52 protein-coding genes (1 of these 52 running past the window's edge) are annotated in these 57,671 nt (G+C 65.9%); 20 read left to right on the top strand and 32 right to left on the bottom strand.

Features of this window, described 5'->3' with window-relative positions; all coding sequences use genetic code 11:
• The 5 genes in view from M9952_12035 to M9952_12015 are tightly spaced (at most 57 nt apart) and all read left to right on the top strand, a layout consistent with a single transcriptional unit that may run on beyond the window.
• Window positions 1–1,112, top strand: partial view of a branched-chain amino acid ABC transporter permease/ATP-binding protein gene (locus M9952_12035; GenBank protein MCO5313651.1) — the final stretch only. Its footprint begins 1,681 nt before the window's first position; the window shows 1,112 of its 2,793 coding nt (coding positions 1,682–2,793); the start codon falls outside the window, past its left edge; it ends in the stop codon at window positions 1,110–1,112.
• A complete protein-coding gene (locus M9952_12030; protein ID MCO5313650.1) occupies window positions 1,109–1,816 on the top strand; it encodes an ABC transporter ATP-binding protein in 708 nt (235 codons plus the stop codon). Before M9952_12035 ends, M9952_12030 begins: the two co-directional genes overlap by 4 nt.
• A gap of 36 nt (window positions 1,817–1,852) precedes the next feature.
• Window positions 1,853–3,154, top strand: a complete 1,302-nt coding sequence (locus M9952_12025) for a cytochrome P450 (GenBank protein ID MCO5313649.1) — start codon at window positions 1,853–1,855, stop codon at window positions 3,152–3,154.
• Between the two features lie 57 nt (window positions 3,155–3,211).
• On the top strand, window positions 3,212–4,474 hold the full coding sequence (locus tag M9952_12020; protein ID MCO5313648.1) for an ABC transporter substrate-binding protein: 1,263 nt from the start codon (window positions 3,212–3,214) through the stop codon (window positions 4,472–4,474).
• A gap of 19 nt (window positions 4,475–4,493) precedes the next feature.
• Window positions 4,494–6,110, top strand: coding sequence for an AMP-binding protein (locus M9952_12015; protein ID MCO5313647.1), 1,617 nt, complete (start codon window positions 4,494–4,496; stop codon window positions 6,108–6,110).
• A gap of 86 nt (window positions 6,111–6,196) precedes the next feature.
• Here the strand turns inward: M9952_12015 and M9952_12010 are convergent, their stop codons facing one another.
• On the bottom strand, window positions 6,197–7,375 hold the full coding sequence (locus M9952_12010) for an amidohydrolase (protein ID MCO5313646.1): 1,179 nt from the start codon (window positions 7,373–7,375) through the stop codon (window positions 6,197–6,199).
• 197 nt (window positions 7,376–7,572) lie between these two features.
• On the opposite strand from M9952_12010, the gene M9952_12005 reads away from it, so the two are divergent.
• From M9952_12005 to M9952_11990, 4 genes are all read left to right on the top strand, one after another.
• The gene (locus tag M9952_12005; protein ID MCO5313645.1) at window positions 7,573–8,220 is read left to right on the top strand and encodes a nucleotidyltransferase domain-containing protein; all 648 of its coding nucleotides are present in this window, start codon (window positions 7,573–7,575) and stop codon (window positions 8,218–8,220) included.
• On the top strand, window positions 8,217–8,612 hold the full coding sequence (locus tag M9952_12000; GenBank protein ID MCO5313644.1) for a HEPN domain-containing protein: 396 nt from the start codon (window positions 8,217–8,219) through the stop codon (window positions 8,610–8,612). Before M9952_12005 ends, M9952_12000 begins: the two co-directional genes overlap by 4 nt.
• 100 nt (window positions 8,613–8,712) lie before the next feature.
• Window positions 8,713–11,562: a DEAD/DEAH box helicase family protein gene (locus M9952_11995; GenBank protein ID MCO5313643.1), complete on the top strand. Its 2,850-nt coding sequence runs from the start codon at window positions 8,713–8,715 to the stop codon at window positions 11,560–11,562.
• A gap of 191 nt (window positions 11,563–11,753) precedes the next feature.
• The gene (locus tag M9952_11990) at window positions 11,754–12,221 is read left to right on the top strand and encodes a HEPN domain-containing protein (GenBank protein ID MCO5313642.1); all 468 of its coding nucleotides are present in this window, start codon (window positions 11,754–11,756) and stop codon (window positions 12,219–12,221) included.
• Here the strand turns inward: M9952_11990 and M9952_11985 are convergent.
• The 10 genes from M9952_11985 to M9952_11940 form a co-directional block, all read right to left on the bottom strand.
• Complete coding sequence (locus tag M9952_11985; protein MCO5313641.1) at window positions 12,210–12,812, bottom strand: MarR family transcriptional regulator; 603 nt, start codon at window positions 12,810–12,812, stop codon at window positions 12,210–12,212. The genes M9952_11990 and M9952_11985 overlap by 12 nt on opposite strands.
• 83 nt (window positions 12,813–12,895) lie before the next feature.
• Complete coding sequence (locus M9952_11980; GenBank protein ID MCO5313640.1) at window positions 12,896–14,515, bottom strand: long-chain fatty acid--CoA ligase; 1,620 nt, start codon at window positions 14,513–14,515, stop codon at window positions 12,896–12,898.
• A 1-nt stretch (window position 14,516) separates the two neighbouring features.
• Window positions 14,517–16,109, bottom strand: coding sequence for an acyl--CoA ligase (locus M9952_11975; protein ID MCO5313639.1), 1,593 nt, complete (start codon window positions 16,107–16,109; stop codon window positions 14,517–14,519).
• Window positions 16,106–17,326: a CoA transferase gene (locus M9952_11970; protein ID MCO5313638.1), complete on the bottom strand. Its 1,221-nt coding sequence runs from the start codon at window positions 17,324–17,326 to the stop codon at window positions 16,106–16,108. The genes M9952_11975 and M9952_11970 overlap by 4 nt, the downstream gene beginning before the upstream one ends.
• A 3-nt stretch (window positions 17,327–17,329) precedes the next feature.
• Window positions 17,330–18,499 carry an acyl-CoA dehydrogenase family protein gene (locus M9952_11965; protein MCO5313637.1) on the bottom strand — a complete coding sequence of 390 codons (1,170 nt, stop codon included), beginning with the start codon at window positions 18,497–18,499 and terminating at the stop codon, window positions 17,330–17,332.
• A gap of 1 nt (window position 18,500) precedes the next feature.
• Window positions 18,501–20,117: a fatty acid--CoA ligase family protein gene (locus M9952_11960; protein ID MCO5313636.1), complete on the bottom strand. Its 1,617-nt coding sequence runs from the start codon at window positions 20,115–20,117 to the stop codon at window positions 18,501–18,503.
• Window positions 20,114–20,908, bottom strand: coding sequence for an enoyl-CoA hydratase/isomerase family protein (locus M9952_11955; protein MCO5313635.1), 795 nt, complete (start codon window positions 20,906–20,908; stop codon window positions 20,114–20,116). The genes M9952_11960 and M9952_11955 overlap by 4 nt, the downstream gene beginning before the upstream one ends.
• Window positions 20,905–21,708: an enoyl-CoA hydratase/isomerase family protein gene (locus M9952_11950; protein ID MCO5313634.1), complete on the bottom strand. Its 804-nt coding sequence runs from the start codon at window positions 21,706–21,708 to the stop codon at window positions 20,905–20,907. The genes M9952_11955 and M9952_11950 overlap by 4 nt, the downstream gene beginning before the upstream one ends.
• Window positions 21,709–21,737: 29 nt before the next feature.
• Window positions 21,738–22,580, bottom strand: coding sequence for an enoyl-CoA hydratase-related protein (locus M9952_11945; protein MCO5313633.1), 843 nt, complete (start codon window positions 22,578–22,580; stop codon window positions 21,738–21,740).
• A complete protein-coding gene (locus tag M9952_11940; protein MCO5313632.1) occupies window positions 22,577–23,611 on the bottom strand; it encodes an acyl-CoA/acyl-ACP dehydrogenase in 1,035 nt (344 codons plus the stop codon). Before M9952_11940 ends, M9952_11945 begins: the two co-directional genes overlap by 4 nt.
• A 127-nt stretch (window positions 23,612–23,738) precedes the next feature.
• Between M9952_11940 and M9952_11935 the strand changes: the two genes are divergently transcribed.
• On the top strand, window positions 23,739–24,632 hold the full coding sequence (locus M9952_11935; protein ID MCO5313631.1) for an enoyl-CoA hydratase/isomerase family protein: 894 nt from the start codon (window positions 23,739–23,741) through the stop codon (window positions 24,630–24,632).
• A 202-nt stretch (window positions 24,633–24,834) separates the two neighbouring features.
• Here M9952_11935 and M9952_11930 read toward each other — a convergent pair whose 3' ends face one another.
• The 3 genes from M9952_11930 to M9952_11920 form a co-directional block, all read right to left on the bottom strand.
• A complete protein-coding gene (locus M9952_11930; GenBank protein ID MCO5313630.1) occupies window positions 24,835–25,971 on the bottom strand; it encodes a CoA transferase in 1,137 nt (378 codons plus the stop codon).
• A gap of 168 nt (window positions 25,972–26,139) precedes the next feature.
• A complete protein-coding gene (locus M9952_11925; GenBank protein ID MCO5313629.1) occupies window positions 26,140–27,000 on the bottom strand; it encodes an SDR family oxidoreductase in 861 nt (286 codons plus the stop codon).
• 32 nt (window positions 27,001–27,032) lie between these two features.
• Window positions 27,033–29,279, bottom strand: coding sequence for an acyl-CoA dehydrogenase (locus M9952_11920; protein ID MCO5313628.1), 2,247 nt, complete (start codon window positions 29,277–29,279; stop codon window positions 27,033–27,035).
• 146 nt (window positions 29,280–29,425) lie between these two features.
• Here M9952_11920 and M9952_11915 point away from each other — a divergent pair, with 146 nt between their 5' ends.
• The gene (locus M9952_11915) at window positions 29,426–30,598 is read left to right on the top strand and encodes an amidohydrolase (protein ID MCO5313627.1); all 1,173 of its coding nucleotides are present in this window, start codon (window positions 29,426–29,428) and stop codon (window positions 30,596–30,598) included.
• A 97-nt stretch (window positions 30,599–30,695) separates the two neighbouring features.
• On the opposite strand, the gene M9952_11910 is transcribed toward M9952_11915, so the two are convergent.
• Both M9952_11910 and M9952_11905 read right to left on the bottom strand, forming a co-directional pair.
• Entirely contained in the window at window positions 30,696–31,613 is a 918-nt protein-coding gene (locus M9952_11910) for a DUF559 domain-containing protein (GenBank protein MCO5313626.1), read from the bottom strand.
• Between the two features lie 167 nt (window positions 31,614–31,780).
• A complete protein-coding gene (locus M9952_11905) occupies window positions 31,781–33,331 on the bottom strand; it encodes an AMP-binding protein (GenBank protein MCO5313625.1) in 1,551 nt (516 codons plus the stop codon).
• 138 nt (window positions 33,332–33,469) lie between these two features.
• Here M9952_11905 and M9952_11900 point away from each other — a divergent pair, with 138 nt between their 5' ends.
• Complete coding sequence (locus M9952_11900) at window positions 33,470–34,678, top strand: cytochrome P450 (GenBank protein MCO5313624.1); 1,209 nt, start codon at window positions 33,470–33,472, stop codon at window positions 34,676–34,678.
• A gap of 98 nt (window positions 34,679–34,776) precedes the next feature.
• Here the strand turns inward: M9952_11900 and M9952_11895 are convergent, their stop codons facing one another.
• From M9952_11895 to M9952_11870, 6 genes are all read right to left on the bottom strand, one after another.
• Window positions 34,777–35,166 carry a type II toxin-antitoxin system VapC family toxin gene (locus M9952_11895; GenBank protein ID MCO5313623.1) on the bottom strand — a complete coding sequence of 130 codons (390 nt, stop codon included), beginning with the start codon at window positions 35,164–35,166 and terminating at the stop codon, window positions 34,777–34,779.
• Window positions 35,163–35,393 carry an AbrB/MazE/SpoVT family DNA-binding domain-containing protein gene (locus M9952_11890; GenBank protein MCO5313622.1) on the bottom strand — a complete coding sequence of 77 codons (231 nt, stop codon included), beginning with the start codon at window positions 35,391–35,393 and terminating at the stop codon, window positions 35,163–35,165. The genes M9952_11895 and M9952_11890 overlap by 4 nt, the downstream gene beginning before the upstream one ends.
• Window positions 35,394–35,539: 146 nt before the next feature.
• Window positions 35,540–36,319, bottom strand: coding sequence for a TetR/AcrR family transcriptional regulator (locus M9952_11885; GenBank protein ID MCO5313621.1), 780 nt, complete (start codon window positions 36,317–36,319; stop codon window positions 35,540–35,542).
• Window positions 36,316–37,095 carry a GntR family transcriptional regulator gene (locus tag M9952_11880; protein MCO5313620.1) on the bottom strand — a complete coding sequence of 260 codons (780 nt, stop codon included), beginning with the start codon at window positions 37,093–37,095 and terminating at the stop codon, window positions 36,316–36,318. The genes M9952_11885 and M9952_11880 overlap by 4 nt, the downstream gene beginning before the upstream one ends.
• 84 nt (window positions 37,096–37,179) lie before the next feature.
• A complete protein-coding gene (locus M9952_11875) occupies window positions 37,180–38,469 on the bottom strand; it encodes an amidohydrolase (protein MCO5313619.1) in 1,290 nt (429 codons plus the stop codon).
• A gap of 9 nt (window positions 38,470–38,478) precedes the next feature.
• Complete coding sequence (locus M9952_11870; protein MCO5313618.1) at window positions 38,479–39,348, bottom strand: enoyl-CoA hydratase; 870 nt, start codon at window positions 39,346–39,348, stop codon at window positions 38,479–38,481.
• A gap of 171 nt (window positions 39,349–39,519) precedes the next feature.
• Between M9952_11870 and M9952_11865 the strand changes: the two genes are divergently transcribed.
• From M9952_11865 to M9952_11855, 3 genes are all read left to right on the top strand, one after another.
• A complete protein-coding gene (locus M9952_11865) occupies window positions 39,520–40,452 on the top strand; it encodes a TIGR03619 family F420-dependent LLM class oxidoreductase (protein ID MCO5313617.1) in 933 nt (310 codons plus the stop codon).
• Between the two features lie 90 nt (window positions 40,453–40,542).
• Window positions 40,543–41,163: a cysteine hydrolase gene (locus M9952_11860; GenBank protein ID MCO5313616.1), complete on the top strand. Its 621-nt coding sequence runs from the start codon at window positions 40,543–40,545 to the stop codon at window positions 41,161–41,163.
• A gap of 222 nt (window positions 41,164–41,385) precedes the next feature.
• On the top strand, window positions 41,386–41,769 hold the full coding sequence (locus M9952_11855) for an aspartate 1-decarboxylase (GenBank protein ID MCO5313615.1): 384 nt from the start codon (window positions 41,386–41,388) through the stop codon (window positions 41,767–41,769).
• A 74-nt stretch (window positions 41,770–41,843) separates the two neighbouring features.
• Here the strand turns inward: M9952_11855 and M9952_11850 are convergent, their stop codons facing one another.
• The 6 genes from M9952_11850 to M9952_11825 all read right to left on the bottom strand — a co-directional run bounded on the left by M9952_11850 (window position 41,844) and on the right by M9952_11825 (window position 48,588).
• Window positions 41,844–43,001, bottom strand: a complete 1,158-nt coding sequence (locus M9952_11850; GenBank protein MCO5313614.1) for an epoxide hydrolase — start codon at window positions 42,999–43,001, stop codon at window positions 41,844–41,846.
• 77 nt (window positions 43,002–43,078) lie between these two features.
• Window positions 43,079–43,216 carry a hypothetical protein gene (locus tag M9952_11845; protein ID MCO5313613.1) on the bottom strand — a complete coding sequence of 46 codons (138 nt, stop codon included), beginning with the start codon at window positions 43,214–43,216 and terminating at the stop codon, window positions 43,079–43,081.
• 469 nt (window positions 43,217–43,685) lie between these two features.
• Window positions 43,686–44,555, bottom strand: coding sequence for a hypothetical protein (locus M9952_11840; GenBank protein MCO5313612.1), 870 nt, complete (start codon window positions 44,553–44,555; stop codon window positions 43,686–43,688).
• 41 nt (window positions 44,556–44,596) lie between these two features.
• Window positions 44,597–45,652: a hypothetical protein gene (locus M9952_11835; GenBank protein MCO5313611.1), complete on the bottom strand. Its 1,056-nt coding sequence runs from the start codon at window positions 45,650–45,652 to the stop codon at window positions 44,597–44,599.
• Window positions 45,653–46,069: 417 nt separating this feature from the next.
• Window positions 46,070–47,746 carry an AMP-binding protein gene (locus M9952_11830; protein ID MCO5313610.1) on the bottom strand — a complete coding sequence of 559 codons (1,677 nt, stop codon included), beginning with the start codon at window positions 47,744–47,746 and terminating at the stop codon, window positions 46,070–46,072.
• Between the two features lie 2 nt (window positions 47,747–47,748).
• Entirely contained in the window at window positions 47,749–48,588 is an 840-nt protein-coding gene (locus M9952_11825; protein ID MCO5313609.1) for an amidohydrolase family protein, read from the bottom strand.
• Window positions 48,589–48,760: 172 nt separating this feature from the next.
• On the opposite strand from M9952_11825, the gene M9952_11820 reads away from it, so the two are divergent.
• The 5 genes from M9952_11820 (at window position 48,761) to M9952_11800 (ending at window position 53,718) form a co-directional block, all read left to right on the top strand.
• Window positions 48,761–50,035 carry an acyl-CoA dehydrogenase family protein gene (locus tag M9952_11820; GenBank protein MCO5313608.1) on the top strand — a complete coding sequence of 425 codons (1,275 nt, stop codon included), beginning with the start codon at window positions 48,761–48,763 and terminating at the stop codon, window positions 50,033–50,035.
• A gap of 146 nt (window positions 50,036–50,181) precedes the next feature.
• On the top strand, window positions 50,182–50,940 hold the full coding sequence (locus M9952_11815; protein ID MCO5313607.1) for an SDR family oxidoreductase: 759 nt from the start codon (window positions 50,182–50,184) through the stop codon (window positions 50,938–50,940).
• 45 nt (window positions 50,941–50,985) lie between these two features.
• Window positions 50,986–51,867, top strand: a complete 882-nt coding sequence (locus M9952_11810) for an enoyl-CoA hydratase-related protein (GenBank protein ID MCO5313606.1) — start codon at window positions 50,986–50,988, stop codon at window positions 51,865–51,867.
• A gap of 98 nt (window positions 51,868–51,965) precedes the next feature.
• The gene (locus M9952_11805; GenBank protein ID MCO5313605.1) at window positions 51,966–52,547 is read left to right on the top strand and encodes a TetR family transcriptional regulator; all 582 of its coding nucleotides are present in this window, start codon (window positions 51,966–51,968) and stop codon (window positions 52,545–52,547) included.
• A 121-nt stretch (window positions 52,548–52,668) separates the two neighbouring features.
• Window positions 52,669–53,718 (top strand): carbohydrate-binding domain-containing protein, encoded by a 1,050-nt coding sequence (locus M9952_11800; GenBank protein MCO5313604.1) that lies wholly within the window; start codon window positions 52,669–52,671, stop codon window positions 53,716–53,718.
• A gap of 111 nt (window positions 53,719–53,829) precedes the next feature.
• Here the strand turns inward: M9952_11800 and M9952_11795 are convergent, their stop codons facing one another.
• The 4 genes from M9952_11795 to M9952_11780 form a co-directional block, all read right to left on the bottom strand.
• A complete protein-coding gene (locus tag M9952_11795) occupies window positions 53,830–54,375 on the bottom strand; it encodes a PIN domain-containing protein (protein MCO5313603.1) in 546 nt (181 codons plus the stop codon).
• Window positions 54,375–54,782, bottom strand: a complete 408-nt coding sequence (locus M9952_11790; GenBank protein MCO5313602.1) for a helix-turn-helix domain-containing protein — start codon at window positions 54,780–54,782, stop codon at window positions 54,375–54,377. The genes M9952_11795 and M9952_11790 overlap by 1 nt, the downstream gene beginning before the upstream one ends.
• Before the next feature lie 141 nt (window positions 54,783–54,923).
• Window positions 54,924–56,552 carry a FadD3 family acyl-CoA ligase gene (locus M9952_11785; protein ID MCO5313601.1) on the bottom strand — a complete coding sequence of 543 codons (1,629 nt, stop codon included), beginning with the start codon at window positions 56,550–56,552 and terminating at the stop codon, window positions 54,924–54,926.
• The coding region (locus M9952_11780) for an amidohydrolase (protein MCO5313600.1) at window positions 56,549–57,671 on the bottom strand (1,123 nt) is incomplete at its 5' end. The genes M9952_11785 and M9952_11780, both read right to left, overlap by 4 nt.

The following is a 57,671-nucleotide window of genomic DNA, read 5'->3' as shown; positions in this document are numbered from 1 at the left end:
ACGTGTTGTTGGGCCTCGGGCTGTTCGCGACGGTCTATCTGGCCGGCATCACGTCGGTATCGGGGGGCCTGCTCGCCGGACTACTCGCGGCGGGTGGCATCGTGTCCTATGCGTCGACGCAGTGGTTCTCGATGTCGACGCCGTGGTACCAGCTGGCAACCGGCGTGGCGCTGGTCGCCACCGTCATCGCCAACCCCGACGGACTTGCCGGACGGTTCCACGCACGGGCCGACGCCCGACGTTCAGCCGAACCTCGACGCTCAGCCGACGCCCGAACCACGACGACAGCCCGAACGTCTGCCGAAACCCGAAACAGCACCGAGGGGACCGTCAATTTCGACGGCGCCGGCCGTCTCGAGGTGGCCCACCTCGTGGTTCGCTACGGGGGAATCGCTGCGGTCGACGACGTGAGCTTCACCGTCGAGCCGGGCCAGATCGTCGGGCTCATCGGACCGAACGGCGCCGGCAAGACCACCGCCATCGACGCCATTTCCGGTTTCGTCGAGGCTTCGGGAACGGTTCGCCTCGACGGGGTGCCGATTCACCAGCTCGCGCCGTTTCGCCGGATCCGCTCCGGGTTGGGACGCACCTTTCAAGGCATCGAGTTGTGGAACGAACTCACCGTCGCCGAAAACGTGCTCGTCGGCCCCGGGGCGACGCGGCGCAGCGACGAACAGGTCGAGGCGTTGTTCGACCTGCTCGGCCTCGGCGACCTGAAGGACCGTCCTGCCAGCGAGCTTTCACAGGGGCAGCGTCAGCTCGTGTCGATCGCCCGCTCGCTCACCGCCGGCCCCCGGGTGCTGCTCCTCGACGAACCGGCGGCCGGGCTCGACTCGACCGAGAGCGAATGGCTTGCGCAGCGCCTTCGCGACATCCGCACCGCCGGGGTCAGCATCTTGTTGGTCGACCACGACATGGCCCTGGTGTTGGGGCTGTGTGACCGCATCGAAGTGCTCGATCAGGGCCGCATCATCGCCAGCGGTCCACCCGAGGAGATCCGAAGAAGTCGACACGTCGCCGAGGCGTACCTGGGAGCGCCAGCGACCAGCGCGCCAGCGACCAGCGCGACCATGACCGGCAAGCCCGCAAGCCGTCCGGTGGAGGCGCCATGACCCCGCGACTGCAATGCCGAGGTCTCACCGTCGGTTACGGAAGCCTCACCGTTGTCCGCAACGTCGACCTGTCGCTGTCCGATGGCACCGTGTTGGCACTGCTCGGCCCCAACGGCGCCGGCAAGACCACGATGCTGTCCGCGATGGCCGGATTGTTGGCCCATCAAGGCGGCGAGGTGATCCTCGATGGAACCGTGCTGCCCTCCGGCAAGGCGCAGGCCGCGAACCGCGCCGGCCTCGTGCTGGTCCCCGACAACCGCTGCCTGTTCACCACGCTCAGCGTCGGAGACAACCTGCGCGCGGCTGCGCCCAAGGACCGCAACGCCATCGAGGAGGTCGCCGAGATGTTCCCCGCCCTCAGGCGCCGTTGGAAGGTGACCGCCGGATCGCTGTCCGGCGGCGAACAGCAGATGCTCGCCATCGGTCGGGCCCTCGTGCAACGGCCCCGGGCGTTGTTGATCGATGAGTTGTCGATGGGTCTCGCTCCGCTCATCGTGACCCAACTGCTCGACACGGTGCGGCACGCCGCCGATGAGATGAACACCGTCGTGGTGCTGGTCGAACAACACGTTCGTCTCGCGCTCGACGTCGCCGATGAGGCCATCGTGCTCGTTCACGGCGAGGCCGTTCTGAGCGCCCCGGCCCACGAGCTTGCCGCCGACATCGGACGGGTCGAGGCCGCCTACCTCGGCGAGAACCGCTGAACCACCAGTCCGGTACCGACGGGAAAGGAACCCCGAATGACGCAGCCCAATCCATCGCCCCGACAGCCACAGGACGCGCCCGCCGGCGCCCGTTTCGCCCGCGACATCACCGACGTCGACCTCAGCCTCGCCGCCTCGTTCGCACAGGCGGTGCCCCATGGGGCCTTCGACGCGTTGCGTGAGGCCGGAGGTGTCGCCTGGCATGACGAGTTGCCCGTCGATGACGCGATGCAGACCGACTTCGTCCGCTTCGTCGACAGCCCAGGGTTCTGGACCGTCACGAGCCACGAACTCGTCAACGAGGTGCTTCGTAATTCGGACCGGTTCTCCTCCGAACTCGGCACGACGATGATGCTGTCCCTCGACGAGGAGAGCCTGCCGACTTTGCGGGCGATGCTCATAAACATGGACGCGCCGCATCACACGCGTATTCGCCGGATTCTCCAACCGAGCTTCACACCGCGTTCGGTTGAGAAGCTGCACGAATCGGTACGGGTCAACGCCCGCGAGATCATGGTGGAACTCGATGGCCAACGCGAGTGCGAACTCGTCACCGCCGTCTCGGCGGAGCTGCCGTTGCGGGTGCTCGCCGATCTGTTGGGCATGCCGCGTTCGGATCGCCATCTGATCTTCGAGTGGTCGAACGCTCTCATCGAGGCCGAGGGCATACAACAGTCGGGCGAGTCGGCCAGCGGGGTCGAAGCGATGGCGGCGATGGTCGAGTACGGGCAGGCGATGGCGGCGCAGCGGCGCGAACATCCCACCGACGACATGGTCTCGACGATCGCCAACGCGCAGGTCGACGGCGATCAGCTCGACGACTGGGAGTTCGCAATGTTCTGGGTGCTGTTGGTCGTCGCCGGAAACGAAACGACCCGCAACGCCATCTCCGGTTCGGTGGCGGCACTCCAGGAACACCGACGCTGGTCCCAGATGGCAGCCCAAGGTGAGGTTCCGATGGTCGCGCTTGAGGAGTTGCTGCGCTACGTGTCGCCGGTGGCGCACTTTCGGCGCACCGCGACCGCCGACACCACTCTTGGCGACCAACACATCCGCGCCGGAGACAAGGTGGTCGTGTGGTTCGGTGCGGCGAACCGCGACCCCAACGTGTTTTCGAATCGGCACGGCCTCGAACTCGATCGCGCCGAGAACCCGCACATGGCGTTCGGCATCGGTCCGCATTACTGCCTGGGGGCCCACCTGGCGCGTCTCGAGGTCAAGACGATGCTCGATGAGTTGGTCCAACACTTCCCGAACCTGTCGCTGGCGTCGGAGCCGGTGCGGGTGGGGTCGAACTTCATCAGCGGAATCTCATCGATGCCGGTCAACCTCGCCTGAATGTGCTAAACATGTAGAGGTATCGACGCGGAAGCGTCGGGGGAACAGGGGGAACACATGCTGTCCAAATACCGTCGCGTCGTTGCGGCCGGTGCCGTTGCGAGTTCGCTGGCACTCCTCGCCGCAGGCTGCACCGAAGACACCGCGGACGACAACACGCAGTCCACGACGACCGCGGCCGAGGTCGACCTCAGCATTCTCGGGGAGAAGAACCCGGCCTCGGGCGATCCGATCCAGGTCGGATTCATCTACTCCGGCGAGACCGCAGCGATCGACACCACTCCCGAATACGAGGGAGCCAAGGCCACCGTCGAATACGTGAACGAATACATGGGCGGCATCGGCGGACGCCCGCTCGAACTGTTGGTCTGCACCGACCTGCTGACTCCGGCGGGTGCCACCGACTGCGGCAACGAGATGGTCGCGGCCGGCGTGCCGATCGTGTTGCAGTCCCAGCCGATCAATCCGGTGCAGATCACCGAACTGCTCGAGCCCGCCGCCATCCCCTACTTCACCGCCCAGGGTTTCGATCCGTCGATCCTCATGTCGGATATGGCATTCGCCCTCGGCAACCCCTTCACGATCGTCGGGGCGCCGGTCACCGCGGCGAAGGCCGCTGGCGCCACCAAGACGGCGATGGTCTACATCGACCTTCCCGCGACGGCGACCTTCACGGCGTTCGCCAAGCCGGTGTTCGAAGCGAACGACATCGAACTCATCTCCACCGCCATCGCGCCGGGTACCCCCGACGTGAACCCGCAGATCCAGGCAGCACTGTCCGACGGGGCCGAACAGTTCATGGTGGTCGGCGATTCGACGCTGTGCATCAACACACTCAAGGCGCTCAAGACCCTGGGCTTCGACGGGAGCATCCTCGTCAACTTCCAGTGCATCGGTGGGCTCGCCGAGGCTGTCCCCGGCGGCATCGAGGGCGTGCAGGTGGGCACGACGCAGTCCGGTAGCAGCGATGACGCCGACGTTCAGCTCTACGACGCGATCATGGCGCACTACGCACCCGACACCCAGGCGCACGGACTCACCGCCGAGAGCGGCTATGCCATCGTGATGGGCTTCGCACGGGCGACCCACAAGCTCGATGGAGCGGCAGCAACCTCGGCCGACTTCGTCGCAGCCATCAAGGCCATGGATCCTCAGCCGCTGCCGCTGTTCGCCGAGGGTACGTTCCAGTGCAACGGAACCGCGGCGCCGCTCACCAAGGCGGTCTGCGCGAGTTCGGCACTCATCGAGACGTTGAACGCCGATGGCACCGTGAAGTCGTCCGAACAGTTCGACGTCAAGCCGTTCAGCAGTATCGGCTGATCCTGCGACGAGGCCTGCCATGAGCGAATGGTCCTTCACCCAGGTGTACGACGTCGTCGCCGCGACCGTTCCCGATCGGGAGATGGTCGTGTGCGGCGATGTCCGGCGATGCTACGCCGAGGTCGCGCAACGCAGCCGGGGGCTGGCCTCGTTCTTCGTCGGGGGCGGCATCGGTCTGCACCGCGAGCGCAGCGAATTGCAGCGCTGGGAGCGCGGCCAGGACGCCGTGGCGCTGGTGTTACACAACTGCGCCGAGTACCTCGAGGCGATGTTTGGCGCGTTTCGCGCCCGGGCCGTGCCGTTCAACGTCAACCAGCACTATCGACGCAGCGAGATCGCAGCGCTGTTCGACGACATCGGCGTCGCAGCGGTCATCTATCACCGTCAGTACGCGCCGCTGATCGCCGAGGCGCTCGACCCTGATGCGGTCGTGCTGATCGATGTCGACGACGGTTCCGGGGTGGAGCCGCTTGCTGGCAGCATCGCGTTCGAGGACGCCGTGGCGACACCGATCGGAGAGCTTCCCGAGACGTCGCCCGATGACCTGTACATGATCTGCACGGGAGGCACGACGGGGCGGCCCAAGGCGGTGCTGTGGCGTCAGGCCGACCAGTACGTCGCCGGAATGGGCGGCGACGCCGACGACACGGCCGAGTCGATTGGCGCACGGGCCTCCGGCGGGGCGCTCAAGTGGTACGCGGTACCGCCGCTCATGCACGCCGCCGCGCAGATGACCGCATTCGCTGGCTTGCACAGCGGGGCGACGATCGTGTTACACGACGACTCCCAGCCCTTCTCCCCCGCCGCGATCTGGCAACTCGCGGAGCGTGAGGCGGTGTTCTTGATGACGATGGTCGGCGACGCGTACGCCGGCCCGCTCGTCGAGGAACTGCGCCGTAAGGACTACGACCTGTCGAGCCTCATCGTCATCGGCACGGGCGGAGCCGCCACCAACGAGGAGTACCAGGATGCGTTTATCGAACTCATCCCGCAGGTGATCATCCGCGACGGTTACGGCGCCTCGGAGACCGGCGGCATGGCCTACACGTCGCGGGCCGCCTCGGGTCGCACCGAGGGGATGCAACTGGGGCCGGGGGCCGCGGTGATTTCGACCGATCGCAGCCACTTCCTCGAGCCGGGATCCGATGAGATCGGCTGGACCGTGCGGCGAGGCATCGTGCCCCTCGGATATCTCGGCGATCAGGACCGCACCGTCGAGACCTTTCCGATCATCGACGGCGAGCGGGTGTCGATCCCCGGCGACCGAGCGCAGCTGTTACCCAACGGCGAGATCAAGATGCTCGGTCGAGATTCGATGGTGGTCAACACCGGCGGCGAGAAGGTGTTCGTCGAGGAGGTCGAGGAGATCCTGCGGCGTCATCCGGCCGTCCGCGATGCCCTCGTCGTGGGGCGCCCCTCCGCGCGGTTCGGCCAGGAGGTCACCGCGGTGGTGTCGGTGCGCGACGGACAGGTGCTCGAGCCCGCGGAACTGCGCGACTTCGTCGCCGAGCAGATCGCCCGGTTCAAAGCTCCGCGTGCGGTGGCGGTGTGCGAGCAGGTGCAACGCCACGCCAACGGCAAGGCCGACTACCAGTGGGCCAAGCAGACGGCGCTCGACGCGGTCGACATCACCTGACGGCGAGTCGGTGCGTCGCCAACCAAGCGTCGACGATTGCCGCACTGCGCTCGCTGGACTGCGCTCGACGCACAGCGCTCGCCGGATTACCCCTCGCCGAGGAGGGCGCGCGCGTTGTCGTGCATGATGAGCCGACGCTCGGCCTCGTCGAAGGGGCCGAGTTCGATCTCGAAGTCGAGCGGCAGCGCCACGCCTTCACCATGGGGCCAGTCGGAGCCGAACAGGATGCGCTCAACCCCGATGAAGTCGGCGAGCTTGCGCAGGTCCTCCTCCAGGTAGGGCGTGACCCAGATGTGGTTGCGCATGGTCTCGACCGGGTCCTCGGCGAAGACCCACGGGGTCTGGTTGGCCTGCTTGCGCAGGTGCTTGGCAAGCACGTGCATCCAGTCGCTGCCGTTTTCGATGGAGGCGATGCGCAGGCTCGGGTGACGGGTGAACACGCCGTGCAGGATCATCGATGCCACCGTGTCCTGGATCGCCCGGTCCGAGGTCATGACCCGGGCGAGCGGGTCGGCCTTGCCAAACCCGAACTCGCTGCTCGCACCCCAGGCCGAGGAGAAGCGGGCGTCATATCCGCTGTCGCCGAGGTGGAACGCGACCGGCACGTTCGCCTCCGCGAGCGCAGCCCACACCGGATCGTGGGCCTTGTCACCGAGCGAGCGGCTGGTGCCGTTTGGCGCGGGAACCGGGGCCGGCCGCATGTGCACGACGCGGGCGCCGTGTTCGAGCACGTAGGCGACCTCGGCGAGTGCCGCGTCCGGATCGGCGAGTGAGATCATCGGGGCGGCGAAGATGCGGTCCTGATACGCGAAGCCCCAGTCCTCGTCGAGCCAGCGGTTGAACGCGGTGAGGCTCGCCATCGTCGCGTCGACGTCGCCCTTGAGCGCCTCCTCCACGCCACATCCGAGCGTCGGGAACATGAGCGCCGCGCCGAGGCCCTGCGCATCCATCACCGCAAGGCGCTTATCGCGGTTGCGGTACTCCTCGCGGAGCGGCTCGACCTGCATCAGCGTTCGGGGATCGACGCCCTCGGGGATCTGCCCACGAAACAGCGGGTCGAGGCAGCCGGGAACGATGATCGGGTCGAAGGTCGGATTCGGGATGAACGAGTTGACCTTGCCGCCCATCAGCAGCTTCACCCGCTTGCCGTCATTGACTGGCTTGACGCCGCGGTCCTTGAACTTCGGGTCGAGGTGACGGGTGAACGCGTCGAGCGCCTCGTAGTAGTGGTTGTCCGCGTCGATCGGTTGCGTGGTGTCGACCATCGTGAATCGCTCCCCCTCAGGATTGGTGTGGAGTGCCAAGCGACGCTCCGGTAACGCCGCTATACCTGAAAGTAAAGTAGCACTTTCCACTCGGTTGGGCGAGGTTGTGGACCAGTACGGCCACCACCCGCACGGCGGGGTTGCCTACGAAGCCCCGCTTGGGCATATTATTGTCCATATGGATATTATTGTGTCGATTGGCAGGTGAGCTTGCTGTGGACGTCTCCCACCCCATCAGATCCGTCATCCCGTCGGTCCACGGCGACGTACTCGCCGTGCTCGCGCGCACCGACGTCCCACTTACTGGGCGCGGAATCGCTCGACTGACCGATGGGGTCAGCGACTCCGGTGTGAAGAACGCGCTTCGCGCGCTCACCGCCGCGGGGATTGTTCTCGTCGAGTCCCATCCGCCCGCCAACCTGTATCGACTCAACCGTCGCCATCTCGCGGCCTCGGCCATCTCCGAGCTAGCAACGATGCGTTCACGACTCATCGACGCCATGCGCGAGCACATGGCCACTTGGGATCCGGCCCCTTGGGGAGCCTGGCTCTTCGGGTCGACGGCTCGTGGAGACGGCTCAGTCGAGAGCGACGTTGACGTTCTCATCGTTCGCCCCGACACCATCGACGAGACCGACGAACGATGGACTGATCAGCTCAACCGATTCATCGACGATGTCGGCGCCTGGACCGGCAACGCGTGTGCCGTCGTCGAATACACACGCAGCGAGTTCGAGCGCCTTCCTGCAACCTCCCGGCGACTCTTCAACGGACTCACATCCGACGGAATCGCCCTCACCGGGCAGCGGCTTCCGAGCGCTGCCCCGGCACGGTCGGCTGTATGAGCGCCCTCAGCGACGCGCGGGCACACCTCGCGAAGGCCAGAGAATTTCTGACTGCTGCTGAGCTGAATTTGGACCTCGAATTCTTCAACGTCGCTGCGTCTAACGCCGTCATCAGTGGAATCAACTCCAAGGATGCCGTCTGTATGCGCCTCACAGGGACAACGGCGAAAACGGAGAACCACGCTGCCGGCATCGCCGAGCTTCGTGCCGCAGGCGGTAGCGGACCTCATGCGGCCCGCACCAAGCAACTTGCGATCACACTCGGTCGGCTACTGAAACTGAAGAACAGGTCCCAATATCAAACCGTCGACATCGCGCGCACCGACGCTGTGAAGGCTGTCGAGTGGGCACGGAAGCTGTTGGACGGGGCGGCGGTCATCGTCGCCGAATAGGCCACCGATACTCAGCCGCCGTACAGCGCCACCAGCCTTGGCGGCAGGCGCTGCCGCCAAGCGCAGCGGCTGCCGAGCGCCGCCCACCTACACTCGCCACGTGTCGGTGTTCACGACGATCGGGCGGGAGAACTGGGTCGGCGAGAACGACCTGGCGTTCGCGATCCGCGATCGCTTCGCCGTCTCGCCCGGCCACACGCTCATCATCACCAAGCGGGTGACGCCGACCTGGTTCGACGCAACGCCCGAGGAGCAACGGGCGATCTTCCAGCTCGTCGATCGGGTCAAGGCCGACCTCGATGCCGAAGTCCATCCCGATGGCTACAACGTGGGGTTCAACGCCGGCGCGGCGGCGGGTCAGACGGTCGATCATCTCCATGTCCACGTCATCCCGCGTTTCGACGGCGACATGGACGACCCGCGCGGCGGGGTTCGCCACGTCATCCCGTCCAAGGGCAACTATCTGGCGGACGCCACCCTCGAGCCCGACACCGTCGAGCCGCCCAGCCACGACCTCGTCACCACGCAAGGTCGTCGAATGCTGCTGGAACTGCTCCGCTGTTTCGCGAACGACGAGTTCAACCGCATCGATCTGCTGGTGAGCTTCGTCAAACGCTCAGGGATCAAGCACCTGCTGCACGATCTCGATCGGGCCGTCGCCAACGGCGCACAGGTCCGGCTCCTCACCACCAACTACCTCGCCATCACCGACGCTCGCGCGCTACGCATCCTCCTCAACCGGTCACAAACCGGCGAAGGCGTGACAACACCTACGGAGCCCGCTCGGGGTTCGCTCGAGATCCGCGTCTTCAACGATCCCTCGACGAGCTTTCACCCCAAGGCGTACCTGTTCACCTCCGACGAGGCTGCGGTCCGCGTCGGCTTCGTCGGCAGCAGCAACCTCAGCGACTCCGCGCTCACCAGCGGCGTCGAATGGAACCTCCGCACCCGCGACACCGCGGTGCTCACGTCGGAATTCGAACGCCTGTGGTCTGATGGCCGTTCGGTGGTGCTCACCCACGAATGGCTTGTCGGCTACGAGGCGTTCCAGGCTGAGCGCGCCGGACTCCCCGCCCCCGCTTCGAGTTCCGGTCCCACTGCTTCGACCCTGGATGTCGACATCGTCGAGGACGAAACCCTCGAGGACGTCCCCGCGCCCAGGGGTGTGCAACCCGACGTGCTCGCCGCACTCAGCGCCACCCGCCTCGACGGCCACCAGGCCGGCCTCGTCGTCATGGCCACGGGGCTCGGCAAGACGTGGCTGGCGGCCTTCGACGTCGCAGAGGTCAACCCGACGCGAACCCTGTTCGTCGCCCATCGCAAGGAGATCCTCACCCAGGCCCGCGACATCTTCGCCCAGGTGCTGCCCGACAAACGATCCTCGCTGTGGGTCGACGGCGAACGGGACCTCAGCGGCGACATCGTGTTTGCCTCGATCGCGGGGCTCGCCGGCGTGTTGCCCCAACTCGACCCGGCCGCCTTCGACTACGTGATCGTCGACGAGTTTCACCACGCCGATGCACCGTCGTATCGACGGCTGCTCGTCCGCCTTCGGCCCCAGTTCCTCCTCGGCCTCACCGCGACCCCCGAGCGGGCCGACGGCGCGGACCTGTTGGCCCTGTGTTCGGACAATCTGGTTTACGATGTCGGGCTGCGAACCGGTATCGAGCTCGGCCTGTTGGTCCCGTTTCGCTACCGCGGCATCGTCGATGTCGCCGACTACACCCACATCCCGTGGCGTTCGCGGCGCTTCGACATCGACACCCTCTCCGCCAGCCTCGCCACCGAGGCGCGAGCCCAACAGGTGCTGGATGAATGGCACGCCATCGGCGGACCCGATCGGCGCGCCATCGGGTTTTGCTGCAGCGTCGCGCACGCCGAATTCATGGCCGAGTTCTTCACGGCCCGCGGAATCGAGGCCGTCGCTGTGCACGGGACCACCGCCTCCTCCGCGCCGCGCACCGAGAGCCTCGAGCGGCTTCGTTCCGGCGACCTGTCGATCATCTTTACCGTCGACCTGTTCAACGAGGGCGTCGACATCCCCGAAGTCGACCTCGTGATGTTCCTGCGACCGACACACTCGCCGGTGGTGTTCTTCCAACAGCTCGGCCGTGGCCTGCGAACCGCCGATGACAAGACCCACCTCGAGGTGCTGGACTTCGTCGCCAACCACGAGGCCACCGCGGTCAAGATCCAACTCCTTGGCGAGCTTGCCGGCATCGACACCCTCAGCACCGCCGCAACGCTGCAACTTCTCGCCGCACGCGACAGCCTCGACCTGCCCCGAGGTTGTGAGATCGCCCTCGACCTGGAGCTGATCGAGGACCTCTCCGCGCTCTTTGATCCACCGTCTCGCACCGAACGGGCGATCCTGGCGCTCGAGGCGCGCGCCGCTTCCACACCGAACCATCGACCCACCGCACTTGAGGTGTCGCTGATGACCGGGGAGGCGCATCGTTTCAAGGAGCTCGGCGGATGGTTCGGGTTCCTGAACGAACAGGGGATGCTCACGCCCGAGGAGTACCGCGTGTGGACGCAACATCGCGACTTCCTCGTGCACCTCGAACATGGGGCCTACACGCGCAGCTACAAGTTGGTGACGTTGCAGGTGCTGATTGGCGCCGACGCGTTGGGGGCCGGGCTGCCGCTCAGCGAACTCGCGGAGGGGGCCATGTGGTTGATGAACCGCCACCCCCGCCTCGCCGCCGACTACGGCAACGCCAAGACCGATACCGCCGGCTGGCTCGCGCACTGGAAGAGGAACCCGGTCGCCGCATGGACGAACCCGGGCGCTCGTGGCGAGGCCTTCTTCGCCGCTGACGAGACCTGGTTCCGCCCCACCTTCCAGATCGACGACGTGGAGGTCGACACCTTCACCGACATGACGAACGAACTCGTCGAGTACCTCCTGCACCGCTACCTGGCGCGCTCCGACGGCGGCCGTTCGTGAGCGGTCGTGATCATCGCGGGTGAGCGCCAGAACGATGCGGGCGCCGTCACCCAACTCTGGAGTACTCCGGCGACATTCGGTGTCGTCTGAATACTCCAGAGTTGAAGCATCGAAACAACAGACGATTGCGCCCCCCCGGCGTCAGGTGTCCGGGACCGGTCACGGTCAGTGGTCGTGGGTACCGTGAAGCTATGGACCGTGCAGCAGTTTTCAGAGCAACCGCGCTCTTCGAGCGTCGTGGTCAGCTGGACCGGGTCGAGGCTGGTGAAGAGGCAGCAAGCCTCTGTCTCGCTCGCGCACAGGATCGACTTCGCGCCGCACAGGTCCTGATGGCGGCAGAGTTGTGGGAATCTGCGTTTACGACGGCGTACGACGCCTACCGCACCGCGGCCGATGCAGTGGCCCTCTCTCTCGGCTTCCGGGTGCCCGCGACCAATGGCGCCCACCGCATCGCAACCGACATCGCCCACGCCGCGCTGCATGCAACAACTCAAGCGTTTGCGACCACCGCTGCTGAACGGTTCCGCCGCGAACGCCACGAGTCGGAGTATTTCGATCCAGCACGACCAATCGACAAGACCATGGAAGATGCTGCGTGGGCGCTTGACCTTGCCGCGGGCGCCGTCAACGCAGTTGCTCGCTCACTCTCACGAGGCTGACGTCGCAAACTTGAGCGGGACCGAAACCATCGGCCGCGCCGTGACCGTGTCGTGAAAGGATCCGTCTCCGCTCTCAAGCCAGTCCGCCGCCCTGACCGTGATCTGAACCGGACGGCCCAAACGCGGTTCCACTCGGCCGATCGCTTCGTAGAGTTCGTCGCGGTTCGGATCACCGAGCACCAACACGTCGATGTCTGCGACCGGACGTCGTCCGCGACCCCCATCGTGACGGTCAGCCCACGAGCCGAACACAAAGGCCTCAGACACCCCGGCGACAGAGCCCAGGGCCTCCCCGAGCACGGCCGGGACGCCGAACGCTCGCACCAGCACCTGAGAGAGCCCTTCGAAGTAGGGACTCTCACTGTTCGCACGTACCAACCTCGTCTTACCAACCCGCCGCGACACGACCAGCCCGGCTTCCTCAGCGCGTTCAATCTCACGGTGGACCGACGGATACGCCACATCTAGTCGAGCGGCCAACTCGGTGAGGCTCAGCTCGAGTTCTGGGTCGCCGAGTAGGAGGGCGAGGATGTTGGCTTGTTGCGACGAACGAAAGATTGGAAGCAACGAGGGCGTTCCCGACATATCCATATTTTGAATGATATCTCTCATTACGTGGATATGTTTTGTCGACACGACAGGCCCACCGCCAACGCGGCATAAACGTTGAAGCGCTACTCAGGCGCGGCGGTCGTCTCGATGTGTATCCGCAACGCGGGCGTGTCGACCTTGCCGCTTGCCAGCAGCGGCACCGCTGCGGAGTCGTCGGTGAGGACCCAACGGGTCGGCACCTTGAACGCACTCAGCCGACCGCGGACCGCAGTGCGCACCTCGTCGAGGGACAGCGAGGTCACCACGAGCGCGCCGACCTCCGGCCCGCGCCCGGGCGTACGAACCTCACCCACCGCGGTGACCGCCGCGGCTCGCACACCGGGGATGCCGCGCAACGCGGCTTCGACCTCGCTCGGATACACCGTCGCCCCGCTCACCTTGAACATGTCGTCGAGACGACCGTCGTAGAACAGGTAACCATCGGCGTCGAGACGGCCGAGGTCACCGGTTCGATAGAACCCATCCGCGGTGAACACCTCGCCGCGGGTCTTCCCGCAGATCCCACGCATGAGGTGCGGGCCGCGAAGCCAGATCTCCCCCGACTCGCCAACCGGCAACGTCACACCGGTCTCGGGATCGGCGATCACCACCTCGGTGCCGACGAACGGTCGGCCACAACTCCCCCAGGCGTTTCTCGCCATGTCGGTGTCGAGCCGATCGCCGCAATATGGCCCGCCGGATTCAGTCATCCCGAACAGGTTCGCCCTCGCCCCTGGCGACGGCCGGCGCTCGGTGGGCAGCACCGCAGCGAGGCTCCCGTCACCGAGCAGCGACAGGTCCGTCGACGCGAAGTCGGGATGCTCGGCCAGGCGCGCCGCCTGATCGGGCCACCCGCGAAACAGCGTCGCACCCTCACGCTCCAGCAACGCCAGCGTCGCAGATGGCTCCGGCTGGGCCTCGGTCAACAGGGTGGCCGGCGCGACCAGCGCACTCAACAACCCGCCGCAGAATCCCCCGGTCCAGAACAGCGGCATCGGGATGTACAACACCTCACCCTCACCAACGCACCGCGCCTCCAAGCCGGCGGCGGTTGCTCCCAGGATCGACCCGTGGGTGTGAATGGTTCCCTTGGGCAACCCCCGACTTCCCGAGGTGAACAACACCACCGCGTCGCTCGCAGGCCGAACCGCCGCCTCGAGCGCGTCGACGATCTCACCGTCGACGGGTGCGGGCAGCGCGGTGTCCAGCGCATCGATCTGCCACTCCGCCCGCAGTGCGGGCATCTCGACGTGACGCTGGCGCACATCGAGGCTGGCGAACAGTCCCGGCGCCTCCGACTCCAACTCCTCGAGCATGCGGCGACCGCGGAACTCGCTCACCGCGACCAGATGCGTGACCGACGCGATTTCGAGTTGTTGGCGCAGCTCGCTAGCCCGCAACAACGTGCTGAGCGGAACCAACACCGCACCCACCCGCATGACCGCCGCGGCGACCACCGCCCACTCCACGCTGTTCGGGGCGAGCAACCCGACCCGCGACGATCGAGCCACCCCGCCGGCCACCAGCCGTGCCGCAAGCTCGCGACTTCGCTCGTCGAGTTCGGCGTGAGTGACGGCCTCGGCGTGGGTGACGGCCTCCACCCCGTGTGCGCTCTGGCCCACCACCGCACGCATCGTGCCGAAACGTTCGGCGTTGTGTCGCAGCAGTGCGCCGAACGTCCTCGGAGCGAACTCGGCGGCCACCTCAGCTCGACGCCGCGAGCAGCGCCTTGAGCGCGCGGGCATCGAGTTTGCCGCTCGACATCATCGGCACGTCCGCGTCCGCGAGGAACACGAAGCGCTTTGGCACCTTGTACGCGGACAGACGCTCGCGCAACGACCGAACGAGTTCGTCGTGATCCGGTTCGGATTCGCCGACCGGCAACCGCACCGCGGCGACGACGAGTTGCCCACGATCCGCATCGTCGATCCCCACGACGTGGGAGACGAGCCCGGTCGCATCGAGGATTGCCGCTTCGACCTCGCGGGGCGCCACGTTCGCTCCGGCGGTCTTGATCATGTCGCCGTGACGTCCGTGGAAGAAGTGGAAACCCTCGTCGTCGATGTGGAACAGGTCGCCCGTGCGGAACCAGCCGTCGGGGGTGAAGGTCTCGGAGCGGGTCCGGCCGTAGTACCCCTCCATGAGTCCGGCGCCGCGCAGCCACAGCTCCCCCGTCGCTCCGGTCGGGCATTCGGCGCCGGTGTCGGGGTCGACGATGCGGCTTTCGAACCCGGGCACGGTCTTGCCGAACGACCCCCGCCGATGCTCGGGCTGATCCGATTCATCGGGCCACATGAGACACACGCTCGCGGTCTCGGTCATCCCCAACATGTTGTGTCGCAATTCCGGATCCGCGGGCTTGATGTCGGCGGGAAGGATCGGCCACAGGTTGCCCCGACGAATCGAGGTGAGGTCACGCCCCGGGAAGCTCGGGTCCTTGGCGAGATGGGCGACCGCGGCGGCAAATCCGTTGACGAGGGTGGGCCGGGTCCGCTCCAGCAGGTCGAGCACATCGCTGGCGGCAGCCGCGTTGGAGGTCACGATCGTGGCGCCGGCGATGAGCGCACCCACGAGCGAGAAGGCGAACCCGCCGATCCAAAAGAACGGCGAGTTGGCGAAGTGGACGTCATCCTCGGTGAACCCACGGAACTCGTTGAGCACAGCGACGTGGCCGAGCAACGATCCCTGTTGGTGGATGACGCCCTTGGGTGCGCTCGTCGACCCCGAGGTGTGCACGATCACCATGCGATCGGCAGGCGTCACCCGCACCTCGAGCGCGGCGAGCAGTTCGTCAGACAGTGCTGCTTCAGACACTGCCGCTTCACCGGCTGCGAGCGCCGCTGCCACCTCGACATCGGCGCCGATCTCGACCCGCCGAAGTGACGGCACCGTCGGTGCCAATATCGGCCGGTGCCCAATCGGGGTGACCTCGCTCAACACCTCGGCGAAGTCGCGACCGCGGTGGCCGGTGGCCGCCAGGAGGATTTCGATGTCGGCATTCGCGATGAGACCCGTCAGTTCGTTCGGCGTCGAGAACGTGCTGAGCGGCAGGGTCACGGCACCGATGCGCGCCGCCGCCAACCATCCGACGACGAACGACGCACCGTTCGGGTAGAGCAGCCCCACGTGGGTGCCCTTGCCAGCGCCGATGCCGACGAGCGCCTTGGCCAACGCCGCGGAGCGTGCCTCGGCCTCGGCGAAGGTCAGCACCTCGTCGTCACAGATCAGAAACGGGTGATCGCCTCGTGTCGCAGCGCGCCGAGCCAACAGCACGGGAATGGTCGCCAGTCTGCTCATACGATCTCCCTTGCTCGCAACCCGGCAATCGCCGCGGCGTCGTAACCCAACTCGGCGAGGATCTCGTCGGTGTGTTCCCCCAACAGGGGCGCCCGATGGCGGATCTCCCCCGGGGTCTGCGACATTCGAAACGGCGTCTCGATGATCGGCACTCCCCCGTCGACGCCGGGAAACTCCGAGGTCCGCAGGTAGCCCATCGTGCGAATGTGTTCGTCGTCGAGCACATCCTGGGTCGTGTACATCGGTGCGGCGGGCAACTTGGCGGCCTCGAGCGCGGCCATCACCTCGGCCTTCGTCTTGCCATCGCACCAGGCCTGGGTGAGGTCGTTGAGTTCGTCGCCGTGCTCCCAGCGCAGGTCGTCGTCCGCGAAGCGGGGGTCATCGAAGAGGTCGAGACGGTCGACGAGTCGACACCAGCGCTTGAACATCGGTTGACCGGCGATCTGCAACAGCACCCAGCCGTCGGACACGCGGAACAGGTCACACGGCGCAACCGAGGTCCCCCGGTTCGCCACCCGCCCCTTGTCGACGCCGAGCACCGCACGCTCCGCGACCATGGCGTTGCTCATCATCAGACAGGTCGACAGCAGCGACCCCTCGACGTGTTGGCCCTGCCCCGTGCTGAGCCGGTGATACAGCGCCATCATCACGCCGATCGTCATCGTCATCGCCGTGCCGAAATCGGCATAGGGCACAGCGGTGCGAATCGGCAGATCGGGCAGTCCCTGGCGACTCACCGCGCCCGACAGCATCTGGCCGGTGCCGTCGAAGCCGATCCGGTCGCTGTAGGGGCCACCCTCGCCGTACGCGGTGGCGCTCGCCAAGATGATGTCGGGCTTGATGGACCGCAGCGTCTCGTAGTCGAGCCCGTTCGCCACCATCGCCGCCGCGGGCATGTTGGCCAGCACCACATCGGCGCCTTCGACCAGTCGGCGGGTGATGTCGGCGCCCTCCTCGGTGGTGGTGTCGAGCGTGAGCGAGCGTTTGTTGCGATTGCACTGCAGGAAGGTGGCGCCCTCTCCGCTCGGGGTCACCGACTGAACCCAGCGGTCCTCTCCCCCGTCGCGCTTTTCAACCCGGATCACCTCGGCGCCCATGTCGGCGAGCATGCCGCCACACCACGGCGCCGCGATGAAGCGCCCGAAGTCGATCACCCGGATGCCTTCGAGGACCCGCTGGTTGGATGCGGCCGGGGCCGCTGAGTAATCACGCTGCATCGCTCATCGCCCCTTCGGCATGCCGAGGATGCGCTCGGCGATGAGGTTGCGTTGAATCTGCGAGGTGCCTGCGGCGATCGTGTTCTGGAAGGCCCACAGATACGAGTGCACGAGGCGGGCCTCCTCGGTTACGGGATCGGCAGAACCCAACGCCCGACGACCCAGCAGCCGCATGCCGAGCTTGGCGATCTCCTGGCCGGCCTCGCTGTAGCCGAGCTTCACCGCCGAACCGAGCGGCGAGGGCAACCCGGTGGCCTCGGCCTCGGTCACGCAACGTTGGGTGACCCGCCACAGCCCGTCGATGCGAGCGTCGAGGCGGCCGACCTGACGCTGCAGGCCCGCATCGTCCCACCGACCCTCTCGTCGAGCCAACGCGACGAGGCTTCGCAGCTGCGTGCGCAACGTGATGATGTGTTGCGCGAAGGCCGTGCCGCGCTCGAAGCGCAGGGTCACGTTGGTGACTCGCCAGCCATCGTTTTCGGCCCCCACCAGGTTCTCGACGGGGATGCGCACGTCGTCGAGGAACATCTCACAAAAGTGGCTCTCCCCGTCGATGGTGCGCATGGGTCGTACCTCGACGCCGGGCGTGCGCATGTCGAGAATCAACCACGAGATGCCCTTGTGTTTCGGGGCGTCGACATCGGTTCGAACGAGCAGTTCGCAGTAGTCGGCGACGTGGGCACGGGTCGACCAGATTTTTTGACCGTTGACGACGTAATGGTTGCCGTCGCGCACCGCCCGGGTCCGCAGCGAGGCGAGATCGGACCCCGCCGAGGGCTCGGAGAACCCCTGGCACCACACGGTCTCGCCGCTCAGGATCTTGGGCAGGTGAAACGCCCGCTGTTCCTCAGTCCCTTCCGCTATCAGCGTGGGGCCGGCGTGTGCCGAACCGACGAAGTTGATGCCCACATACGGCGCGCCCGACGCCGCATATTCCTCGAGATACACGAGTTGTTGAGAAGCGGGCAGGCCCCGACCTCCGTACTCCACGGGCCAGTTCAGCCCGGCGTACCCACCCTCGTACAGCAGGCGCTGCCATCCGGTGTCGTAGGCGCGGCGCACCTCCCAATCGCCTGGTGGAGGCGGCGGACCGTAGGCGGCGATCGCCTCGTCGAGAAAGGCTCGTGCCTCGCGACGGAAGGCCTCGTCGGCATCGGAGTAGCGAAGATCCATGTCAATCGTCTCGTCGTGAAGAAGGTGGAGAAGGTCTGGGTGAAGAAGGTCCGGTTGAGGCAGGCTCGGGGGCGGACTCGGCGGCGGACTCGGGGGCCGGGTCGGCGAAACGCTCGATGAGTTCGGCGAGGTTGGCCTTGCCGGATTCGGTGCGTGGCAGGGCGTCGACGAGGTGAATCTCGGCGGGCAACTCATAGCGGGCGAGGCGAGGTTCGAGGAACGCGATCAGATCTTCGGCGTCGACCCCCGATGCGGCCTCGCGCAACTCGACCACGGCGACCGGCACGGCCCCGAGTCGCTGGTCGTTGCGGCCGAACACCGCCGCGGCTCGCACCGCCTCGTGCCGTTCCAGCGCTGCGCGAACGTCGTCGGGCAGCACCTTGAACCCGCCGCGGATGATCGCGTGATCGCTGCGCCCGAGGACGTAGACGAAGCCGTCGGCGTCGATGCGGGCCAGGTCGGTCGTGCGCACGTATCCCTGATCGCGGATCTGCGGCGCACTGACCTCGAGCACCCCTTCGGCGTCGATGCCGAGCACCTCGCCGGTGTCGGGGTCGACGACGCGCAGGTCATATCCGGGCTGGACCCGGCCGACGCTGCCCTTCTTGGTGTCCCAGAACCGCTCGTGATCCGCCATGTTCCACCCGGCCACCGGTCCGCCGAACTCGGTGGCCGCGTAGGAGATGAGAACCCGGGCTCCGTAGCGGGCGAAGAACTCGTCGCCATCGGCGGGGTCGAGCGGCGCGGTGCCACACACGACCGAACGCAGACTCGACAGATCGGCGGGGTCGGGGTTCGCCTCGAGCACCATGCGCAGCGCAGTGGGAACGAGGGTGGAGGTCGCCGGGCGATGACGACGGACCAAATCGACCCACCCGTCGACGTCGAATCGTTCGAGCATCGCGAACGAGCGCCCGTCGTTCACCGACAACAGCACGCGAAACAGCCCGCCGAGATGGGTGAGCGGCGAGTTCATCAAGGCAACCCCCCGCCGAAGTTGTGGCTCCTCGATCGCAGCGCGGGACTCGTAGTGCTTCGCCCCGATCAGCACGTGTTCGAGGGTGGCGTAACTCAAGTCGATGCGCTTGGGCGGTCCCGTCGTGCCGCTCGTCAGCATGCGTACGGCGATTCCGGGGCGCTGTGCCGGCACCGTCGCCTCGCCGGCGGACCTGGCCACGGTGATGCGTGCGCCGAGATCGTCCACCGCGATGGTGACTGCCTGCGTCGCACCGTTCATATCCGCGAGGTCGAGTGCCGCCAGATCGTCGGAGGATCCGATGAGGATGCCGAGGTCGAGTCCGGCCACATCCTCGCGGGTGCGCTGCGCTCCACGCCCCGGATTGATCGACACCACGCACCCGCCGGCACACAACACGCCGAGCATCGCGCCGACGATGCCCGGGCGGGTGCGCAACAACACGCCCACCTCCACCCCGGCTCCGGGCTCGCCCCCGGCTCCGGGCTCACCCCCGGCCTCGCGCACCGCATCACGCACGGCGTCGACGGTCGCCGCGAGGTCACCCCACGAGTACCAACGCCCGTCGAACTCGATGGCGTTGGCGTCGGGACCGACGCGCAGGACGGCGTCGATGCGTTCGGCGATCGGCGACTCGGTCATCGAATCCGTGGCGTGGTTATGGGCAGCGGGTTCGCCTTCACCTCGGCCATGCCGACCGGGTTGCCGACGCGGGTGTAGATGAGGCCCTGTTGCATCGCGGCGCGATAGGGGCGATCGAGCGATTCCCAGATCGCCCGGACGGTTCCCTGGGTGGCCGAGGACGGCTTCGCGGCGATGCCGGCCGCGATGTCATGGGCGCGGGCCCACAGCTGCTCGCGCTCGACGATCTCGGTGACCAAGCCGATCTCCAACGCCGTGGTCGCGCTCACCCGTTCGTCGTTGCCCATCAGCGCCATGCGCAACGTGTGGGCGAGGCCGACCTTGCGCATGAGCCCCACCGGTTCGAGGGCCGAGACCATGCCGAAGGTGACGTGGGAATCGAAGAACGTCGCCTCGGGGGCACAGATCACGATGTCGGATTCGTTGATGAAATACAGCGCACCGGCGGTGCAGATGCCCTGCACCGCGCACACCACCGGCTTCCACACCTGTTGCCATTTCGGGCTGAGCAACTCGCCAGGATCCTCGTGGTTCCAGATGTCGTCGGGCTGCCCATAGGACCTCTTGGTGTCGAGACCCGCGCAGAACGCCCGATCGCCGGCGGCACGCAACACGACGGCGTTGACCTCGGGATCGTCCTTCACCAGCTTCCATGCCGCCCGCATCTCCTCACACATCGTGCGATCGAAGGAGTTGAGGACCTCGGGGCGATTCAAGGTGATGGTCGCCACCTTGTCGGCGGAGGTCTCATAGAGGATCGTCTCGAAACTCGGGGCAGCATGACCACTCATGATGCGCTCCACTTCGGCTCACGCTTGTCCATGAATGCGGCCGGTCCTTCCTTGGCGTCGTCGGTGCGCACCACCCGTTCCCGGAAGGCCTCGGCCATGATCTCGGCCTCGTTGAGCGACACGTCGAGGCCCTTGCGGATCGCCAGGCGGGTGCCGCGAACGGCGAGCGGCGCGTTGCGATTCACCAGGTCGGCGAGTTCGCGGCCCCGGGCCCACAGCCGATCGGCGGGCACCAACTCCGACACCAGGCCGAGTTCGTAGGCCCGCTGCGCGCTCATGCGTTCGTGGCGGCCGGTCAACGCGAACCGCATGGCGATGCCGGTGGGCAGGACTCGGGCGAGTCGCACCATCTCGCGGCCCGACACGAGCCCGATGCTCACGTGCGGGTCGAAAAACTCGGCGTCGTCGGCTGCGATAACGATGTCGCCCGTGGTCACCCAGTCGAGCCCGGCACCACAGCACAGGCCGTTCACCGCGACGACCGTCGGCTTGGTCATCGAACGAAACGGCGGGGTGCCCTCCTGGGGGGCCTCCCACTGCGGATAGGTCGACAGGTAAGGCTCCTCGTAGATGACCCGGCCATCCTCGGGAATCTCGCCGACGTCGGCACCGGTGCAGAACGCCCGCCCGACCGCGGTGATGAGCAACGTCCACACCTCGGGGTCGCGTTCGGCCTCCCCATACGCGCGGCGCAGCTCGTGGGCCATCTGCGGGCTGATGGCGTTGAGCCGGTCGGGCCGGTTGAGCGTGATGGTGGCCACGCGATCGTCGACCTCGTAGCGGATGGTCTCGAAGTGCACTGTTTGTCCCTCTCGTCCTTCGTCGTCCCTTATCGTCCCTCGAAGCGCGGATCGCGGCGTTGCGAGAACGCGGCGATCCCCTCGCGAAAGTCTGCAGTGCGCGAGGACAACTCCAGGGCCATCGACTCCGCCGCCATCGCTGCACCCAACGTCGACGTGAGCGCCTCGTGGATGCAGTGTTTGGTCAGCCCGAGCGCAACCGTCGGAGCGGCGGCGAGTTCGGCCACGAGCGCGGCGGCCGTGGTGTCGATCTCCTCGGCTGGCGCGCTGCGGTAGATCATCCCCCACGTTGCAGCATCGGCGCCGGTGACGGGCCGGCCGAGCATCAGCATTTCCTTCGCACGGGCAATGCCGATGAGCCGAGGCAGCAACCACGTCGAGCCGCTGTCGGGGGTGAACCCGCGTTTGGTGAACGGCAGCCAGAACCGGGCGTCATCGGCGGCGACGGCAAAGTCGCTCGCGAGCGCGATCTCGCACCCCAGCCCGGCCGCCCAACCGCGCACGACCGACACGACGGGAAGCTGAATCTGGTGGAGCAACTCGATGATGCGATGGGCCTGCAACGGGGTCCGGCGTTGCAGACTGCCCGGGCGCGGCTTGGAGTCGCCCTTGGCGCTCGCGTTCGCTGCAACGACGTCCGCACCGGCACAGAAATGGTCACCGACACTGTCGATAACGATGACCCGTACCGTGTCGCTCGTGCTGGCCTCCTCAAGGGCCGCGACGAATGCGTACTGCTGAGCGAGGCCGAGCGCGCCATTGCGGTCGGGGCGATCGATCGTGATGCGCAACACCGCATCCTCCGCGCCGCCCAGGCCCTCCGTGACAACCCGCACCCCCACCTCGTGCGCCCCAGATCCCAGTTCGCTCACCCGACCTCCCCCGCGAGCGTGCTGACGAGCGCGCCGACCGCCCGACCGACCAGCGCCTCATGGTGCTCGACTGTGCCGAACTCGTTGTCGAGCGCCCACGCCCGCTTGAGCAGGTAGTTCGGCAACATGTCCCACGTGAACCCCATCCCGCCGAGGATCTGCACCGCGGTCGACGCGTTGGTGATCGCCGCGTCCGCCGCCAGCAGCTTCGCGCTCGCGGCGTCGCGTGCCGGTGTGTCGCCCTCGATCGGGTCGTCGAGCACGGCGGCCGCGGCGTAGGTGAGGCTCTGCGCCGAAACGGTGCGCCCGTACATGTCGGCGAGCAGATGCTTCACCGCCTGGAACGAACCGATCGCAGCGCCGAACTGTTCGCGTTCGAGCGCGTAGTCCCGGGCGACATGCAACGAACGATCCGCCACGCCGCTCAACAATGCGGCGCCGAGCACCTTGGCCAGGGTCACGAACCCCTCCACCTCGGCGGCACCCTCGACGATCACCTGCCCGCCTCCCGCGTCTCCCGCGGCGAGACCGTCGAGCCCGTCGAGCCGCGAGATCGTCGCCAGCGGATCGAGGGGTTCGAGCGGTGTCGCCGGCGGCAGCGACGCGACGTCGTGCGCGACGACTCGGTCCCCGTGCACCACCAACATCACGGTCGCGGCGTCGAGGTGCTCCACCAGCGCCGAGCCGTCGACGATGGAGCTTGCCTCGATCCCCGTCACGACGGTCGACCCCTCGGTCACCCCGGCGAGATACGGCGCAGCGAGCACGCTCCACACCAGCGGGCCGCCGAACAGATGCGAGCCGAGTTGTTCGAACACGATCGCCGCCTCGATGACTCCCAGGCCCACCCCGCCCTCGGCTTCGGGAACCATCAGCCCGAGCACCCCGAGTTCGGCCAAGGCCGCCCAGACCTGTGGGTCGACCGCACGCCCTTCGCGCTCCGCAATGAGGTCGAGCGGAACCCGATCGCGGCACAGGCGCGCCACGGTCTGTTGCAGCTCGACCTGCGCTTCATCCAGTCGAAACTCCACTCGGGTCCCTCCCCTTCCCCTCGGATCCACCGCGACGCTTTCACGATCGGTGGTTGTAAACCTCTATAGGTTAAGCCTACGGTCTACACGGCGCTGAAGACAACGCATCGCCGGAGGGGACGACAACATGAGTGACGGAACGGTTCGACTGGAACGCGACGAATCGGCGGGAATTGCCACGATCACCCTCGACAACCCGGCGCGCAAGAACGCATATGACCCACCGATGCGTCGGCAATTCTACGCGTATCTCGAAGAGTTGGCCTACGACGACGCCACCAAGGTCGTCCACCTGCGCGGCGCGGACGGCGTGTTCAGCACCGGTGCCGACATGAACAACGCGTATGCCTGGTACGGCGAAGGCGCCAAGTCCCCGAACGACGCTTCGCCGGAGGCACGCTCCAAGCCCCGGCGCCCCAGCCAACGCCGCCGACTGCTCGTCGATCGCCAGACCTTCGACTTCTACCATTTCTTCCTCGGATTCCCGAAGGTCACCGTCGCCGAGGTCAGTGGCTTCGCGCTCGGCGGTGGGTTCGAACTGGCGCTCATGGCCGACATCGCGGTGGTGGCGTCCGACGCCGAACTCGGAATGCCCGCAACCCGCATGCTCGGCCCGGCGCTCGGGTCGCTCCACATGTTCTTCCACCGCCTCGGCCCGGTCCTCGCCCGGCGAATGCTGTTGACCGGCGACACCCTGGCGGGTGCCGAGTTGGCGCACCTCGGCGTGTTCACCGAGGTCTGCGAACCCGACGAGGTCGCCGAACGGGCAAAGTGGTGGGCGACCAAGGCCTCCAAGATGCCGGCGGATGGCATCGTCATCGCCAAGGAAGCGTTCCGCCTCATCGAGAACCTCACCGCGTATCAGGGCGAGGAGGTGCTCTCGTACATGTTCCACGCCTACGGAACGAACCTTCAGTTCGAACCCGACGAATTCAACTTCGTCAAGGCGCGCTCCGAGCACGGCACCAAGGCCGCCTTCACCATGCGCGACGCCCACTTCGACGTTCCCGAGCCCTCCTGAGCCCAGCCCCGCACCCGCCCGCACCCGCCCGTTCTGTAGGCCCAGCCCCGCACCCGCCCGCACCCGCCCGCCCTCGCCCGTTCTGTAGGTAATCGCGGCGCCTATAGCCACCGCGATTACCTACAGAACCTCGCCAGCGGCCGGCAGAACGTCGGCAGCGGTCCGGCAGCGGCCGGGCAGCGGCCAGGCAGCGGGCCGCGCCTCACGAACGGGCCGAGCCCCACGGGTCGTCCGCGTCGAGGATCTCCTGATCCTCGGCGAGTCGGCGCCCGGCGTGTCGGATTTGTCCGGGGGTGGCCGACAGGCGTGCGACAAGCCCCTGCATGGTCACCCCATCGATTTCGGTCAATGCCTTGCGCTCGCCGAGGTGGGGATCGGCGGCGACATCGGCCATGTCGTAGACGGGTGCCGCGGCGGCCTCGGCAGCGTCGAACGCGGCGAGCACCTCCTCGGCGTTGCGGGCACCGATCCACTCGGCCATCCGCTCGTCGATCAGTTCGCGGTTGGCCACCCGGCCGGCGAAACTCATCAACTCGGAGCGATCGCCGAGTCCGACGAGGTCGAGCACCCGCCTCGCCACCGTCTCGTGACTGCTGCTCACCGCAATCCAGCGGCCATCGGCGCTCTGCCACGTCCCGCGGGGCACCGTGTACGGAATGCCCGAACCGAGTCGCGGCTGGAGATACCCGCTGGCGGCGTACGCAGCGGGCAGCGGCCCCATCGTCTGCAGCAACGTCTCCAGCAGGTTCACGTCGACGACCTGGCCGACGCCGCTGTGAACCGCAACCAACGTGGCGAACGCGGCCGCCATCGCCGTGAGTTCGTCGGTGAGCGCGATCGGCGGCAGCATCGGCCCCCCGTCGGGTTCGCCATTGAGCCCGGCGAACCCGGACATGGCCTCGGCGATCGTGGCGAATCCGGGTCGTGACGCGTACGGCCCGTCCTGGCCGAATCCGGTGATCCGGGTGATGACGAGTCGGGGGTTTCGCGCCAACAAGACGTCGGGTCCGAGGCCGAGGCGTTCGATACCGCCGGGGCGGAGGTTCTCCACGAGAACGTGAGCCTCGTCGACGAGGCGCAGGAGTCGATCGACGTCATCGGGATCTTTGAGGTCGAGCACGACGGCCCGTTTGTTGCGACCGATCAGCTTCCAGAACAGCGAGGTGCCGTCGGGGTCGGCGGGGTCGGCAAAACCCATCGAACGGGTCGTGTCACCTGCGGGCGGACGCTCGACGTTGATGACCGTGGCGCCGAAATCGGCGAGATACCGGGTGCAGCCCGGCCCCGCGACGACGGTGGAGAGGTCGATGACGTTCAGGTCGCTCAGCGGTGTGGACATCGCACAATTCTGGACCGGTGCGGCGCAACCCCGCACGCCTCCAGGCTCCGTGCCGCACCCCTCCAGCCGGTTCTGTAGGTAATCGCGGTTGCTATAGGCACCGCGTTTACCTACAGAACGCCAGAGGGGCTGGCCAGCCGGCCAGAGGCCGGCCAGCCCATACGACGCTCAGAAGTCGGTGCCGCCGTCGACGTTAAAGAGCGCGCCGGTGACATAGGAGGACCGCTCCGACAACAGGTACGCGATCACGTCGCCCAACTCCTCGGGCTGTCCCGGCCGACCGAGCGCGACGTTCATCCCCCACTCCTCGGCCATGACGCGTTCGAGCGCTGTTTCCACCGGCCATCCCCGGTGTTCGGCCACACCCAGGCGCATCGCCGCGAGCACCTCGCTTTCGGTGGCGCCCGGGCACACGCAGTTCACCCGCACACCGTGTGGCCCGTACTCCTTGGCGAGCGCCTTCGACATCGTGGCCACGCTCGACTTCAGTGCGGCGTAGGGCAACTGGCGAGCCTTCGGGGCACGAATCGAATAAGCCGCGGTCGTGACGAGCGATCCTCCCCCACCCTCGATCAGCACCGGGACGACAGCCCGACAGGCCCGCACGACGCTCAACAACACGTCGTCGAAGGTTGCAGCCCACTGCTGATCCTGTGCGCTCAGCAGGTCGCGTTGACCCTCCATGCCGAGCCCGGTCGTCACCGCCACGCCGCGCAGGACGCCGCGCAGCGTACCCGCACCGCCGCCCGCACCGCCGCCGCCAGACCCGCCACCGCCGGCGAAGGCATCGAGCGCCTCGGCGACGACCCGCTCCGCCGCCCCGACTTCGGTGAGGTCGCCCACCAGGCCGATGGCGATCGGCGCTCCAGCCGCACGCAGTTCCTCAGCGGCGCGTTCGGCACGGTCTTGACGCCGTCCAACGACGGCCACGTTGGCTCCGTCGCCCGCCAGCACCCTCGCCGCGGCCAGGCCCATCCCGGCGGTCCCGCCGATGATGAGATAGCTGCGACCGGCAACGCCAAGATCCACGACCCGGCCCCCGTCCCCGTCCCCGGCTCGGCCTAGCGGCCGCGGGGCAGCCCGCAGCGGGTCTGGGCAATGATGTTGCGCTGCACCTCGCTCGAGCCGGCGTAGATCGTCATGCCGAGCGCGTGGCGCATGCCGTGTTCGATCTTGCCGTGCTGCAACGCGGTCGGGTCGAGACGACGACGCAGGCCATCGGGGCCCGCAAGCCCGGCGAGATCCTCGCTGTGACGCACCGCCGCCTCGGTTGAGAACAGCTTGCTCATCGGCCCCTCGGCGACCGGCACGACGTCGATGGACTCCATCCACGAGGCACGGGCTTCGAGGAGTTGCGCCACCTCGAGTTCCGTGGCTGCTTTGATGATGCGTTGGCGGGCGTCGGTGTCGGCGAAGGGGGTCCAGCCGTCGGGTCCCTCCTGGGCCGCCCAGGCCTCGGTGGCCTCGACCAGGCGCCACAGGTGCGGGCTGAACGGGGCCGAATGCTCGTCCTGCAGCGCCAACATGAGCGACGCCCAACCGGCGCCGACCTCGCTGATGCGCCAGCGGTCCTCGACGAACACCTCGTTGTAGTAGGTGATATTCGTGCGTTCACCCGACACGGTGTACACCGCCTGGGCTTCGACCCCTTCGAGGTCCATCGGCAACAGGAACGTCGTCAGGCCGCGGTGGCGCGAGCTTTCCGGATCGGTGCGCACCAACATGAACACGTACTCGGTGAGGTGCCCGTTGGTGGTGAACATCTTCGATCCGTCGATCACCCAGCCGCCGTCGACCGCACGGGCCTTGGCTTGAACCGTGGCGACATCGGAACCGGCCTCGGGTTCGCTCATGCCGAGCGAGATGGTGATGTCGCCGACCATGACCTTGGGCAGGATCTCGTCGATCATCTCCTGAGGGCCGACCTTTTCGATGACCGACGCGACCATCGTCGAGGTGGAGGTGGCGATGATCGGCGCGTCGACCTTGGTGAGTTCCTCGGTGAGCACGTGTGACTGCTCGTGGGTCAACGGCTCAAAGCCCGGCCGCTCCCAGTTGGGCGCGATCCAATGACGTTCGCCGAGCGCCCGGGCGAAGTCGTCGTTGTGCGACACACCGTCGACGTAGATCTGATCCTCGAGCTCCTGGGGAAGGTGCTCGGCCAGGAACTTGCGCACCTCGAGGCGCAACTCGTCGGCCTCGGTGCTCCACGCGAAGTCGAGGCCGTCGGCGACCCTTCCGGCGAACTCGCCCGGAGCGAGCGACGGCCGAGCCGCAACGGGCGACCCGATCGCCCCGTACTTCGCAGCGGCGGCGCGGCGATATGCAACCTCGGCGTCTCCCCACACGCGACTCCACCCGCGCACGCGCCGGTAGTGCAGTTGCACGTCGTATTCCAACATGAACCCGTAACCGCCATGGGTGTGCAGCGCGGTGTAGGTGGCGTGTTCGGCCGAACGAGCAGCGAACGCGAATGCCATCGCCGCCCACATTCGGGCATCGGGGTGCCCGACCGCCAGCGCCCACGCCGCCTTGCGGGCGATGAGCTGGGCGCCGTCGAGGTTCGTCGCGGCGTCGGCGAGCGGATGGGAGATGCCCTGGAAGGTTCCGATCGGTGCACCGAACGCCTGGCGCTCACGGGCGTACTCACACGCGATCGCCTGCGACGCCAGGCCGAGGCCGACCATCGCGTTGGCGGTGAGGGTGAGCCACTCGTCGATCGCCGTTTCGAATCGTTCGACCGCGTCGGCACCCGAGGCCAACTCGATCGCGCCGTCTGCGAGCCGAACGTCGGCAAGCGGGGCGTCGCCGAGGTTCGCAACCGGGGTGCGGTCAGCGTCGGTGACCGTCGCGAGCAACAGTCGATCGCCGTCGAGCACCAACATGGCGTCGCAGATCGCACCCGCGGGCGCCATCGTGGCCACCCCGCCGACGACCGGACGCACGGCGATCGTGAGGATCCGGCTGCCCTCGAGCGCAGCGTTCAGCACCTCGGCAGCGGCACCCTGAGGGTTGAGCCCGGCGAGCAGGCGAGCCGCAACCTGGCTTTCGATGACCGGAGCCGGAGCGCTCGCACGGCCGACCTGCTCGGCGACCAGCGCCAATTCGATCATGCCGGCACCCCAGCCGCCGGCCTCCTCGGCAACACCCATGGGCGTCACACCAACCTCGCCGAGCGACGCCCACAGCGACGGGTCGAATCCGCCCGGTTCGGTCTCGCGGACCGACTCGGAGTTCGACTCCTTCGCGAAGAGCTGCGCGAACGAGTCGATGAGGGCCTGTTGTTCTTCACTGACGCCGAGATTCACGGGCCGAAGTATAGCGGTGGGGTCTGCGGCGTTCCCCGGCGAGGAAAGTGAGACTTTCCTCACTAGGACTACGTGACTACCGTAGAGATCAACGACTCGACAGCACGTCGAAGTGCGCTGTCGACACACCGACACAGGGGGACCACATGCCGCTCGACTTTCCCGTCTGGGATGCCGACAACCACCTCTACGAAACCGAGGACGCGTTTACCCGCCACCTCCCCTCGACCCACCCGAACCTGTTTCGATTCGTCGAGATCAAGGGCCGCAAAAAGCTGATCGTTCGCGACCGCCTCACCGAGTACATCCCCAATCCAACCTTCGAGGTGGTCGCCCCGCCCGGAGCACACATGGCCTTCTACGCAGGGACGAACACCGAGGGCAAGACGCTGCGCGAACTCAGCGGCACCCCGATTCGTTCGGTTCCGGCCTTCCGCAGCCCCGAACCACGCCTGGAGTTGCTCGACGAACAGGGCATCCATGCCACCCTGATGTTTCCGACGCTCGCGAGCCTCATCGAGGAACGCCTCATCGACGATCCCGACCTCACCCAGATTGCGCTGAGCGCGTTCAACGAGTGGCTCTATGACGAGTGGACCTACGACTACCAGGGTCGGATCTTCGCAACGCCGGTCATCAACCCGTGCGTCCTCGATGCCGGAATTGCGGAGCTGGAACGCCTGATCGAGCGCGGCGCCAAGGCGGTGTTGTTGCGTCCCGCCCCGGTCAGTGGCCTGCGCGGCACCCGATCGCCGTTCCTGCCCGAGTTCGATCCGTTCTGGGCTCGCATCCAAGAGGCCGGGCTCCTCGTCGCGTTGCACGCGTCGGACAGCGGATACCAGAACTACCTCAACACCTGGGAGGGCTACAGCGGTGAGTACGTCGCCTTCCAGGCCAAGACCTTCGCGGCGGTGTCCGACGACGGGCGTTCAATTCAAGATGCGTTGGCCTCGGCCATCTGTCACGGGATGCTTACGAGATTCCCGAACGTGAAGCTTTTGAGTGTCGAAAACGGCGGAAGCTGGGTGCCGCATCTGGTGCGCAACCTCGAGCTCGCGTACAAGAAGATGCCGAACGAGTTCGCCGAACACCCCCGCGACGTGTTCCAGCGCAACGTGTGGGTCAACCCGTTCTGGGAGGACTCCCTCACCGGACTCATCGACCTCGTCGGCGCGGAACGGGTGTGCTTCGGCTCCGACTACCCGCACCCCGAGGGCCTCGCCGACCCCGTCGGTTGGAGCGCCGAGGTCGGCTACCTGCCGAGCGAGGACATTCGCCGGGTGATGTCATCGAACCTCGCCGGGCTCATCGCCGCCTGATTCTGGCGTTGGCGTTCCCCCCTCTCGCGTTCTGTAGGTAATCGCGGTTGCTATAGCCACCTCGATTACCTACAGAACGCCCAAGCGGTGGCCTGGGTCAGGTGCGCAACGAGCGCAGTGCCCGCCGGACGCGCTCGACCACTTCCGCCGGACGGTAGAACACGTCCGCGTCCCACACCTCGACGACGGCGAACCCGTCCCGCTCGAGGCGCCTGCGGCGCTCGGCGTCGGCTTGGCGATCACTCAACGAGGCGTGGAACCGCTCGCTCTGGGCCTCGATCACCAGGCGGGTGCCCTCGCAGACAAAGTCGACCCTGCCTGACCACTGCTGTCCACCGAGGTCGACCTGTCTACGCACAGTGAGCCCGGCCTCGGCGAGTACCTCGTTCAGCCGGGCCTCCAGGTTCGATGCTGGTGCGACGTAATCATCGCCGCGGTTCGCGAGGTAGTCCCGCAGCCCCGCGGTGCCATTGCGTCCACGTTCGCCGACCTCCTCGAGGAACCGTGCGATCGAAGGTGCCGAGATGAGACCATGCGACCAGAGTCGATCGACCTGCCGATTCGCCGCGGAGCGATTCAGCGCGAACAGTTGCATCGCCAGCAACTCCGGCCTCACGACGGGGATCCCTTGATGCCGGGTCAGCCACCGCGAAGGAAGATCTCGGACCCGATGCAGGCGCACGCCGGATGCCTTGGATGTCGTGCGGCAGGCGACCGTCACGTGATGGGGTCGAACCGTGTCGGGGTGGACTCCCCACACCCACTGTGCGCTCAGGTGACTGGCGACCGCGCTGTGATGAACGCTGAGCACCGCCACGAGCAGCCGCCGCAGATCGCTGTCTGGTGAACCGACCCGCACGAGGACCCCTCGCGCCGCCAACCGCCACTCACCCGAGTCGACGAGATGACGGATCGCCGCCGGCGACAGGCAACTGCGGCGGAGCTGGCGACAGGTGACGACCCCGTGTTGGCATTGTGAGATTGCGGCGGCGATGCCCGCGCCGGTGCTGACCATGGGTGCACCTTGTGCCAACGGGGCCGGCTCGAACTATGGGGGACGTCCCCCGACCGACCCCGGCCACCACTTGGGCGTTCTGTAGGTAATCGCGGTGCCCATAGCAACCGCGATTACCAACACAACGCCAGAGGGGGGTACAGAACGCCAGAGGGCGAGAGGGCCGGTTAGCGCAGGAGCGAGGCGGGCAGTTTGCGTTTGACGAGCTTGCCGGTAGGCAACCGCGGCAACTCCTCGACGAACACGACCGAGGTCGGGCACTTGTAGCGGCTGAGTTGTGCTCGACACGCCTCGATGAGTTCGGCCCCCAGCGCCTCCTCCCCGGCACGGGCCAGGGCACCCTCGACCGGCTGCACGACCGCCCGAACCGCCTCGCCGAAATCTGGATGCGGAACGCCCAGCACCACCACATCTGCCACCGCCGGATGGGCGATCAGCACGTCCTCAGACTCCTGCGGCGAGATGTTCACCCCACCCGACACGATCATGTTCGACGCCCGCCCGGTCAAATAGAGGTAGCCCTCCTCGTCGACGCGCCCCATCTCTCCAAGGGTGCTCCAACCGCGATGGTCATAGGCCTGCGCCGTCGCCGGCTCGTTGCCCTGATATTCGAAGCGGCCGGGTGGTTCGAACCACACCTCCCCCTCCTCGCCGACCGCGACTTCCTCCCCATCGGGACCGACGATGTGCACCGGCCCCGTGAGGCACTTGCCCACCGAACCCGGACGCTCGAGCCACTCCTGCGGTCCGACCGCGCAGAACCCGACGCCCTCACTGCCCGAGTAATACTCGTACACGATCGGCCCCAACCACTCCATCGCCGCACGTTTCACCTCCGGCGGACACGGGGCCGCGGCGTGCACGACGCAGCGCAGACTCGACAAGTCATAGCGCGCCCGCTCCTGTTCGGAGAGCTTGAGCAGCCGCACCAGGTGGGTCGGTACGAACTGTGCGTGGGTCACCCGGTACTTCTCGATCGCCGCAAGAACCGCGTGCGGCTCGAAGCGATCCATCACCACCGAGGTCGCTCCGAGCCGATGCATCGTGGTGGTCCATGCCGCCGGCGCCGCGTGATAGAGGGGCGCTGGGCTGAGATACACCGAGGTCTCATCGCCCCCGTAGAGGAACTTCACGAGCATCGCGAAGCCATTCGCTGTGCCGATGGGTTGGCCGTTGAACGCCGGGACCACACCTTTGGGCCGCGCGGTGGTGCCCGAGGAGTAGAACATCCAGTTGCCCTCGCACTCGTCGCTCGGCGGGGTCGTCGGCTGGTCGGCGATCGCATCGTCCAGTGCGACGAAGCCCTCGATGGGCCCCCCGACGCTGAATCGCCCTTCGAGCCGGCTCACCGAGTCGGAGGCCGCGATCGTGGCACCGACCTCCGCCACCGACCCAGACGCGAACAGCACTCGCGCCTCGCAATCGTCGATGATGAAAGCCGCCTCGTCCGCTCCCAGATGCCAGTTGATCGGCGTGACCAACAGACCCGACCGCAGGCCGGCCCACACGATCTCGAGAAACTCCGGCCGATTGTCGACGAGCACCGCCAAGTGATCGCCGACCCCCAAGCCGAGCGAGCGCATGAGGTTGGCGATCCGCAGCGAGCGGTCGTCGAGTTGCGCGTAGGTCACCACCCGGCCGTCGGAGGCGTTGATGATCGCCGGATGGTCGGGGGTTTCGATGGCGAATCGGCTCGGGAATTCCAGCGAGTCGGGCATGGTGGCACTCCGAAGGTGGCGGACTTCATACCTCACACGGATGCGCTGAGGAAAAACCGAGACTATCGTGATTTGAACAGTGACGCTTTTCTCATCGCGCAGGCGAAACTTTCCATCGCGTCAACAACGGGGGTTGCCATGACGGCCACGTCGGTCGAGTTCGATCCGTTCTCGCCAGAGTTCTTCAACAGTCCGTACGAGACCTATCGACGTCTTCGAGACGAGGCACCGCTGTACTTCAACGAGAAGTACGGGTTCTATGCGTTGTCGCGTTTCGAGGACGTCGTGGCCGCCCACCGAGACTGGAAGACCTACTCGAGCGCCCATGGCGTCGATCTCTCCACGCTGAACACCGACCCCGAGCTCATCAAGGCGCTCGGTTTCATCATCATGATGGACCCGCCCGAGCACGATCGCTTCCGGGGCCTCGTCAGCCGCGTGTTCACGCCCCGAGCCATGGCTGCGATCGAGCCGATGATCCGCGAGGTGATCGCCGGGGTGCTCGACGAGATCGGCGAGCGCGACACCTTCGATGTCGTTCAGGATTTCTCCGCGTTGTTCCCCGTCGAGATCATCTCGCGCATGGTCGGGGTGCCAGAGGGCGAACGCCAGCAGATCCGCCACTGGCTCGACATCACCTTGCATCGCGAGCCCGGCCAGATGGATCCGACCCCCGAGGGTGCCCACGCCATGATCGAGATGGCCGTGTACTTCCTCGAACTCACCAAGGAGAAACGAGCGAACCCGACCGACGACATGTTGTCGAAGCTCACCCAGGTGTCGGTCGAGCGCTCCGACGGCGAGTCGACTCAACTCACCGACCGCGAGATCTCGGGGTTCGCCACGCTGTTGGGCGGTGCTGGCGCAGAGACCGTGACGAAGCTGGTGGCGAATGCGGTCGTGTTGTTCGACGAGCACCCCGACGTGTGGCAACGCATCCGTAACGACCACTCGCTCATCCCCGCAGCGGTCGAGGAGATCCTGCGCATCCAGCCGCCGTCGCAGTACCAGGGCCGCTACTCCACCGCCGAGCGCACGTTCTCGGGCGGCACCATTCCCGCCGGGTTTCCGGTGCTGTTGTTGACGGGTGCAGCCACTCGCGACGAGCGCCAGTTCGACAACCCCGACGAGTTCAACATCGACCGACCGCCGGCGGTGTCGCTCGGCTTCGGCCACGGCGTACACAGTTGCCTGGGCGCCGCACTGGCCCGCACCGAAAGCCGTATCGCGATCGAGGAGCTCGCCAAGCGTTGGACCCGCCTCGAGGTCGACCATGACGGGCTCGAACGGGTGACGATGTCGAACGTGGCGGGGTTCTCGAACGTCCCAGTTCGCGCCCGCTCCTGACCGGCTGACCCGCTGACCGGCCGACCGGCCTGTTCTCCGATAACCAGTGGTCGTGATCACGACCACTGGTTATCGGAGAACGAGTCAGCGACGCACTGCTACCGACCGCGAAGGTCTCGCCACTGCCAAGCGGAGCCCTCGACGAGAAGCTCGGGATCGCCGGTCCACAATGTGGCAGCCCGGGTCTGAGCGAGCGATGCGGCGAACGCGTCGGCGTAGGACATTGCGACGTCGGCCTTGATTCGGGCGGCAGCCAGCACAAGCGATTCATCCGGCAGCACGGCCTCGACCCGAGCCCGCAGGTCGCGCACCGTCTCCATGGCCTCCGACTCACCGAACATTCGCCGAACGACGTAATAGACCTCACCCAGATTGATCCACGACATCAACGGTCGTCGATCCTCCAGGAGTTCGGCCACGAGCGACGCCGCCGGATCGGTGTTCTCCAGGTATCGCAACACCGCCCAGGAATCGAGGACGACGTTCACCGCGTCGACTCGCGTCGTCGGTCAGCTTCGCGCTCCTCGGCCAAGACATCGACCAGCGCTGCACCTTCGAAGCGACCGCGAAGCGGCCGACGGCCGCGCACCGGCCGCACTTCGACGTGGTCGCCGTCTCGCCAGAAGCTCACCTCGTCACCGGGTTCGATGCCGAGTTCGTCGCGGATCTGCTTCGGGATGACGACCTGACCCTTCGGCCCAACGCGGTGAGTCATACCGCCGAGTATAACCGTCCGCCGCCACTCACCGGCATGCCCACCCACCGGCCTGTTTCCCGATAACCAGTGGTCGTGATCACGACCACTGGTTATCGGAGAACAGGCGAAACGGCGCAACAGGCGGAGCGGGCGCGGCGGGCGCGTCAGCTGTTGCGGGCCGCGGACTTCTTCGGCGCCGTCTTCTTCGAGTTGCGACTCCGGCGAACCGGCAACCGCAGACGCGCCTCGACGCCGCTCAGCCATTCTTCGTCCACGCTCGCGCCGAGGCCCCGCAGGCAAAACAACGTGTTCGCGTATGCCGTCGGACGGCGCATCCCGGCGTCGTTGCCGAGCACCTCGGCGGTGATGAAGGTCGTGTTCATCGACATCAGTGTGAATGTCGACGTCTCGGGATCGACGTTGGTGATGTCGCCGCTCGCCACCGCGTCGCGAACCGCACCGATCAGGATCGCCGCGACGTTTCGCTGAGCGTCGGCCACCCGGTCCGGCTCGGATTCAGCGAGCTTCAGTCTCAGTCGGCTCAGCCCGCGATCCTGGCTCGGACGGCTGAATTCCGGCATCAGCACCGCCGACAACAACACGCCGCCGAGCCGTTCGAGCGGAGTGGAGAGGTCGGCCACCGCCTCTGTGATCATCCGGGCGTAGATCCGCATCGCCTCCTCGAACACGGCGAGCAACAGATCGTCCTTGCTCTCGAAGTACTGATACAGGGTGCGAAGCGACTGGCCGGCTTCGTCCGCGATCTCCTGAACCGTGACATCTGCGCCGTTGGAACGCTCGATCACCTTTTGCGCCGCAAGGATCAGGCTGTAGCCGCGGTCGACGGAGCGCTCGGTGGCGCTGCGCAGCGAACGCCCCACGACGCGGCGCTGCCAGTCGGCTTCCAAGACGTCGGTTGTGGAATCCGGGGTTGGGTCGTTCACACGTGATCCATCAGGTCGACAACGGTTTGGGCTTTGTGGCCGAGCAGCACCCGGCCGACGACCGCCATGTGCGCCCGCCAATGTTCCTCGGCCTCCTCGGCCTTGCCATCCGCGATGAGTTCGACGAGTCGGCGCTGCGACCGGGTACCCCGGCGACGCCAGGCGATCGACTCCTCGCTCTCATCGGCCCCGCTCACCGCTGCGACCGCTCGTTCGACCACTTCGTTGAGCATCTCGTTGACGATGATGAGCGTCTGGTTGTCGGCCAGCGCGACCAGTTCCGCGTGAAACCGTGCATTCGCAACACCCAGGGCGGCCGGGTCGCCGATCGACTCTTCCTGGGCCTCGATCAACGCGCGAAGTCGTTTCGCCGCTGCCTTGTGCCCGCGCGACGCCGCAACCGTGCGCACCGCCGCCGGTTCGATGATCGTGCGGGCCGCGTACACGTCGGCGAGCGCGACGTTGCGCGATGCCAACACGAGGGCCGCGGTGCGAGCGGTCTGGCGTTGATCGGGGTGATGCACCACCACCCCGCCGAGCACGCCGCGCCGCACGCTGATCAGCCCCTCGGTTTCGAGAATCCGCAGCGCCTCGCGAAGCGAGGGCCGCGACACCGAGAACCGCTCGATGAGCTCTGCCTCGTTGCCGAGCAACTCCCCTTCTTCGAACTCCCCCGACACGATCATCTGCCGCAGCGTGTCGGCCACCTGCTGGGGCTTTTCGCGGCGTTTCACCGACCCGGCGGCAGGGCTGGTTTGCTTGGGCGAATCGACCATCGTCGTAGAGAAATCCCTCGGTGCTGACAGAAGGTTCAGCGTATCAGCGGACTCCCCGAACATGATCGTGTCGACCCTTCGCCTTCAGTCGTTGGAGCGTGCGAGCGCCGCTCCGAGCTCGTTTGAACGCACGACATTGCCGCTGTTGACCTTTGCCTTGGTCGAACGGATCGACACGTCGTGGCCCGCGGCGTTCGCCCGCAACGCAGCCACCGTGCAGTTCTCGCGGCCGCCGAGCACCGAGAACGGGTCGAACCCGAAGTGCTTCATGGCGTTGAGGTGCGTGATGCGGTCGATGTCGAAGTCGCTCACGCCGTCGAAGTGCTCGGCGAGTTGCTCGGGCGAGTTCGGCCAGGTCGAGTCGGAGTGGGGGTAGTCGCATTCCCACATCACGTTGTCCATGTTGATGTAGCCGCGGCTCGCGACACCGAAGCGATCGTCGATGAAACAGGTCAGGATCTGCTCGGAGAACACCTCGCTCGGCAGACGACCGCCGAAGTCCTGTCCGGTCCAGATGTGGTGCTGTTTGTACTGGTAGTCGATCCGTTCCAGGAAGTACGGCACCCACCCGATGCCACCTTCGGACAGGGCGATTTTGAGGTCGGGGAATTTGCGCAATACCGGCGACCAGGTGAGGTCGGTGGCCGCCTGCACGATGTTGATCGGGGTGAGGGTGATGAGGCAGTCGATCGGGGCATCCGGTGCAGTGATGACGAGCGCGCTCGAGGAACCGATGTGCATGCACACCACGACCCCCTCCTCCGAACACGCCTTCCAGAACGGATCCCAGTGATCCGAATGCAGGCTCGGCCAGCCGAGCTTTGAGGGGTTCTCGGAGAAGGTGACCGCACGAGCACCCTTGGCCGCGGTGCGCCGCACCTCGCCCGCCAGCACCTCCGGGTCCCAGATCGCGGGGAGCGGGCACGGGATGAAGCGGCCCGGGTGGGTGCCGCACCACTCGTCGATGTGCCAGTCGTTGTAGGCCTGCACCATCGCGAGCGCGACGTCTTTGTCCTTCGTCCGGGCGAACAGCTGACCGCAGAACTGGGGGAACGACGGGAAACACAGCGAGCCCAACACGCCGTTGGCGTCCATGTCTTTGACGCGCATGTCGATGTCGTAGGTGCCGGGCCGCAGTTCGTCGAACGAGGTCGGTTCGATGCCGTACTCCTCGCGGGGGCGACCCGACACGGCGTTGAGCGCGACGTTGGAGATTTCGTTGCCCTCATAGACCCAGGCGTTCGATCCGTCGGAGCGGGTGATGAACTTCGGCGCGAGGTCGACGTACTTCGCCGGCAACCTGCCCTCGAACAGGTGGGGCGGTTCGACCACGTGATCGTCGACGCTGACGAGCACCATGTCTTGGGTCTTCATCGATTGCTCCTATCGCTCGTCGGCGTTCTTCAGCGCCGGCTTGTTGACCTGTTCCTTCATGCCGTCGAGCAGCATCATGATCGGCAGGCCGGTTTCGCTGATGGCGTTGCCGTGGCCGGTCTGATGGATGTCGAACACCGACTGAATGGCGGCGTAGAACCCCTGCACATCGAGGGTCTGGTTGACGGCGCGCTTCGCCTGACGAAGGGCGAACGGGTGCTGTTTGGCGATCGTCTCGGCGAGCGCACGGGTCTCGGAACGCAGATCGTCGAGCGCGACGACCTTGGTGACCATGCCACCCTCGAACGCCTCCTGGGCGGTCATCGCCCGACCGGTGAACAGCAGTTCCTTCGCCTTGCGCGGACCCCACTCCCAGGTGTGGCCGTGGTACTCGACGCCGCCGATGCCCATGGCGACCACCGGGTCGGAGAACCGGGCGTTGTCGGCGGCGATGATGAGGTCGCACGGCCACGCCAACATGAGGCCGCCTGCGATGCACACGCCCTGCACCGCGGCGAGGGTCGGCTTGGGGACGTTGCGCCACCGCAGCGAATACTCGAGGTAGCGCTTGGCCTCGATCTCGATGATGTTCGACAGCGTCCACTTCGTCGGCTGCTCATCGTTGCCGACCGAGGTGATGTCGTGTCCGGCACAGAAGTGCTTGCCATCGGCCTGGAGAATGATGACCCGCACCTCTGGGTCGACCGTCGCCATCTGGAAGGCCTCGTCGAGATCGTCGAGCATCTCGAGCGATACGGCGTTGGCCGCCGCTGTTCGCGTCAACGTGATCGTCGCGATCGCGTCGTCGACGGCGTAATCGATGAAGTCGGTCTGCACCTGTCCCCCTGTTTCCACCCAGGCGGCGGCCGTTGCTGCCACCCCGGGTAAAGTCTCACTTTCAGTATAGGAGCATAAGACTTTCCAATCGCCCCGCGCTGCCTGTCCTCCGATAACGAGTGGTCGTGATCACGACCACTCGTTATCGGAGAACAGGCAAGATGGGCAGGCATGATGGCCGGGGCCTGGTCGATGACGAAGGAGCAGAGGTAGATGCGGTTCTCTTTGGAGCTACCAACCCAACGAGTTGATCAGGCCGAGGAGTTCGTCTCGCTCGCAGCAATCACCGAGGTGACCGCTGCGGCCGCCCGGGCAGGCTTCGCAGCGGTCTACGTCACCGACCACCCCGCGCCCGACGCCAAATGGCTCGACCACGGCGGCCACCATGCGCTCGACCCGTTCGTCGCCCTCGGCATCGCTGCGACCGCCGATCCCAACATCGCGCTGCACACCAACATCTATGTCGCTGCCTACCGCAACCCGTTCCTCGGGGCCAAGAGCGTGCACAGTCTCGACGTCCTCTCGGGAAACCGGCTGATCCTCGGGGTGGCGGCCGGATACCTGAAGCCCGAATTCGCCGCACTCGGGATCGATTTCGCCAGCCGCGGAGCGCAACTCGACGAGGCGCTCGCCGTGCTCGACGCGGTGTACGGCGACGACGACGTCGTGTGGGAGGGCGAGGGGTTCTCCGCCCGCGGCGTGCGGTTGCGGCCCCGCTCGGTAACCGGTCGCCGACCACCGGTGTGGGTCGGAGGCAACAGCACCGCGGCGATGCGCCGGGCGGCCCGCCACGATGGCTGGGCCCCCTTCCACACCTCCGGGTACGCAAAGGCGTCGCGTACCGCAGCGATCGAATCGGTCGACGACCTCGCGGCGGGTATCGGGCGGGTGCGGGAACTGCGCACTCTCGGCGGCGATGCCCCAGGTGATGCGTTCGACATCTGCTGGTCCGAGGCGCTGCTCAGCGACATCGCAGCGTCACGCGATCACCAGTGCAGCCGGCTGAGCGCCCTCGAAGCGGTCGGCGTGACCTGGTCGAGCGTGGCGCTCGGCGGCGAGAACCGGGCCGAACTCATCGACACCATCGAACGATTCGGCCGCGAGGTCATCGCCGAATTCCCCGCCACCGAATTCCCCGCCACCTGACCGTTCTCCGATAACCAGTGGTCGTGATCACGACCACTGGTTATCGGAGAACGAGCCGGGAGCCGGGGGTCAGCACCCGAAGGAAGCAACATGGCACGCCGCCCACTCAATGAACTCGTCGCACCCGGCCACACCGCCATCGTCACCCAGGAATGCCAGGGTGCGGTCATCGGACCCAACGCCGGACTCGCCGAACTCGCGGCCGAGGCCCGGCGCGAAGCGATCCCGAACCTCGTTCGTCTGCTCGATGCTGCACGCTGCGTGGACGCCACCGTCGTGCACTGCCTCGCCGAGCGCCGCGCCGACGGACGAGGATCGAACCACAACGCACGGCTCTTTGCCGCCGCCGCCGGACTCGGGCTCCAACTCGAACGCGGCACCGAAGGCGCCTCGCTCCTGCCCGAACTCGGGCCGGAGCCGAGCGATCTCGTGCTCACCCGATGGCACGGGGTCGGCCCGATGGCCGGCACCGACCTCGACATCGTCCTGCGCAACCTCGGGGTGCGCACCATCATCGTGACCGGCGTGTCGGTGAACGTCGCGATCACCAACTTCGTGATGGATGCGGTGAACCTCGGTTACGACGTCGTTCTGCCCCGCGACGCCGTGGCCGGAGTGCCGACCGACTATGCGAACGCCGTCATCGACAACACGCTGTCGCTGCTCGCCACCGTCGTCACCACCGACGACCTGCTCGCCGCTTGGGAGTGAAGCTCGCTTGAGCCCGAGGTCGCCTGAGGCTGGCGATCGGGACCGATGCCGATGCCGATCCCCCGCTACGATCCCCCGCTACGATGACCGGGTCGACGACACGGGCCTGAGCGCCTGGTTGTACGACATCTCCCACCTCATTCGACCGTTTCGCCGCAGCGAGCGACGAGACATCCGTTTGGGGTGTTCAATCGAACGCGCGACCCCGAACAGGAGCCCGAGATGAGACGTCGAATGCTGAATGCGAAGATCCATCGGGCGACGGTGACCGACGCGAACCTGGACTACGTCGGCTCGATCACCATCGACCGCGACCTCATGGACGCCGCAGACCTCCTCGAATACGAACAGGTCGCGGTGGTGGACGTCACCAACGGCGCCCGACTCGAGACCTATGTCATCGAGGGCCCCCGGGGCTCGGGTGTCATCTGTGTGAACGGAGCGGCCGCGCACCTCGTGCACCGCGACGACCTCGTGATCATCATCTCCTATGTGGATGTCGAACAGGCCGAACTCGCCAGCCATGTGCCAACCGTCGTGCACGTCGACGCCGATAACCGCATCGTGTCCGAGGACATCGCAGCGAACGCCGCCGCGGCCTCCTGACGCTCGTTCTCCGATAACCAGTGGTCGTGATCACGACCACTGGTTATCGGAGAACGGGCAATGGGCCAGCACAATCAGCGGAACTGGCGGAAATAGCGACGTAATTGGTCGACGAAAATCTCTGGCTGTTCGAGCGCCGCGAAGTGCCCGCCGGCCTCGACCTCCTCGAACCATGCCAACGTCGGATAGGCCTTCTCGGCCCATCGCCGCGACGGCCGGATGATCTCCCGAGGAAACACCGTCACGCCCACCGGCACCGAGATGGCCGACGGCGCCTGGAGCTTCTTGAAATCCTGCCAATACAGGCGGGCAGATGACGCCGCGGTGTCGGTGAACCAGTAGGCGCTCACATCGTCGAGCATCTGGGTTCGACTCAACGCCGAGTCGGGGGTGCCGTCGTGGTCGGTCCACGCCCAGAACTTCTCGACGATCCACGCCAGCTGGCCCGCCGGGCTGTCCGCGAGCCCGTACCCGAGTGTCTGAGGCCGAGTCGACTGTTGCGACGAGTACCCCATCCCCGACTCGGCATGCTCCATCATGTCGGCGAGCGCGGCGGTCTCCGTCGGGGTCAGATCGCCCATCGTGTCCGGATCGGGGAAAGCGAACGGCATGTTGAGATGGATGGCGACCGGGCCGCCCTCCCCCAGCGCCCCCAACGTCGAGGTCACCCCCGAACCCCAGTCACCGCCCTGGGCGACATAACGCTCGTAACCAAACACGCCCATCAGCGCCCGCCACGCCGCGGCGATTCGGTCGAGTCCCCACCCGGTTTCGGTCGGCTTGTCGCTCCACCCGTACCCGGGCAGCGACGGCGCGACCACGTGGAACGCATCGCCAGCGTCTCCACCGTGGGCGACGGGATCGGTGAGCGGGCCGATGACGTCGAGGAACTCCACCACGCTTCCCGGCCAGCCATGCGTGAGGACCAACGGCAGAGCATCCGGTTCGGCAGAACGCGCATGAATGGCGTGAAAGCCGAGACCGTCGATGTCGACCTTCACCTGATCGAATGCGTTCACCCGATCAGCGAGGCCCATGTCGTAATCCCGGGCCCACCACTGACACAGGTCACGGACGTAGTCGAGCGGCACGCCCTGGCTCCAGTCATCGACCGGTTCGGGGTCGGGCCAACGAGTGTGTTCGAGACGACGGCGAAGATCCGCAATCTCCTCATCGGAGATCTCGACCCGAAACGACACCGGCTCACCGACCGCCAACCCATGCCCTGTCACATCACCCTCCGACACTTCACTCTCCGACACTTCACCCTCCCTCGAGAACCCCTTGGTGCCCGCCAGTGTTGTCGAGATCAGCGACGCTCGTAGGCGATCCCCGCCGCTGCGGGGTCGTACGCGTCAGAGATGGCGACCAGACCGAGGACGGCGCTGCGTCCGGGGAGCATGAATGCGCCGGCTTCGTCGTAGAACGATTCGAACTTCTCGTTCACTTCGCCAAGGATGACCCAGGTCTCCAGCGCGCTCGCCAGGCTCGCGGTGACATCGCCACCGGGCTAGTGAATGAAGGCCTCCCATAACCCTATATCGCCCACCGGAAGGTCAATGCGTAAGGCACCAGCGGTTCGCTAGCTCTCGAAATCCGAAGCCGCTGGGTGACGAGCGACCAAGACACAAGACAGATCACCGAACTGAGCGCTAACATGATTCAGAATCGAAATGAATAGCTTCGGTGACTAAATCCACGAGATCCTGACGGCCCTAATCAACGATCGAGTGCACGCTTATTTCACACCCAACCGAATCTTGAGCGTGGCCTGTTTCACTCCATCAGATACGGACTCTGCCGTTTCAAGCGGAGATGTCTTCGCTCCGGTCCGAACCATTTACCGGGCACCATCCTTGATTAATATGGATACGGAGCATGTCCGGACGGTTTTACCGGTCTAGCGAGGGCGGTTCCTACGCATAGCCGTAGACCTGTGCGTGGTCAGACCAAGACGGCAATGCAAATACGAACGAGCGCGGAATGGGATTATATCCGCGGACAAATATGTAATCATACTTCCGATTCCATGTCGCTACCGAAGAGATGACCGAGTGCGTGTACGCCGTAACGCACGATGGCACTCCAGCACAAGCGGCATCGACCTTCGTGTACCCAAATATGGAAGGCGAATCTAGAGCAGCCTCGGATGGGATGGCATTCGCATCCAATCCAAGAATCAGCGGGGAGGTACCGTGAACCGACGCAAGAGCTTCGTTCATCTGGTAGACACGCGTCATAGCATGGCTGCCATTGACGAGATGGGTCGAGCAGACGATATGATCAACTCCCATGAATCGGGCCGCAATACACCCAATACCACGTTGCTCCTGCCCAGGAATGCTTCGGTTCTGGCCAGCCGACTGCGCAGAAAACGGTAGATCTCGACTGAACGCGACAGGATTGCCGAGTGCAAGCGCAAAGTTACCGAACTGCGTGCAGTCCGTACGAGGGTTTCCGTTTTTTACAGGTGTCAATGTTCGATTGAACACATTTTGATAGACCGGCAACCCCAGGTACGCCAGACTGACGGCAACAGCCCACAGGTGCTCTGCACAGGCTTCCTGGACGGCCAGCCCGAATATCGGTGCCCCCATCGACCAGTTGTAGTAAAGATCTTGAGCGATCAGGCCCCCAAGTTCAGCAGCGGGATTCATTGTTCCCGCCTGGGCCCCTCTCAGGCCATATATATTCCATTGATAGGCAAACCTGACGCCTGACCCAGTGTGCATCTGTTGCGTTCCATGAACATCGGCTGAGGCATCGAATCCGGATGTAAAGAGCATAACGGTTACCATCACTATCGCAGCAAGGATGTACCCTTTCTTCACCGGATTGGCGTCATTTCGTTGACCTCGAGCCCGTGTTCTGTAGCTAAGAGCAGCCCATCCCACACTCGACCAAGTATCTGGACCTTGGCACTCTGTTGCACCAGAGCCTGAACCATCGTTTCACATTCAATGTCCGAGCATGCCACGGCCGACGTACTTGTACCCACGGAGCCAACCAAGACAAGCACAGCATTCGACGCGGACCTGACGCCCGTCGCCATCACGGGCGCCTCACTGACCTTCATCCTCGGCTCGACCGCTGTGAAATCATCAAGATTCACCCGGCTCGCTGAGGTCACTCCAGGCCCGTCGACCCGCCGCTGTGTGCCCACAACGACCTTCGAGGTACAGGCGAACCCGAAATCCCAGTCGGTCGCTTCCGCGAGAGCAAACTCGCCTGAGGTAGGATTCCATCGCTTGATCGTCGTACCTCGAACCTGATCCCACGACTGGGGCAGACGTGTTGCTGGGTCCACCGCGCCGTCCACCGTGGGAAACCACCAGATGATGTCCCCGGTTTCGAGGACGCACATCCCACCGGAGACCGTTATCTCGTCGAGAGTCGGGCTCACGTCCTCTGCCACCGTCGCCCAAGTCATCGCGTCGTTGGACAGGTACCACCCCATCGCCGTCTCACCGAGCCGTTGTGTGGCCGCGATCCAACCGCTCGCCGTACCCCAAAGGCCGACGAGCGACTCATTGTCTCCACCAGGAAGATCGGCGCGCCGACTCCACTCCCTCGACTCCAGATCGAGCGTTTGCAGTTGAGCGGATCCGCAAGGCTGAGTTGCATCCTGGGCGAAATCAGACGGACACTCGGCGACCGCCACGAGCACTTCGCGCTCCCGCACCGCCAGCGCGGAGATCGCCGACCGCTCCACGCTCAATTGCGGTGTTTCAACCCAATTCTCTTCACCTGTGTTGCGCCAGAAGACCCGCCCGACAGCACGCCATTTCCGCTCGCCGTCGACCTCGGGCGTCAACTCCGTATCAGCGACCACGACTTCGACCGCTGCCGACGCCACGAGCGGCCCCCACGTCAACTCATTCATCGGCTCAACGTCGACATTTGGAACGCCTGAGATCGGTGACGACTGAGGTTCTGATCGTCGTCCAATTTCCTCGGACTCATCACCACAGCCGGAGAGCATTGCCGCAGCAACGAAAGCCAAGACCGCAATATCGCATCTCTTACGCATGCCTCACTCTCCTAGACTCTGCTCTAACCCGTGATCCTTCACGGGGTGATATGGGTTGAGAGTTCCCGATCACGACAGGTGCCCTAACTCGTGGGCCTTTCTGGGTGTTATGAAGCGGCCAGAGGAGTAACGAGGAAGGCACTTGACGGATGAAAGCTACCAGCGCGCGCAAGGTGAAAGTACAGGCCGACGGAACAGGCGTCGTCGCTCATGTTTGAGCGCCGCGTGTGGGTACAGCGACCACACTCGTGCCCGCCAGTGTTGTCGAGATCAGCGACGCTCGTAGGTGATCCCCGCCGCTTCGACATCCCACGTCGCCGCCGTGACCCCCTCGTCACGCAACTCCCGCTTGAGCACCCGCCCGACCGGGCTGCGCGGCAACTCGGCGCGGAACTCGACATAGCGCGGCAGCGCAAAGTACGGCAGTTCGTCGAGGCACCAGCGAAACAGCTCCTCTTCGCTCACCTCCTCACCGACTGCGATCGTCGCGGTGACTTTGAGGTCGTCCTCGGTGAGTTCGCTGAACACCGCATGCACTGCGACGTCCGCGATGGCCGGGTGCTTCATGAGGATCCGTTCGACCTCGAAGCTCGAGATGTTCTCGCCGCGCCGCCGCAGGTAGTCGGCCTTGCGATCGACGAAGTACAGGAACCGGTCCTCGTCGATCCGGCCGATGTCGCCGGTGTGATACCACCAGTTCCGACTCGTCTCGACCGTCGCATCTGGCCGACCCCAGTACCCCTCGAACATCACCTGGGGGCGCTTGGGCCGAATGACGATCTCGCCGTCGGTACCGGTGGGCAACTCGTTGTCGTCATCGTCGAAGATCCGCACGTCGAAATAGGCGTCGTTCACCACACCGGCCGCAGCGGGTCGGTTGGTCACACCGGGCGGCAGCCACGAGATCATCGACGCCTCGGTCACCCCGTAGCCACCGCTGAACGTGGCGACCCCGAAGCGACCCTTGATCGTCTCGTCAACCTCGGGGGGCAATGGCGCCGCGGCCAACAACCGCAGTGAGGAGTTCGCCGACTCCGACCCCGACCGCGGCATCTCTGGACGGTCCTCGTCGTGAGCCAACAGGTACGCCATCGTGCCGAGCGTGGAGGTGATCGTCGCTCCGGTCCGGTTCATCTCCGGCCAGAAATTCGACACCGAGAACCGACGCGAGATCGCCGAGCGACCACCGAACACCAGCGGCCCCAACACGGCGGTCACGAGCGCGTTGAAGTGAAACAGCGGCAACGGTGTCCACACGACGTCGGTCGCCGTGCGCCCCCACATCGTGCCGATCTGTTCGGTGAGCGCCACGTGATAGTTGTGGCTGAGCATGCACCCTTTCGACGGTCCGGTCGTGCCGCCGGTGTAGACGAAGGTCGCCAGATCACCGGGTCGTGCGACGGCTGCTGGTCGCGAGTCGTCGGCGGCGAGCAGTTCGCCCCAGCTCATGACGTGCTGCACCCCAGCGCCACCTGCTCCACCAGCCCCAACGCCAGGCCCTGAGCCAGCCGCGAGCGCTCCGATATCGCCGATCACCACGATATGGTCGAGGTTCGCCACACGATCGACCACCGCGGCGACCCGATCGGCGAAGGACTCCTCCACCACCAGCACCCGCGCACCGGAATCGACGAGTTGGTGAACGAGGTAGTCGCCTTTGTAGGCGGTGTTGATCGGCACGGCGACGACGTTGCCGCGCACCGCGCCCCACCACACGAGCATCGCCTCGGGCGAGTTCTCGATCAGCGTGGCCACACGGTCGCCGGGCGACACGCCCAGTCCCGCATAGGAATTCGCGATGCGGTTCGCCACCGATTCGACCTCGGCGGCGCTGAATCTCGTCCCGCAGACATCGAGGTAGTCGCCGTCGGGATCGGTGTCGAGGCGTCGGTCCAGCACCGCGTTGCAGGTGCGCGGATCGCACGGGGTCCAGATGTGATCGCCCACGCTCAGGCCTCTTCACCGAAGCTGTTCTCCCGAAAGAAGAACGAGTTGGCGTTGCCATACAGCCAGTTGTCGCGAACGTCGTCGGGCAGGTCGAGCGCGTCTGCCTCGGCGAGCAGTCGTTCGTGTTTGAGCACCGGGTAGTCGCTGGCGAACATCACCCGTTCCTTGCCTCGAGTCCGCATGAAATGCAACAGCACCTCAGGCAGATACTTCGGCGCCCAGGCAGAGGTCATCATGCGCACGTTGCGGTACTTCAACATGATGCGAATCGCTACCTCCCACCACGGATCGGCGCCGTGCATCATGACGAGGCGAAGTTCGGGGAACCGATAGAGCACTCGGTCGAGGTGGATCGGGTTCTGCGGCTCGGCGGGCAGCGGCGGGCCGGGCATGCCCATGTTCATCGACAGCGCCAAGTCGAGTTCGCAGCACTTCACATACAGCGGGTAGTAGACGGCGTCGGTGGGCGGATACATGCCGTCGCCCCAAAAGCTCGGTCCGACCGACGCGTAGGCCACCGGGTTGTTGGCGACGAAGGCCTCGAGGTTCGCCAGGTTCTTCATCGGCTTGAGCAGATCGAGGCCGCCGACGCCGAGGGCGAAGCGATCTGGTCGGGCCTCGACGAAACGCAGCGAACGGGTGTCGACATCGTTGACCTGGCAGATCAGGATCGCCTTCTCGACGCCCTTTTCATCCATCAGATCGATGAGTTCACCGAGTTCGGGGCTCGAGAAGAACGACTCGTCGGCCTTGAAGTAGTCCTCTTTGACCCGCGTCATGTAGTTGGCCATGTAGCGGTCGGCGAAGTCGACGTTGACGAGACAGTCGATCACTCGAGTCATGCGGTCCCCCTGAGATCCGAACGGTGTTGCACCTGCCGCGGCCGCGGCCCGTGCCGGCAGCGTTTTGGAACATCCTACGGTGTTTGGAAAGTCCTACTGTACACATTTGGAAAGTGACACTTCACAATCGTGTACGGTGCTCAGGCGACCGATTCGAAGGGGGAACATCAGCGTGACGAACAGTTCGACAACCGCGACGACCGACGAGCCTCATCACGAACTGCGCGAGGAACTTCGGGCATGGCTGGCCGAGAACTGGGACCCCGGCCTGAGTGTCGAAGTGTGGTGGCGCATCGTCGGCGACGCCGGCTGGACCGCCCCGCATCTCCCGCCGGAACAGGGTGGCCGCGGGCTGTTTCGTACCGCTGTCAACACGGTGCGGACGATGTTCGCCGAGGCCGGAGCCCCTCGCCCGCCGGGAGGGCTCGGGCTGTTGATGGCCGCGCCGACCATCCTCGCCCAGGGCACCCCCGAACAGATCGAGCGCCACGTCCCGCCGATCCTGCGCGGCGAGGCGAACTGGTGTCAGCTGTTCAGCGAGCCGGGGTCTGGGTCGGACCTGGCGGGGTTGACGACGCGGGCCGACCGCGACGGCGACCGTTGGATCATCAACGGTCAGAAGGTCTGGAGCTCGATGGCACACGAGTCCGACTACGGCATGTTGTTGGCCCGCACGAATTGGGATGTGCCCAAGCACGCCGGGATCTCGTGGTTCGCATTCAAGATGGATCAGCCGGGGGTGACCGTGCGGCCGCTGCGTGAGATGACCGGCGACGCCGTGTTCAACGAGGTGTTCTTCGACAACGCGGTGGTCGACCACGCCGATCTCGTCGGTGGTCAGGACAACGGTTGGACCGTCACTCAGACGACGCTCTTCTTCGAACGCACCGGATTGTCGAGCGGGGCCCATGCCGGATGGCCGGTGCCGGGGCCCAAGGGTGGGTTCTGGGGACGCAACGCCGCGGACGCCGGCCGTGACGAACTCCCGACCACCGACATCATGGTTCGCTACCCGGAGTTGGTGGAGTTCGCGCAACGCAGCGGCAAGAACACCGATCCGTTCGTGCGCCAAGACCTGGCACGGCTCTACACGATCAACCAACTCGCCCGCTGGAACGGCGAACGGGCGAAGGCCGAGCTCGCGAGGGGCACCGATTCGGGCGTGGCGAGCGTCGGCAAGCTCATCCAGACGATGATCACCAAGACCTCCGCCGCGCTCGGGGTCTCCCTCGCGGGAGCGGACGCAATGATGGGCATCGGGTCGGGAACCACGAAGGGCCGGTTCGGCTCCGCCATGGTGTTCTCGCCGGCGTCGGGCATCTACGGGGGCACCGACGAGATCCAACACAACATCATCGCCGAGCGCACCCTCGGTCTTCCCCGCGAGGACCTTCCCGGCAAGGGGCAACCCTACGGCGAGGTGCTCCGTGCGATACGCGAACGCTGATTGCGCGGCACCGCCGCCTGTTCTGCGATAACCAGTGGTCGTGATCACGACCACTGGTTATCGCAGAACAGGTCGAACGGCGGCTCAAACCTCTACAGACATACACTGACAACTCATCAAACACCACATTTCAAGGGGGCAGATCCGTGGACCTCAACGGTAAGAAGGCAATCATCGTCGGCGGCGCATCCGGTATGGCCAAGGCATCGGCCGAGCTGCTCGCTCAGCGAGGCGTGTCGATCGCGATCCTCGACCAGGCGACCTCCAACGGCGCCGCGGTCGCCGAGTCGCTCAACGGCACGTTCCATCCGCTCGACGTCACCGATCACGTCGGCACCGAAGCCGCCATCAACGACGCCGTCGAGGCGCTCGGCGGTCTGCACATCTCGGTGAACACGGCGGGTGGCGGCGCCGGCAAGCGCACACTCACCAAGGAAGGGCCGCACCCGCTCGAACTCTTCGAGCACACGGTGAATCTCAACCTCATCGCCTCGTTCAACGTCGCCCGCCTCGCCGCCGCCCACATGGCCACGAATGAGCCGGAGGACGAGGAGCGCGGCGTCATCATCTCGACGGCCTCGATCGCCGCCTACGAAGGTCAGATCGGCCAGGTTGCGTACACCGCGGCCAAGGCGGGCATCGCCGGCATGGTCCTCACGATGGCCCGCGACCTCGGCGGCCTCGGCATCCGCGCCCTCGCCATCGCGCCGAGCCTGTTCTCCACCGGCCTGACCGAGGGCATTCCGGACGAGTTCGCCGCCATGCTCACCAAGGACGCCGCCTTCCCCAAGCGCATGGGTCGCCCCGAGGAGTACGGCAAGCTCGTCGTCGCCATCGCCGAGAACCCGATGTTGAACGGTCTGTGCATCCGCCTCGACGGCGGCCAACGCTTCGCCCCGAAGTGATCGGCCGACGCATCCAACCGTTCGCCACCACCCGAAAAGAGTGTCGTGACCAGTGAGCACACCCTGGTGGAGCGTGACGGTGGCCTGGTCACCGTCACCCTCAACCGCCCCGAGAAGAAGAACGCCATCAATTCGCCGATCTGGATGGATCTCGACGAGATTCTGCGCGAGGTCGAGTCGAACCCGGCCGACCGGGCGCTCCTCCTCACCGGAGCCGGGGGCAACTTCTCCTCCGGTGCCGACCTGAGCGGAGGCCTGTCCGCCAAGCCCGAGCCGGGTTCGCCCGAGGCACTCGCCGCCGAGGAGAGGATTCGCGCGGCGGAGGCGGCCGGCGAGCGGGTCGACAAGGGTGGGCTCACCGGCAAGGGGCGCCAGCTCATCATTCACGACATGCGTCTCGTCGGCGACATCATCCAGCGGCTCCAACGGTTGCCGAAGCCGACCATTGCCGCGGTCGACGGGGTGGCCATCGGCGTGGCCCTCGGGCTGGCGGTCGCCTGCGATCTCGTGGTGGCGTCGGAGCGTGCGACATTTCGTGAGGTGTTCGTCCAGCGCGGACTGGCCCTCGACGGCGGTGCGTCGTGGACCCTGCCGCGACTCATCGGCCTTCGCCGTGCCAAGCAGATGACCTTCTTCGGCGATGCGGTCGATGCGGCAACGGCGCTCGAATGGGGCCTCGTCAACGAGGTGGTGGCGCCCGACGATCTGATGGCGACTGCGACCGAGTGGGCGCAGCGTTTGGCGAACGGACCGACGACCGCGCTGAGCATCATCAAACGCCTCCTCGAGTCCGGGCTCGATTCCAGCATCGCCGATGCGCTGGAAGACGAGGCCCGCGCCCAACACATCGTGTTCGGCACCCAGGACTTCCGCGAGGGCATGACGGCGTACTTCGAGCGACGTCCCCCGAACTTCATCGGCGAGTGACGGCCGCGCTGCGGTAGGTTCCTCGCTGGCCGAGCAGGCCGGACGAGGTTGGTCCGGGTTGGTCCTCTCGAGGTGGACTGATCGACTTGGGGAGGGATATGTCATCGACGCGCAGGATCGGAGCCGAGGATTCCGAGAGTCGCGCCGCCCTGCTCGATGCCGCCGAGCGGTTGATCCTCACCGACGGGTACGCGGCGGTGACCTCACGAAAGGTCGCTGCTGAGGCGGGGTTGAAGCCTCAGCTCGTCCACTACTACTTCCGCACGATGGACGAGCTGTTCGTGGAGCTGTTTCGTCGACTGGCCGAGGACGGGCTCGTTCGCCAGGCGCAGGTGCTCGAATCGCCGCGACCGCTGCGAGCGCTGTGGGAGTTCAGCAACCAGCCCACCGGATCGGCCTTTGCCATGGAGTTCGCCGCCCTGGCGAATCACCGCAAGGACATCCGGGCCGAGATCGGTCGATTCGCCGAGGCGTTGCGCGCACAACAACTCGAGATCATGACCGAGGTGTTCGAGCGATACGGAGTCGACGTCACGTCGTACCCAGCGGTCACGTTGTTGGTGCTGATGACCAGCGTGAGTCGGCTGCTCGTCATGGAAGAACGCCTGGGCATGTCGACCGGCCACGCCGAAACCCGCGCCCTCGTCGAACGACTCATCGACCAGTTCGAGCCCTCATAGCCCGAGGGTGGCGAATCGCGATTCCCAGGGAATCCACAGGGATCTCTTTCGGCGCACGGAGGTTGGCTACGTAGTTTCGACGACACAGCATCAGTACTTCCCTGCGAATAAGGACCCCGCGATGTACCGGATTTCGACACACATACGACGAAGCGCTGCAGCACTGGGTGCGGCCGCACTCATGGCTGCGACCGGGTGCTCGAATGACGAGGCTGTCGAGTCGAACCAAACGAGTTCCACGAACCCCGCGAACTCCGACTCGACCACCGACTCGACCACAGCCACGACGGCCACCAACGTCGATGCGGCTGGCGACGTCGATTGGACCACGCTGCCGTCGACGGACGTCACCTTGAGCGACGACGGCCTGGCGATCACCGACGCCGGAACCTACGTCCTCACCGGCTCCTCCACCGGGCAGGTCACTGTGAACGCCGCCGGAGCCGTGCGCATCGTGCTTGACGGCGTGAACATCGAGAGCACCGCGGGTGCGGCGATCCAGGTCGACCAGGCCGACCTCACCGTCATCGAGTTGGCCGACGACTCCGACAACTCCATCTCCGATGCGGCGACGCGTCGCGACGAGGACATCGATGCAGCGATCTACTCCTCCGATGACCTGGTGCTCACCGGCAACGGGATGCTGAATGTCACGGCGAACTTCGCCGACGGCATCGTCGGACAGGGTGACCTGGCGATTACCTCGGGCACCTATGCCCTCACCACCGTCGACGATGGCATCCGAGGCACGGATTCGCTCACGATCGACGGCGGCACGATCGACATCGTCGAATCCGTCGAGGGGATCGAAGCACCGGTGATCGTGATCGATGACGGCGACATCACCATCAACGCCTCAGATGACGGCATCAACGCCTCCGCATCGGACATCATCACCACCGGCCTGAGCATCACCATCAACGGCGGTCGAATCACCATCGTGATGGCTTCCGGCGACACCGATGCGATCGACAGCAACGGCGATCTCACGATCACCGGCGGCACGATCGATATCACCGCCCAGTCCGCGTTCGACTTCGACGGCACGGGGACACTGACCGGGGGCACGATCACCGTCAACGGCGAATCGGTGACCGAACTCACCAACCAGATGATGGGCGGCGGCGGAATGGGCGGCGGCCGCCCCGGCGGCGACCCCGTCGGGCGCTGAGCCTCGGCTCTCGCGACTACCCAGCGAGGATCCCTCCCCCGTTTCAAACTTCCTTTTGGCGGGCGCGCTCTCGGGAATGGCGCGGCCGGCGCCCGCTCGGCCGACAGGCCGTCATCTGGTCAGGCGTTCGACGAGGTTGGGCATGTGGCTCTCGATGGATGCGAGCATCTCACTCTTCGTGACTGGTGGTCGACGCCGCTTGCGGATGAGGGAGTCGACCACTGACACGACGTCCGCAGGAGCCGACTCCCAGAGTGTCGTCATGAAGGTGTCGAGGTCGACGCCGCGAAGCGCAAGACCCGAAGCGACGATCTCGTTGCGGAGGCGGCCGTCATTGGTGACGACGAGCGTTGCCTCCCCTTGGAGCGCCGCGCCGACAACATGGCGATCCTTGGGGTTGATCTCAACAGGAACGCCCCGTGTCTCGGCTTCGACCAGCTGATCATCAAGCACCGACCGCATCGCTACCACCCGGCTGCGGATCGCTTCGGAGGGGAGGTGGGGGAAGCCATCTATCAGCGTGCGCTCGACCTCATCCAACACCGTTGTCGAAACGACAGGTTCGTAGAGGCCGTGATCAAAGGCAGTGAGCAGAACGTCGCATGCGATGATCGGGACGAGCACATTGGCGTCGAGCCCCACGACGAGGCCGGACATCAGTCGTAGAGACCGAGCTCCTCGGCCTGGCGGGTCATCTCGTCAAGGGCGCCCCCGCGGCGCTTGGTGGCACCGTCGCGGTACGCGAGCACGTCACCCAGGGGGAGGCGGCGATGCGTACCGACCATGTGGGCGGGAAGCTTCCCCGCCTCGATCATCCGCACGACGGTCGGGCGGGATACGCCGAGCACGGCGGCAGCCTGCTCGGTCGTAAGGCTGTCGAAAGAACGCAGCACCAAGGGGCGTTCGCCGTCGGCGGCGGCCGCTAGAACTTCAGCCAGCGCCTCGGCAACGGCGTCGGGAAGATCGAGCACCGTGCCGTCCTCAGCCGTGACCCGAGGGCGGCTCCCGGCGCGGTCAAGCGCCTGCCGTACCCGATCACGCTCTTCGGTAGTTAGCGCGCTCACGGCAACCACTCTACCCCTAAACGAAACAAACGAACACTCCTCCGTTTCTTCCTGCCGGCTCCTTCAAACTTTCTGCCAAAAGCGACACCACGTGTCACTTACGGCAGAAAGTTCGCGTGAACGCGCTCGTGAGTCAGTGGGTCAGTCGCTCGGGGCGGACGCGGCGGCTTGTTGGCGGAGCTGTTCTTTCACGACCTTGCCGGTCGCGTTGATCGGTAGCTCGTCGACGAAGGCGAATCTCCGCGGCGCCTTGTAGTTCGCCATCTCGGCGCGGCTCCACGCGATGAGTTCCGCCTCGGTCGCCTCGACTCCGGGAGCGCGTACGACAAATGCCATGCCCACCTCACCCAGTCGCTCGTCGGGAATTCCGATGACCGCGACCTGCTGCACCGCGGGGTGACGCAAGAGCGAGTTCTCGATCTCGGCGGGATAGGCGTTGAACCCGCCGACGATGAACATGTCCTTCGAACGGCCCATGATCCGCAGATTGCCGTCCTCGCCCAGCGCACCGAGGTCGCCGGTGCTCAGCCAACCGTCGGCGGTCAGCGTGTCGGCGGTGGCGCCCGGATCGTCGAGGTACTCCAACATGATCGAGGCACCTCGCAAGACGATCTCCCCCGCCTCACCGGCCGGTAGCTCGGCGCCATCGGAGTCGACGATGCGCAACTCGAAACTCGGGCGCGGCCGACCGACCGTCGTGGCGATGACCTCGAAGTCGTCCCCCGGCGAGGTGGCCACCGCAGTACCACCCTCGGTGAGGCCGTACCCCGTGACGATGACCTCGAACGGCAACTCGGTGTGCATGCGCCGAATCAACTCGACCGGGATGTCTGCCGCTCCGGTCACGGCGACACGCAGACTCGACAGGTCACGCGATCCGCCCGACGAATGATCGAGGATCGACTGATAGATCGTCGGCGCCCCCGGCAACACGGTGATTGCATCGGACTCCACCCGATCGAGCACCCGATCGACATCGAAGACCGCCTCGGGATACATCGTCGCCCCCGCGGCGATCGCCGCGAGAATGCCCGCCTTCAACCCGAACATGTGGAAGTACGGGTTCACCATGAGGTAGCGATCCCCACCACGAAGCCCCGTCATCTCCACCCAGTCGAGCGCCACACACAGGGTGCGACCGTGCGTCTGCACAACCCCCTTCGGAACGCCCGTCGTGCCGGAGGTGAACAGGATGTCGCTGCGATCGTCCGCGCTTAACGCGGCGCCGCGTCGATCGACCTCCGCCAGCGCGGATTCGGTCCGTGCTGATTCTGCGAGCGCTGATTCGCTCTCGCCGGCCACAAACTCGTCCCAGCCGACCGCACCATCGGGAACCGGACCGGAGATGACGATCGTGGCACGTAGCTCGGGCAGTTCCACCCCGCTGTTGCGCACCAGGTCGACGAGATCGGTGTCGAGAAAGTCGGTGACGGTCACGAGTGCCGTGGCGCCGCTTCGCCGCAGGATCTCCGCCGCCTCGCGTCCCTTGAAGCGCGTGTTGATCGGCACGAGCACCGCGCCGATGCGCCACAGCCCCAACACGGCAACGATCCACTCCACGGAGTTGGGTGCCCAAATGGCCACGCGGTCGCCCACCGCTACCCCACCCTCGACGAGCGCCGCCCCGAACCTTCGCGAGCGCTCGTCCAGTTCGGAATAGGTGAGCCGGGTGTCGCCGTCGACGACCGCCGGCTGGTCACCGAGTCGCTCGACCGTGCGGGCCAACAGCTCGGCGATCGAACCCGGCGCGTCGCCCGCTCCCGCCCTCATCGCAGCACCGCGTCCTCGACGTTCATGAGGCGGGCGAGGTTGGCACCCATGATCTTGCGCACGGTCTCATCGGGAAGCCCTTCAAGCTCGTTGACGTAGCTGGCCGGGTCGGCCAACCCCTCGGAGTGCGGATAGTCGGAACCGAACAACACGTGATCGACGCCGATCAAATCAGCCAACGCCCCGAGGTCTTCCTCCCAGAACGGACTCACGTAGATGTTGCGCTTGAACACGTCGATCGGATTCTCGAGGAAGTCCTGGGGCATCTTCTTGTAGATGTCGGCGAGGTTCTTCAACAGCGGCTCGACCCAGCTACTGCCGTTCTCGACGACGGCAACCTTGAGGGTCGGGAACCGCGACAGCGCACCGTGCACGATGAGCGCAGAGACCGAATCCTCGATCGGACGCCACTGGGCGAGCATGCGAAACGCCTGGGGTTGGAACGGCAGGAACTCGGTGTCGCTGCCCATCCAGTCGTTCATGTACCGCTCGTATCCGCTGTCGGAGGCGTGCATGGCCACGAGGATGTCGTGTTCGGCGACGCGCTCCCAGAACGGGTCGAACTCGGGAAGGCCGAACGAGCGTGGCCCGCGGAACCCGGGCACCGGCGCAGGCCGGATGAGCACGACCTTGGCGCCGCGCTCGACGACCCAGTCGAGTTCCTCGATCGCTTTGTCGACGATGGGCAGCGAGATGACGGGGGTGGCGAAGATGCGGTCCTCGTAGTTGAACGTCCAGGTCTCGTGCATCCACTGGTTCAGTGCGTGGGTGACGGCGTGGATCAGTTCGGGGTCGTCACGCATGCGCTCCTCGACGAGGCTGGCAAGCGTCGGGAACATGAGGCAGCGGTCGATGCCCTGCTCGTCGAGCAGTTCGAGTCTCGGGGCCGGTTCGCGAAACGCCGGGATCGAGCGCATGGGCTCGCCGAAGATTTCGCGGCGGCTCTTTCCCTCGGGGTTGCCGACCCGGAAGTACTCCTCCTGGGCGCCGGGGCGGGCGACGACGTCGAAGGTCGGGTTGGGGATGTAGTCGCTGATGTGGCCGCGCACGACAATCTTGGTGCGACCTCGAACGTCGATGTAGTCGATGGCCCCCTTGTAGCGCTCCGGGAGGTACTTG

Source organism: Microthrixaceae bacterium, from assembly GCA_023957975.1.
Lineage (GTDB): Bacteria > Actinomycetota > Acidimicrobiia > Acidimicrobiales > Microtrichaceae > JAMLGM01.
This window is presented reverse-complemented; position numbering and strand designations above follow the sequence as displayed.

Coding starts and splice junctions, on each gene's coding strand:
- M9952_11825 (MCO5313609.1), bottom strand. CDS start 48,588: ATGACTCGAGTGATCGACTGTCTCGTCAACGTCGACTTCGCCGACCGC.
- M9952_11990 (MCO5313642.1), top strand. CDS start 11,754: ATGGACCGTGCAGCAGTTTTCAGAGCAACCGCGCTCTTCGAGCGTCGT.
- M9952_11985 (MCO5313641.1), bottom strand. CDS start 12,812: ATGGATATGTCGGGAACGCCCTCGTTGCTTCCAATCTTTCGTTCGTCG.
- M9952_11855 (MCO5313615.1), top strand. CDS start 41,386: ATGAGACGTCGAATGCTGAATGCGAAGATCCATCGGGCGACGGTGACC.
- M9952_11955 (MCO5313635.1), bottom strand. CDS start 20,908: ATGAGTGGTCATGCTGCCCCGAGTTTCGAGACGATCCTCTATGAGACC.
- M9952_11875 (MCO5313619.1), bottom strand. CDS start 38,469: ATGAAGACCCAAGACATGGTGCTCGTCAGCGTCGACGATCACGTGGTC.
- M9952_11880 (MCO5313620.1), bottom strand. CDS start 37,095: ATGGTCGATTCGCCCAAGCAAACCAGCCCTGCCGCCGGGTCGGTGAAA.
- M9952_11975 (MCO5313639.1), bottom strand. CDS start 16,109: ATGAGCAGACTGGCGACCATTCCCGTGCTGTTGGCTCGGCGCGCTGCG.
- M9952_12025 (MCO5313649.1), top strand. CDS start 1,853: ATGACGCAGCCCAATCCATCGCCCCGACAGCCACAGGACGCGCCCGCC.
- M9952_12030 (MCO5313650.1), top strand. CDS start 1,109: ATGACCCCGCGACTGCAATGCCGAGGTCTCACCGTCGGTTACGGAAGC.
- M9952_11970 (MCO5313638.1), bottom strand. CDS start 17,326: ATGCAGCGTGATTACTCAGCGGCCCCGGCCGCATCCAACCAGCGGGTC.
- M9952_11860 (MCO5313616.1), top strand. CDS start 40,543: ATGGCACGCCGCCCACTCAATGAACTCGTCGCACCCGGCCACACCGCC.
- M9952_12015 (MCO5313647.1), top strand. CDS start 4,494: ATGAGCGAATGGTCCTTCACCCAGGTGTACGACGTCGTCGCCGCGACC.
- M9952_11795 (MCO5313603.1), bottom strand. CDS start 54,375: ATGTCCGGCCTCGTCGTGGGGCTCGACGCCAATGTGCTCGTCCCGATC.
- M9952_11965 (MCO5313637.1), bottom strand. CDS start 18,499: ATGGATCTTCGCTACTCCGATGCCGACGAGGCCTTCCGTCGCGAGGCA.
- M9952_12020 (MCO5313648.1), top strand. CDS start 3,212: ATGCTGTCCAAATACCGTCGCGTCGTTGCGGCCGGTGCCGTTGCGAGT.
- M9952_11910 (MCO5313626.1), bottom strand. CDS start 31,613: ATGGTCAGCACCGGCGCGGGCATCGCCGCCGCAATCTCACAATGCCAA.
- M9952_11835 (MCO5313611.1), bottom strand. CDS start 45,652: ATGAATGAGTTGACGTGGGGGCCGCTCGTGGCGTCGGCAGCGGTCGAA.
- M9952_11865 (MCO5313617.1), top strand. CDS start 39,520: ATGCGGTTCTCTTTGGAGCTACCAACCCAACGAGTTGATCAGGCCGAG.
- M9952_11915 (MCO5313627.1), top strand. CDS start 29,426: ATGCCGCTCGACTTTCCCGTCTGGGATGCCGACAACCACCTCTACGAA.
- M9952_11900 (MCO5313624.1), top strand. CDS start 33,470: ATGACGGCCACGTCGGTCGAGTTCGATCCGTTCTCGCCAGAGTTCTTC.
- M9952_11800 (MCO5313604.1), top strand. CDS start 52,669: ATGTACCGGATTTCGACACACATACGACGAAGCGCTGCAGCACTGGGT.
- M9952_11935 (MCO5313631.1), top strand. CDS start 23,739: ATGAGTGACGGAACGGTTCGACTGGAACGCGACGAATCGGCGGGAATT.
- M9952_11960 (MCO5313636.1), bottom strand. CDS start 20,117: ATGACCGAGTCGCCGATCGCCGAACGCATCGACGCCGTCCTGCGCGTC.
- M9952_11905 (MCO5313625.1), bottom strand. CDS start 33,331: ATGCCCGACTCGCTGGAATTCCCGAGCCGATTCGCCATCGAAACCCCC.
- M9952_12000 (MCO5313644.1), top strand. CDS start 8,217: ATGAGCGCCCTCAGCGACGCGCGGGCACACCTCGCGAAGGCCAGAGAA.
- M9952_11805 (MCO5313605.1), top strand. CDS start 51,966: ATGTCATCGACGCGCAGGATCGGAGCCGAGGATTCCGAGAGTCGCGCC.
- M9952_11930 (MCO5313630.1), bottom strand. CDS start 25,971: ATGTCCACACCGCTGAGCGACCTGAACGTCATCGACCTCTCCACCGTC.
- M9952_12010 (MCO5313646.1), bottom strand. CDS start 7,375: ATGGTCGACACCACGCAACCGATCGACGCGGACAACCACTACTACGAG.
- M9952_11890 (MCO5313622.1), bottom strand. CDS start 35,393: ATGACTCACCGCGTTGGGCCGAAGGGTCAGGTCGTCATCCCGAAGCAG.
- M9952_11840 (MCO5313612.1), bottom strand. CDS start 44,555: ATGCTCTTTACATCCGGATTCGATGCCTCAGCCGATGTTCATGGAACG.
- M9952_11785 (MCO5313601.1), bottom strand. CDS start 56,552: ATGAGGGCGGGAGCGGGCGACGCGCCGGGTTCGATCGCCGAGCTGTTG.